This window comes from Marinobacter shunpengi (genome assembly GCF_045449715.1).
GTDB lineage: Bacteria > Pseudomonadota > Gammaproteobacteria > Pseudomonadales > Oleiphilaceae > Marinobacter.
The window spans coordinates 115,343-173,013 of the sequence record NZ_JBJJLA010000027.1 but is presented as its reverse complement, the minus strand read 5'-3'; the positions used below and the strand labels follow the sequence as shown (position 1 = coordinate 173,013).

Genomic DNA, 57,671 nt, shown 5'->3' with positions numbered 1-57,671 from the left:
CGAATCACTCGCTTTCAGCGCCGAAGAGAAGTCTGAATTACTCGCCGCCGTGAGAAAGGCCATCAAACTCGCGGAACGGAACGAGCAATACCAGCTCAACGAACGATCCCTCAGGGCCGTCTCCGAAAGCGCTGAAACACTGACAGAACTGAAGGATCCGGAAGCCGTGCTGAACAGCATTGTCGTTCGCGGACGCAAACTGCTGGGCAGTGATATCGCATGGCTGGCCGGACACACCCTGGACAACCAGGGAAAAATCCTGGCGATCGATGGTGCCTACACTGAGCTCATCAAAGACCTGAGCGGTCCGGGCCATGCCGGCATCGCCGGTCATGTGCGAAACTCCCGATCCGCTTTTACCACCCAGGACTATATGACAGAAGGACAATTCACCCATGATCCACTGATGGACAGGGCAATGGCGGAAGAGGGTATCCAGTCTGTACTCTCGGTACCCATCATGGCGGATTCCGAGGTCATTGGCGTACTGATCGTCGCCGATCGGTACCAGCGTTTCCATCAGCCCTGGGAGATCTCCGTCCTCGGCACCCTGGCAGCCCATGCCTCCGTTGCTATCCGCAATGCGCAAACCTTCGAGCAGAAGCAACGCGCCCTGAGGTACGCCGAACAGGCAAACCGGGAACTCGAAGACAAGGTGGCAGTACTTGAGCATGCCACCGACGCCCATGAAAAGCTGACCTCCCAGATTGCCAGGGGCGGCAGTCAGCAGGAAATGCTCAGCCTGATCGCCAACCTGCTGGACGGCGAACTCGGTTTCCTCGACCCCATGGGGTCGGTGACCAGCGCCGTCCCGGAGGAGACCCTGACATTCTTCGAAAGCGCCACCCTCGACAACCGATTCAGCAGGCAGGTGGCCGAAGCCATCGACAGCAGTCGGCTCACCGGCCGCTCGGTGAGCCTGGACAGTGATCGATACGCACTCACTCTGATGGCGGTATCCAGTGGCAATGATCACCTGGGATCACTGCTGATCCGCACGCAAAAGCCGCTGTCCGGTCACCAGACGCGGATTTTCGAACGCTCGTCCACGGCAATTGCAGTACTGAACCTGCTGGAGGAAAAAAAGACCGCCACCAACCTGCTCGACATCAAGACCACACTCACCGACCTCCTGGACCCGAAAGATCCGACCCGGCAACCCACCAGAACGCAGGCCCTGCAGATAGGTATTGATACACAGGCGCCCCTGGTGCTGGCCGTCGTTGCCCTTGAGCCGTCAAAGCTCCACTTTTTCCTCAAGAAGATCAGCAAACGGCTGAAGTCTCTGTCGGGCGTGGCGACGGAAATCAACGACCGGCTCATTCTGCTGATTAATCAGGATGATACCCGGGCAATCCGGCATTTCCTTCATGAACATATGAACAACGAGGCCAGTTGGACCGGACTGACCGCCCTCTCCCACCCCATCAACCATTCGGAGGACCTGCCCCGCGAGTACCGGCTGGCAGTACAGTCGCTGCAGGTGGCGGAGCACCTCGGGCGCCGCAATGCCACATTCTTCTATCACGAATATGCCATCTACACGCCGTTGTTCGGTAACAGCACGTCGGTGGATGTGGCGGCCTTTATCCGGGCAACGATTGGCGAGCTTGTCGAGTCGGACCAGGCCAGGAGAACCGAGCTGGTCAGAACGCTGCTCACATTCATGAATGAGCAGCAGAATGCCAGGGCCACCGCCCGCAAACTGAAACTCCACGTCAATACCATTCATAACCGGCTTGAAGCCATAAACGGCATACTGGGGCCCTGGCAGCAGGATGGCCGCTCCCTGGAGATCCAACTGGCGCTGCGGTTGCTCAACCTGAAGAAAGCCGCAGGCCGGTAAGGCCAGAGGGTCCTCCCCGGGAGCTACCGCCAGCGGCCGGTTCTCTAACGCACCAGCACGTCCGGCAGATAGAGTGCAATGGCAGGGACCAGCCCGATCAGCAGCATTCCAAGGAAAATCACCAGCACATACGGCACCACCGAGCGGTAGATATCCCCCATGGTGACACCGGGGGGCACCACACCTTTCAGATAGAACAGGTTGAACCCGAACGGAGGCGTCATGTAGCCCACCTCCATCATGATGATAAACAGGATGCCGAACCAGATAGGGTCAAAACCGAACTGGTTTACCACCGGCATGAAGATCGGCAAGGTGATCAGCATGATGCCGATGGGATCCAGGAACATGCCCATTACGAAGACGATCCCCAGCATGACGATCATCGCGCCGAAGGCGCCACCGGGAAGATTCTGCATCAGCTCAGCGATCAGCTGCTGGGCGCCCATGGCGTTGTAGGCGGTGGTGAAGACATGGGCACCGATGAAGATCCACATGATCATTGCGGAGATCACCAGCGTCTTTACCGCCGCCTGGTGGGCCATTGTCAGTGAAAAGGTGCGATGCACCACCGCACAGATGAGGGCACCCAGGACACCCACCGCCGCTGCTTCCGTTGGTGTCGCAATACCCGACAGGATGGAACCAAGCACCATCACCACGATCATGATGGGTAGTATCACGGCTTTCACCGAGGCCAGCTTTTCAGGCCATGAAGCGCGCTCATCCTTTGCCAGGGCCGGCCCCATGTGGGGCTGGAGGAAACACCGCACGCCAATGTAGAGCCCCACCAGAGCCGCCAGCAGGATCCCGGGCAGAATGCCCGCGGCAAACAGGCTGCCCACCGACACGCCGGTATTCAGCGAGTAGATAATCATGACCACGCTGGGTGGTATCAGAATACCAAGGCCACCGCCCGCATTGATGGCCCCCAGCGCCATCTGCTTGTCATAGCCGCGCTCCAGCATCGCCGGCAACGCCACCGCACCCATGGCAACCACGGCGGCACCACTGATACCCACCATGGCGGCAAACACCGTACAGATTGCTACGGTGCCGATGGCCAGACCACCGCGAAGCCCGCCCATCCACAGGTACATCATGCGGTACAGAGACCTGGCGAGCCCTGTGCGTTCCAGGATCAACGCCATGAAAATGAACAACGGCACCGAAATCAGCGTAAAGCTGTTCATGGTGGTCCAGACACGGCTGCTCACCATAAAGAAGCCGTCTGGCCCCCAGGTGAAATAAAGAAAGATGGCGGACACGCCACCCAGCACAAACGCCAGAGGCACACCCAGGGCAACAAACAGCAGCAGGGTGCCGAAGAACAGACCCGTGATAATTTCAAGCGTCATGGGTCACGCCCTCCCCTTCAATCCGACGGGCAAGATCCGGCCTGCCCATCAGCACGAAGACATCCCCGACAATACTTACCACACCCTGCAACAAAAGCAGCATGGCACCGACCGGGATCGCGATTTTCAGAGGCCATATCGGGGGATTCCAGGCCGAGAAGGAGGTTTCCCCCATGGCCCAGGATTCCTCCGCCATCACCCAGCCTTCCTTCAGGATGACTGCCATGAAGGCAAAGAACAGAAAACAGGTGGCAATATTGACGGCAGCCTTGCCGTGCGCGCCCAGCCGATCATAGAGAATATCGACGTTGATATGCCCCTTACGCACCAGCAGAAACCCACCGGACAGAATGATGTAGGCACCAAACATCATCTGGGTCATTTCCGAGGCCCAGATCGTGGGTGATGAGAAGACATAGCGCGCAACGATTTCAAACAGTAGCAGCACCACCATAACGATGACCAGATAACTCAGAATCCAGACACCCAATAACGAGTTGAGTCTCGTAACAGCCCGAGACAGGGACACAATAAAATTCATAGCTTGCTCCGCGGCCCGAAGGCATCAGCCGGGTTGGACAGTCAGGCAATAAGGCGGGGAACCGGGAAAGGACCGGGGCCCCTCCCCGGTCCATCAGGTCAGCGGGACCTATTCACCCCGGCCCAGTGATTCGAGGTACTGCTCCAGACGACGAACCGCCTCCGCAGCGTTGGGGCTCTTTTCAGCTTCCACGGCGCGAAGCTCGCGGCCTACTTCCCACATACGCTGCTGGATTTCGTCCGGCAGGGTGATGACCTCAACGCCCTGTTCCCGCTCCAGATGATTCAGCATCTCAACTTCCTGGTACTGGTATTCGTTGGTCCGCGACCAGAAGTGCTCCTGGAAGGTGGTCTTCACAATCCGGCGGATATCCTCGGGCAGTTCCTCCATCGCCTTGTTGTTGATGATGAAGACCTCGACGCCACCAATCCCCAGGGACGGGCGTACATGGTACTTTGCCACCTCATACAGACTCAGGGCATTGGCCTCCTGGGACGCGCCCCAGTGGGCACCGTCAACCAGGCCGGTGGACAGGGCGTGGTAGATTTCAGGCCCGGGCATGAACACGGCCGATGCACCCACCTCCGAAATGAATTTCTGTAACAGGCCGGCACCACGGATCTTGAGGCTGCTGAACTCCTCCAGCGACTCGACGGGCTCCTTCAGCACCATCTCGGTAGGGTAGAGCTTGTCGGTGTAGTAATGAACGCCCTGCTCTGCCGCTTCTTCCTGAACCAGTTCTTCAAAGCCCAGGTGCTTCCAGAAATAGAGCGCCTCCCAGATATCCTCAAAGGCACCCGGAGAGGCGAAGGCCAGACCGGCGGTGGGAATGTAGTTCATCAGATAAGCCGGGGAGGTGTAGCCCATCTCAACAACGCCACGCTGGACCGCCGGGAAAATCTCCGTCGGCCCGAACAGGGAATCCGCCGCATGCAGCTCGATCTGAAGCCGGCCGTCGGTGCGCTCCAGGAGCTTGTCCCGAACCGCGACCACGCTGTCTTCCCAGGAACCACTGCCAACAGGCAGGTGCGCCTGCAGTCGCCACTTGATAACGTCCTGCTCACCCGCCTGTTCGGCATGTGCGGCCGGCACCAGGGCGGAAATGCCCAGAAACAGGCCTGCACTCAGGCCCAGCACTGATTTTATTGTGTTTTTCAACATAACGTTTTCTCCAGATTTCTTGTTGTCGATTGATTACGCGTCCGACGGACGAAAAACCACGTCAATGGGCAGTGCGGACAACGCCCCCATGACGGTTTGCCTCTCCTCCTCGCTCACTTGCCCGGTGAATGAAACGGTGTAGCTCCCGTTGCCTGCCGGCCGGGGAGCAACCCGGATGCAGTCTGTCCTGCCCAACAGCGCTTCCACCTCCATCTGCAACTTCATCCCGACCGCGTGGTGCCGCAATTCCGGTTTGAACAACTTGCCAACGGCGGTGACCGGAATTTCATCCACCACGAACACATGCCGTGGCCGTGCCGGTGGTTCGTGGATTTTCTGCTGCAGGAAGGTTTCAAAGGCCGTCACATCGAACCCGGGCCCGGACTTCACCGAGACATAGAGCACGGGGACTTCGCCGGAATAACCGTCGGGCATGCCAACTGCGGCACTGAGGCTGACGTCGGGGTGGGAATTGGCCACTTCCTCGATCGCGGCGGGATCAATGTTGTGCCCACTACGGATGATCAGGTCCTTTTCACGACCGGTGAGGTACAGGTATTGCCGGTCGTCCAGATAGCCCACATCACCGGTAATCAGAAACCCGTCGTCGGTGAAGTTTGCCCTGGTGTGTTCAGGATCGAGATAGCCGTCAACCACCTGGGGCCCATTGATGGCAACCACACCGGGTTCGCCCGGATCGCAATCGACCCAGCCGGTGTTATCATCCGCCTTTTTCAGAATCCGCAGGGTGGAGAACGGCGCACGGAGGCCAACACTGCCCCGCACATGGTCACCGTGCAGTGGCGTACCGGCGATGGATGCCACGGTTTCCGTCATGCCGTACTGCTCCAGCAGGGGCAGCCCGGTCCGACGCACAAAGCGGTCGGCAATGGACCGGGTCAGCGACGCCCCACCGGTCAGCACGAAGCGCACGCTGGAGATATCAAATCCGTCGGTGGCCACCTCGCTCATGGAGGCAATGGCCGTAGGCACACCCGCCAGGTAGGTGGCACGGAACCGTTGCGTCAGGGCCCAGATATTGTGGATCACCTCCCGGTCCCTGAAGCCAGACGGGGTCAGCATCACCAGGTGACCGCCGGCTGCCAGTACAGACAGGCCGATGGTGGAGGTGCCACCCACATGGAACAGGGGAAAGCCGTTCAGCGCGCAGTCCCTCTCACTCAGGTCGAACAACTGAGCAAGCGTCCAGGCCGCGTGAATCTGGTTAAGGTGTGTCTGGGGCACAAGCTTGGGAAGACCTGTGGTGCCACCAGTGTGGAACAGGGCCGTGATGTCGTCCTGACGGGCCGGTCGGTCCGCTTTCAGATAATCGGCCGGCTGGGCATCACACCCTTCTCGGAACGACACGAACACCGAAGGATCCACATCGTCCGGCACCCTACCCAGTACAATCACCTTGCGCACGGTTTCCACCGAAGACGCAATCAGTCTGGCCTTTTCCCAAAGCTCCGGATCCAGCTCGGGCGAGGGGCACACCAGGAATTCCGCCGTCTCCGCCTCAACCAGGGTCATCAGCACGTCCCGGGACAGCAGATAGTTGAGGCAACTGACCACACCAACAGACTGGGCACCCCATAGGGCGACCGGCATTTCCGGGTGGGTGCGGGAGAGGATGGCGATCACGGTTTCGTGGCCGGCTCCCAGGCTTACCAGCAGGTTACCGGCCCGATTGATAGCCCCCAGCAATTCGCCATGGGTCAGTGTCTGCGCACTGTCGGCGGGGTCTGCCGAGTTCAGCACCGTCAGGGCCGGTCGCTCCCCATGCAGCGCCGCTGTTGCTTCGAACAGTTGGTGGACACTGGAGGCCGTCACCAGATCCCCATAGGGCTCCTGCTCAAGGGTATCGATATCCCCTGCTGTCCTGATCGTCTTTACGGATCGTGTTGTTCTGTAATGAGTCATTGTCAGTTTCATGTTCCGTGAGCACGTCACGACAGGCCTCGTCAATGGCCTATACCGCAATCACGCTGCTTGCATTGTTATCAGGTGAACCAGCGACAGCACCGACTGTTCTCATCCAGCGGCACGGTGCGAGTCGAAAGCGGGGAAATTCTGGCCATTCAGAACATGAGTCACAATGTAACTTAATTATATTTTTTTGATTATTTTATGTACCCTAATCACATACCCGAATCCCAAAGAAACGCCCTCTGCCGGTACGCAGGCTTGCCGAAAGGGCCCTGAGAAGCCAGTAATAGAGCGACTTCCGAAAATGGCATACTGACCACGCAGCCACGCAGGGAGGAACGGCCGGACACTATTGCTATCCGGCGGAACGCAGGGCAGACAATTCTTTGTGATATAGACACAGATTTAAGAGTAAGAATATGTAGCAATCCCACATTGTCCGCCCCCTTGGAATTGCTTATGGTCCCGGGGGCTTCGGCACACAAGGCGCCGGCCCCAAAAAAACAATGACAACAAGGAACCAACAATGAAAAACTTCAAACTGGAGTTGTCAGGTATCGCGGTTGGTTGTATAGCCGTCACGCTGATAGCCGGCTGCGGAGATGGAGACAGTTCTTCCTCGACCGGGACCCCAAAGACCTGCGCAGAGCTGGCAGGGCTGGAGATTCCAGCGGAGGAGATGACTTTATCGACCTCCGGTGGCACGATTACAGACACAGAAGTGGTGGCGGCCAGCGGCAGCGGCGCCGCCACCATTCCTGAGCATTGCCTCGTCTCCGGGAGCATCGCCCCCATCGACCCGGACGCGCCCGACATTCTTTTCCAGGTGGCATTGCCAGCAGACTGGAACTCTAAGGTGCTCATGTTTGGTGGTGGCGGATTCAATGGCACCATCCCCGCCATTACCGGCAATGTCCCCCAGGGGGCCCCCGACGCGCTGACACCTCTTGGCCGGGGGTATGCCACCTTTGCCAGCGACTCCGGCCACCAGGCCAACGACTACGGCTCACAGGACGGACGCTGGGGACTCAATGAAGAGGCTGTGCGTAATTTTGCGGGCGACGCTCTCAAGAAGACCCGCGATGCCGCTCTCTTTATTGTTGGCAAGCGGTACGCCAGCGAACCCGAAAAACGCTACTTCGCCGGTGGTTCGACCGGCGGACGTGAGGCACTGACCAATATCCAGCGGTGGCCCGAAGACTGGGACGGTGCGATCGCCTGGTACCCGGCCTGGAACAACATGTCCGCATGGCTGGCCGGACAATATCTCAGCCTGGAACTGGCCAAGCCCGGCGCCTATCCTGATTCCGCCGAACGCCAGCTGCTGCTGGATGCTGCGCTGGAGTCCTGTGATGCTCTGGACGGGCTTGAGGATGACATCATCAGCGACCAGCGCCAGTGCAACGCCACCTTCGACCCGGCGACCGCGACCCTGAACGGCGTCGTCATCCGTTGCCCCGGAGGAGCGGATGACGGAAACCATTGCCTGTCCGATGCGCAGATTGATGCACTGAATGCCATGAACGATGGGGTAACCTTCCAGTTCGAACTGGCCAATGGTGAAACCGGGTACCCCGGCAGTAATGTCTGGGGCGCTGACCTGGGCATCACCTCCATCGACACGCCGATACAGCCCATTGTCGTGTTCCTCGCCCTGGGCACCAGCCAACCCGATACACCAATGCCACGTTCTGCTCCCTATCTGAGTGTGCTGGTGGACCAGTGGGTCAGGTATTCGGTGGCACAGGATGCCTCCTTCAATTCCTTCGACTTCGATCCGATCAATCCGCGACAGGAGTTTGCCGAGCGCATTAGTGAACTGAGCGTGCCCTTCAACGCCGGTACCGATATCTCCGAGTTTGCAAACGGTGGCGGCAAGCTGCTGCTGGCCCATGGCCTCGCGGATATCCTGGTCAGTTCCCGGGCCACCGAGATCTATTACGACCGGTTGGTTGACCAGATGGGCCAGGAAAAAGTGGACGGTTTTGTTCGCTACTATGAGGTTCCGGGGTTCGGGCACGGCGCCAGTTCTTTCTTCAACGCCACCTGGGACTCCCTCACCGCCCTGGAAGAGTGGGCGGAGCAGGACATCGCCCCGGAAGACCAGGTCACCACCGACACCGTTGGCAAGCCGGGCCGTACGCGGCCCTTGTGCGACTATCCGGCCTGGCCTCAGTATACCAGCGGCGGTGACCCGGATTCAGCCTCCTCGTTTGAGTGTGTGGAGTAGCCTTCCCGGCCGGCGCCGTGGGGAACCTACCTCCCGTGCGTCGGTCAGTCCCTTGAGCAGTGGCGAAGCTCCCAAAAAAACAAATCGGGAAATTCCGGACTCCCCCATGCAAAACTGCAATTTCCGGCTACAGTAAAAATCCGGTAAACGTGAAGTTGCCGGTTGAACTGATTGAGTTATTCAACTATACCTTTGATTCGTGGGATGAAATGCAAGCATCTGAATTCACCCAATTTCAGGAGGCATTTTCATAGCAAAAATATATCGCTCTTCAGATTGAATAGAACAAGCGCTCGCTATACAGTTTGAAACTCGAACCAACAATTACAAGAAATCCGCTGCCCTGTCGGCAGCGACAATCAGGAGAAAATCATGATCCGAAACAAGAAGACCGGAGTATTCACCGGCACCATGATTGGCCTTTCCATGGCCATTTCTTCCATCACCTACGCTCAGGACGGACCCATCCGTATCGCGTACATTGAGCCGCTTTCCGGGCCCTTCGCCAACGTCGGCGATGCCGGTCTCAAGCACTTCCGCTTCATTGCCGAAAAAATGAACGAACAGGGCGGCATCATGGGGCGCGATATCGAAATCGTCCCCATGGACAACAAGCAGAGCCCGTCAGAGTCGGTGCAACTGCTCCAACGTGCAGTAGATGAAGGCATCAACTTCGTCACCCAGGGCAACGGCTCCAACGTGGCCGGCGCTCTGGTCGAAGCAGTTGACCGGAACAACCGCCGTAACGAGGAAAACAAGGCACTGTACCTCAACTACGCCGCAGTGGACCCCGCCCTCACCAACGAGCGCTGCAGCTTCTATCACTTCCGCTGGGACGCCAACAGCGCCATCAAGCTGGAAGCCCTGGCCAATTACATGAAGACCCAGGACGACGCCATCGAAAAGATCTTCCTGATCAACCAGGACTATTCTCATGGCCAGTTCATCTCCAAGCGCATGAAGGAACTGGTTGGTGAGAAAAACCTGGATGCCGAGATCGTCGGTGATGTGCTGCACCCCATCGCCCAGGTGCGGGACTTCTCGCCCTACATCTCACGGATCCAGCAGTCCGGCGCAGACACCGTGGTTTCGGGTAACTGGGGTAACGATCTGTCGCTGCTGGTCCGCGCCATCGACAGTGCCGGTCTGGATGTAAACGTCTATACGTACTACGGCGGTGGCCTCGGTACACCAGCGGCGGTTGGCCCGCGGGGCGAAGACGTACTCTTTCAGGTCACCGAGTGGCACGCCGACGTAAACGTGGACGAAGGCCTGGAGGACTATGAGAAATGGTTCCAGGAATTCAAGAAGCGCTACCCTGAAATCGACTGGTACTACCACCGCATCTATAACCAGATGCACATGCTCAAGAAGGCCATTGAGGAAGTCGGTAGTTCCGATGACATCGATGCCATTGCCAAGGCACTGGAAGGCATGGACTATCAGTCCCCGACCGGCACCATCACCATGCGTGCCCAGGACCACCAGATCCTGCAGCCCATGTACATCTCCGTCATGGACACTGAGGCCAAGTACGATGCCGACAACTCCGGTGTAGGCTTCCGCACCGTGGCCAACATTCCTGTGGAACAGGCCACGGACGAAACTTCCTGCAACATGAGACGTCCGTAAGCACCAGCCATACTCCGGTGGCGCAATGCCACCGGAGGTTTTCAGAACAATAAACCAGGATTCGTCTCACCATGCTCGAAACCATCGCTTATTCGATTTTCAATGGCGTGCTCTACGGTACGCTGCTGTTCATGATGTCCAGCGGCCTGACCCTGATCTTCGGGATGATGGGTGTCTTGAACTTCGCTCACGCCAGCTTTTACATGCTGGGGGCCTATTTCGCCTACACCCTCGGTCTGGGTACAGGCTTCTGGGTGGCCCTGTTCCTGGCTCCGATCGCTGTCGGCGCCATGGGAGCCCTGGTCGAACGGTACGGCCTGCGCCGTGTACACCAGTATGGCCACGTGCCGGAACTGCTTTTCACATTCGGCCTTGCCTATGTTATTGAGGAACTTGTCGCCCTCTTCTGGGGGACAGTGCCAGTGCCCTACAAGGCACCAGAAGCACTGAACACCACCGCTTTCGCCATGTTTGGACTGGATTATTCCTGGTTCAAGGTCTTTATCCTGCTCGTCGCTGTTGCGATGTTTGTTGGCCTCTGGATCCTGCTGAAAAAGACCCGGGCCGGCCTGATTATCCAGGGTGCCCTGTCCCGCCCCGATATGGTTGGCGCTCTGGGACACAATGTACCGATGGTATTCACCCTCGTGTTCGCCTTCGGTTGCGCCCTTGCCGGCCTCGGCGGTGTCGTTGGCGGGATTCACTTCGTGACCGACCCCGGCATGGCCTTCATGATGGGCCCGATCGTGTTCGTGGTCGTCGTTCTTGGTGGCCTCGGATCCGTTCCTGGCGCACTGGTCGCGTCACTGATCATTGGTATCCTGCAGACCTTCTTCCTGTCAGTGAACTTCTCCCTGGCGGACACCATTGGTGCATTGGGCATCGAGGATTCCGGCTTCTTCGGAGTACTCTGGCATATGGAAACCACCCGTATTGCCCCCGTCCTTCCATTCCTGCTGCTGGTGCTGACCCTGATCTTCAGACCCCGTGGCCTGTTCGGGAAGCGTGAAGCATGACAACCACAACAACAACGCAACAGGAAACCAAATCTATGGCTACCAATACCGCAGCAGGAAGCTCCAACCTGCTGAAGTTATGGCCCTGGGTGGTCGTACCCCTTGTGGCGATCGTGCTGCCGTTCATCTTTGACTCCGGCCATGCCATCAACCTGCTCAGCCACATGGGTATCGCCATCATCTTTGCCCTGTCCTACAACATGCTGCTGGGCAACACCGGCCTGCTGTCCTTCGGACATGCAGTCTATTACGGCCTTGGCGCCTACGTCGCCATGCACCTGCTGCGCAGCATCAACGATGCCGGAGGTGAAGGCCTCCCCATTGAGTTGCTGCCCCTGGTGGGCGCCGGTGCCGGTCTGCTCTTTGGCATCGTTTTCGGCTCCTTCTCGGTTCGCCGGGCGGGCGTGGTGTTTGCCATGATCACCCTGGGGCTCGGGGCCCTGGTGCATTCAAGCTCCCTGATGTTCACCGACTTCTTCGGTGGCGAGGCAGGGCTTTTCGGTGACCGCACCTATGCGCCGTCACTGCTGGGGGTGGATTACGGCTCCAGCCGGAACGTCTACTTCCTGGTCGTGGCCTGGGCATTGATAGCTGCCATACTCATCTTCCTTCTCCGGAAAACGCCCCTGGGCTGGATGGCCAATGCGGTTCGGGACAACCCGGAACGGGCCCAGTTCGTGGGCTACAATCCGACCATCGTCCGCTTCATCCAGTTTGCCCTGTCAGCCTGTTTCGCAGGTCTCGCAGGCGGGCTCTTCGTGATCACCGACGAGATCGTCAACGACGAAGTGGTCGGTCAGATCCAGTCCGGCGCGGTACTGCTGGGCACCTACATCGGCGGTATCGGCTATTTCGTGGGCCCGATCGTCGGCGCAACTCTGGTGACCTTCCTGGAGAGCTCCCTGTCTTCTTATACCGAGGCGTGGGTTCTCTATTTCGGCCTGCTGTTCATCGCCATTGTCATGTTCGCCCCCATGGGACTGGTGGGCATCCTGCACATGCAATACCTCAACTGGAAAGCCGGTGGCTGGAAAGGCAACACTGGCGTCCGGCTGTACATTCTGTTGGCTGGCCTGGTGGGCATCTTCGGTCTGATCTGCGTGATCGAACTGTCCTACCATTACTTCCGCAGCTGGGACCCAAGCGCTCCCTTTGGCCTGATGGGCTTTACCGTTAACGCCACCAATGTACTGCCCTGGCTGGTGTGTTTTGGTATCGCCATCATCGGTTTCGGGCTGATGCTGTTCCACGGCAACCCGATGCTCAAACGCAAACTTGGCGCCAAGTCTGACGGAGGTAAAGCATGACTACCCGCAACGCACTGGAACTCAAGGGCGTCAAGAAGAACTTCGGTCGCGCCGAGATCATCCGCGGCGTCGACCTTGACGTTCACGAACACGAACGCCACATCATCATCGGCCCCAACGGGGCCGGGAAGTCGACCCTGTACAACCTGATCAGCGGCCGCATGAAGGTGTCGGACGGCTCCATCAAGCTGTTCGGCAACGATATCCACAACATGCCGGCCCACAAGGTCAACCGCATGGGCCTGAGCCGCAGTTTCCAGGTGACCAACCTGTTCCAGAACATGACGGTCATGCAGAACCTGCGTTGCTCACTACTCTGGTCCGAGGGTCACAAATACGCGTTCTGGAAAAGCGTACTCGGCCAGGATACCGTCACCCACCGGGCAAATGAGCTGGCGGAGCAACTGAACCTGACCAAGCAGGCCAACACCCCGGCGTCACTGCTTACCTACGCCGAGCAGCGTGCGCTGGAGATTGGCTGTACCGTCGCCTCCGGCGCCAAGGTCATCCTGCTGGACGAGCCCACCGCGGGCATGAGCCGTACCGAAGCCAACGACGTGATCCAGCTGATCCAGCGCATGACTGGGGAAAACACCCTGGTGGTGGTGGAACACGACCTGAACGTGGTCTTCGAACTGGCGGACCGGATTTCCGTACTGGTGTACGGCGAGATCATCGCCACCGGCACCCCGGAAGACATCCGCAATAACGCGGCGGTTCAGGAAGCCTATCTCGGTACGGAGGTCCACTGATGCTCAAGATCCAGGATTTGAACGCCTATTATGGCAAAAGCCACGTACTTCGTGGTGTCAACATGTCGGTCGAACGCGGCGAAGTGGTCAGCCTGCTGGGCCGCAACGGGGTGGGTCGCTCCACCCTCTGCAAGGCCGTCATGGGGCTGGTGTCACCGGTGGGCCACGTAGAGTTCGATGGCAACACCCTCAGCGGCAGGCAGCCCCACGAGATCGCCCACGCCGGTATTGGCTATGTGCCGGAGGATCGTGCTATTTTCCCCGGCCTGTCCGTGCACCAGAACCTGGAGCTGGGCATGAAGAAGAAAGGCCAGACCGGGGAGAAATGGACCCTGGACAAGGTCTATGAGTGGTTCCCCCGCCTCAAGGAACGGGAACATACCCCGGCGGAAGTGCTGTCCGGCGGTGAGCAGCAGATGCTCAGCATGTTCCGGGCACTGATGGGCGACCCACAATGCATCCTGGTGGACGAACCCACCGAAGGTCTTGCCCCCAAGGTGGTGGCCGATGTGGCCGCGATACTCAAGCAGATGGCCGAGGACGGCCTTGCTGTGTTGCTGGTGGAGCAGAAGCTCTCCATCGCACTGGATATCGCGGATCGCATCTACATCATGGGTGAAGGGGAAATTGTCTTTGAAGGCACCCCCGAAGACCTGAAAAACAACCCCGAAATCCGCAAAGAGTGGCTGGAGGTTTAGCAAGCTGAACGTCCCGCCGACCCGGAGCCAGGCGGCTCCGGGTCCCTTACCCCCGGAAAACTGCAACCATGGCAACCCTGCTCAACGATCGCGACCTGCAATTCCAACTCTATGAAGTGCTGAACACCGACGCCCTGCTGGAACGGCCCCGCTATGCGGACCATGACCGTGGCACCTTCGACGCCACCCTCAACACTGCACGGGACATCGCCGCCCAGTACTTCGCCCCTCACAACCAGAAGGGCGATGCCAACGAACCCACCTTCGACGGCGAAAAAGTCAGCCTGATCCCGGAGACCCAGACGGCCTGGAACGCCTTTGCCGAGGCCGGCTTCCTGGCATCGCACCATGATTTCGACGATGGCGGCTCCCAGTTACCGGAAGTGGTGCTGCGGGCCAGCATGGCCTACTTCAACGCCGCCAACGTCTCCAGCACCGCCTACTCCTTCCTCACCATCGGCGCCGCCAACCTGCTCAAGAGCTTCGGCAGCGACGAACTGAAGGACAAGTACCTGCCCGCCATGCTGGACGGTCGCTACAGCGGCACCATGGCACTCACCGAACCCGGCCAGGGCTCCGCCCTGGGTGACCTGAAGACCCTGGCCCGCCCCACAGACGACGGCAGCTACCGCCTGTTCGGCAACAAGATGTTCATCTCTGGCGGTGACCACGAACTGACCGACAACATCGTGCACATGGTGCTCGCCCGCATTGAGGGTGCGCCTGCCGGTGTTCGCGGAATCTCCCTGTTCCTGGTGTCCAAATTCCACGTCAACGACGATGGCAGCCGGGGCGACCGCAACGACGTGGCCCTGGCCGGCCTGCTGCACAAGATGGGCTACCGCAACACCACGTCCACCGTGCTCAACTTCGGCGAGAAAGGCGGCGCCGTGGGTTACCTGGTGGGCGAACCCCACAAGGGCCTGGGCTACATGTTCCAGATGATGAACGAAGCCCGTATCGGCGTCGGCCTGGGCGCCGCCGCTATGGGCTACCAGAGCTACCTGGAAGCCCTCGACTACGCCCGCGACCGCCCCCAGGGGCGCCCCGTGAGCAACAAGCACCCGGAATCCCCCCAGGTGAACATCGTCGAACACGCCGACGTACGCCGCATGCTGCTGATGCAGAAGGCCTACGCCGAAGGCAGCCTGGCCCTGTGCCTCTACGCCAGCACCCTGGTGGAGGATGCCAACACCGCCGACAACGACAGCGAACGCAAGGCCGCCGCCGAACTGCTGGACCTGATCACCCCCATGGTCAAGACCTGGCCGTCGAAATACGGCGTGATCGCCTCCGACCTGGGCATCCAGGTGCTCGGCGGCGCCGGCTACACCCGGGAATACCCACTGGAACAACTCTATCGTGACAACCGGCTGAACCCGATCCACGAAGGCACCGAAGGCATCCAGGGCATCGATCTGCTGGGCCGCAAGCTGGGCCCGAAAGGCGGCGATGGCTACGCGGAGTTCCAGCGCCGTATCCACGCGACCCTGGAGGACGCTGCCGACATGGAGACCTGCGGCCATTTCGTCCACCAGCTACGGGAGGCCCTGGTACTGCTGGTCGGTGTCACTGCGGACCTACAGCAGCAACTGGCGAACGATCCCGACCATGGCCTGTCAAATGCCACGATGTACCTGGATATGTTCGGCAGGATACTGGTGGGCTGGATCTGGCTGAAGCAGGCCATGGTGGCCGAACAGGCACTGGCTGACGGCGCCTCGGGCACCGAAGAGGCCTTTTACCGTGGTAAGATCCACACCGCCCGTTATTTCATGGACTGGGAACTGGCACCGCTGGAGGGCTACGCCCGCCTGCTGAGCGCCGGCAACCGGGACAATATCGATATGGAGAACGACTGGTTCTGAATTTCCTCTGCCAAGGCAGGGGCTTTTCGTCTCCAAAGCGGTTACCCGAAAAGCCGAAGCGAGCAGGCGGGAATGACTTTCCGGGACCTTCAAAAACAGGGACGTTTTTGAAGAGCCTCCACGGACGGATTCACGGCGTGTCCCGGAAAGTCATACCCGCCTGCTTGCCTCACCCGCAATACGAGCCTCGAACTCCAAAACCATCAAGAGGAAGAGAATCATGAGAGAAGCCGTCATCGTATCCACCGCCCGCACGCCCATCGGCAAGGCGTTCAAGGGCCTGTTCAACAACACCAAGTCCCCCACCATGGCCTCCTTCGCCATCAAGGCCGCGGTAGAACGCGCCAAGGTCGATCCGGCGGAAATCGAAGACCTGATCATGGGTACCGCCATGCCTGCCGGTACCGCCGGCATGAACGTAGGCCGCCTGTCCGCACTGGCCTCTGGTCTGCCCCAGGACGTCAGCGGCATGACTATGGACCGCCAGTGCGCCTCCGGCCTGATGGCCATCGCCACCGCCGCCAAGCAGATCATGTTCGACGGCCAGGACGTCGCCATTGGTGCCGGCCAGGAAAGCATCTCCCGGGTCCAGCAGAAAAACTTCGAATGGATGGCCGCCGAGCGTGACGAAACCGTGATCAAGCACGCCGAGCACGCCTACATGCCCATGCTCCAGACCGCCGAGAACGTCGCCAAGGTGTACGGCATCAGCCGCGAAGCCCAGGACGAATACTCCCTGCAGTCACAGCAGCGCACCGCCGCCGCCCAGGAAAAAGGCCTGTTCGACGACGAAATCGTACCGGTCACCACCACCAAGGCGGTGATGGACAAGGAAACCAAGGAAGTCAGCTACGAAGAAGCCACCCTCGACAAGGACGAAGGCAACCGCCCGTCCACCCAACTCGAAGGTCTGGCGGGACTCAACCCCGTCATCGAAGGCGGCTGCATCACCGCCGGCAACGCGAGCCAGCTCTCTGACGGTGCCGCCGCCTGCGTACTGATGGACTCCAAGCTCGCCGAACAGCGCGGCCTGCAGCCACTGGGCGCCTACCGTGGCATGGCTGTCGCCGGCCTCAAGCCCGAGGAGATGGGCATCGGTCCCGTCTACGCCGTACCCAAGCTGCTCAAGCAGCACGGCCTGAAGATCGACGACATCGGCCTGTGGGAACTCAACGAAGCCTTCGCCGTACAGGTGCTGTACTGCCGCGACAAGCTGGGCATCCCCAACGATCGCCTGAATGTCAACGGCGGCGCCATCTCCATCGGCCACCCCTACGGCATGAGCGGTGCCCGCATGGTTGGTCACGCCCTGCTGGAAGGCAAGCGTCGTGGCGTGAAATACGTGGTCGTCACCATGTGTGTCGGTGGTGGCATGGGTGCGGCGGGGCTGTTCGAAGTCCTGTAAACCGCCGTCTCAACAAGGTCCGGGCGCAGCTGCTACCGGATCGCACCTTGCCGGTCGCCCCCGGGCGACCGGCATCCGCCAATCCTTACCAAACCATTAATCCATCACCGGGTTTCTGTACCCTGCCGCGTCTGGTTGCGATGATGTAGTCATCGGCCATCCACAGGAGCAGGGACGGAATGAGCAGTCGCCAAGACAGACCCTCACCCTCCGGCGACCGCCAGAGCGGTTCATCGGTTGCCGCCAACCCCATCAACTTCCGCAATATCGCTCCCATTGTCATAGCCGGCATGGGGTTCATCGTATTCCTGGACTGGGCCCAGGCGATCCTGCTGCCACTGGCCGCCGGCATACTGACCAGCTATGCCCTGGACCCGCTGGTCAGCGCGGTGGACCGATTACATGTTCCCCGCCCCATCAGCGCCGCCCTGGTACTCAGTTGTCTGATCGCCATCCTGGCACTGGCCGCCATGCCCCTGCACGGTGAAGCCATGAAGATGCTGGAGCGCATTCCCCCGGCGCTTCAGGAGTTCGAACGTCAGAGCGCCCGCGCCCCCCGGTCCGAGAGTCTGATGGAGAAGGCCCAGGAAGCAGCCAAGGAAATCGAGGAAAGCGCCGCTGAAGAGGATCAGCATGACCAGGTCCGTGCCACCCGGGTACGCATTGTCGAAGAGCCCTTCAGCATCCGTAACTACCTGATGAACCGTGCCTCCGGCGGCATCGTGCTGGTCAGTCAGCTCGTTTCGGTACTGTTCCTGGTTTACTTCGTCCTGGCCACCGGCACCCTCTACAAGCGCAAGATCGTGCGCCTGTCCGGTCCCGGGTTCCACGGCATGCGCAAGGCCGCCCGCATGCTGAAGGAGTTCCACAGCCAGATGCGGCGTTTCATCTTCGTCATGTTCCTGGGTGCCATGTTCGTCGGGGTGCTTACCTGGCTGGCGTTCCTGCTGCTGGGCGTTGAACAGGCGATCCTGTGGGGTGTCATGGCCGGCGTGGCCAGCGCCGTGCCCTACCTCGGCCCCTTCCTGGTGCTAGTGGGCTCCGGCGCCGCCGCCTTTATCCAGTTCGGTTCCCTGGACATGGCGATCCTGGTGGCCGGCGCCTCACTCATTATCACCAGCATCCAGGGCTACCTGCTGACTCCCTGGCTCACGGCCCGGGTATCCAGCCTCAATGCCGTGGTCATCTTTATCGGCCTGCTGTTCTGGGGCTGGCTGTGGGGGCCGGTAGGGCTGATCCTGGCAACACCGTTGCTGATGATGACCAAGACCCTCTGCGATCATGTGGAAAACCTGCAGGGAGTCGGGGAACTGTTGGGAAAATAGCCACACTGACTATTTTAACGACAGTCATTTTGTGATCCAATTCTCACCGGGCCAAAGACTTCGCCGTCGTCAACACAGGATGCCACCCGGCACCTCTCCGGCAGGGCCCAAGGGACTTATCAGGATTGCACGTATGGACGCTCATCCCGACACACTGACCCAACTCGCCCGACCCCATCGTAAAGCCGTGCTGGTGGCCCTGCTGTGGATCACCATTGGCAGCGGGATACTGTTCGGCTTTCTGAACGCCTTCAGGGGCTACCTGCCCCTGTCGTTGCTGGAATGGGGAATGGCTCTATATTCGGCCTTCCTACTGTTTGCGGTTCGCCGTACGCGTCACCTGGAGCGATGGATACTCGCGTATATCCTGCCCTTTTTTACAGCCATGATGGCTGCCGTCGCTACTCCCGAGACCAGTGTGACGGTGTTCGGCTGGGTCCTGCTGATCCCGCTGGTGGGACATCTGTTACTGGGCCGGCGCTTGGGCATGGTCGTTACCCTGTGCTTCCTTGCTGTTGCAACCGCGATTTTTCTCTACAAGTTCCGTGGTGATACAGCGGTGATGGATATACGCTCGGTGGCCAATATGGTGATCCTGACCGCGTGCATTACGGTGTTCTCCCACGTCTACGAGGTCAGCCGGGAGCGCAGCGAGATACAGCTCCTGAAGATGGCCCAGACCGACTTCCTCACCGGCCTGCCCAATCGTTCGCGGATCAAGGTCTTCTTCGAACGTGAACGCAGTCGTGCCGGTCGTGAACAGCAGCCCCTGTCATTGCTGATTGTCGACCTGGACCACTTCAAGCAGGTGAATGACCGTTTCGGTCACGAGGCCGGCGACCGGGCCCTGGTCTTCTTTGCCGACCTGCTCAAGCACCGGCTACGGGCCACGGACCTGGCCGGGCGCCTGGGCGGGGAGGAGTTCGGCATCATTCTGGTGAACACCGCCACCAACACCGCCATCCAGGTGGCGGAAGACCTGCGGCAGGCGCTGGCCGATGCCGACCTTCGACACGACGGTCAGTTGATTCCCCTGACCATGAGCATTGGCGTGGCGGAACTGGGAGTGGATGGCCAAAGCCTGCAGGACCTGCTGGCCGTTGCTGACCAGCGTCTCTATCAGGCCAAGGACCAGGGACGGAATCAGGTCGTGCCACCGCTTGCTGGCCAGCCCCGGGCCCCGTCCGGCCAGACCGTGAGCGGACCGGAACAGATCCTATAACTTCAGGGAGCGCTTGCCCTTGCTGAGACCACGCCACAGCAGGCGATAGGACAATGCCGCCGTGGATCGCGGTGCAAACCAGTGCACCGGCTGGCGCTTCTCTCCCATCCGCTCCACATCACTGGCGTAGGGGATATAGCCGGGCATCAGGCCGGTCAGCTCCTGGGGTGGTGACTGCAACAACTGCCGGTGCAGGTTCTTGCGCCGGTCGGCCATGGTCCAGAAGGGTTGGAACCTGCCGCTGTCCAGCTTCTTGTCGGCGATGAATTCCTGCATCTGATGCCAGCTATTGAGGGACAACCAGGTAGGCACCAGAGGCACCAGCACCCGGTCGGATACCCGGAACACCTGCTCCGCCAGCCGCGACAGCGACGGCGGGCAGTCCAGCACCACCAGCCCGTAATCCTCCCCCAGTGGTTCCAGCCAGTCGGCGAGGGTCCTGTTGTCGCCGTGTTTCTCCAGTTGCAGGTCGATATTGCGGAAGCTGACATCCGCGGGAATCAGGTCCAGGTTCTCAATCCCGGTTGGCACGATGGTCTTGCCGATAGGGGTCTTGCCCTTCACCAGCCTGCCCGCCTTGGGCACCCGGGCGCTGGCGCCGGTGTTGCCGAAATACCAGCTCACCGCGCCCTGCGGATCCAGGTCCCACAACAGGGTCGGTATCCCCTCTTCCGCGGCCAGGGCGGCAACATTGGACGCTGCCGCTGTCTTGCCCACGCCGCCCTTGAGATTATGAAACGCGATGATCTTCAATGGCTGTGCCCCGTCCGTTGAATGGATTAATCCTTTTCCTTATGACCGTCCACCACCCCTGGCTGTCGCCCTCCAGCGGTGATCAGGGAAGTCAGTATAACCGTCCTGCCCCATACTGCTACAGTCCCGGTACAGGCCGACAAGAACCCCGGAATGGGACAGAATGTCGCGGCACCCCTGAGCGGCAATGGCGATATAATTCCCCCATGAAACTGCATACCATTTCCCAGGCGGGCTTCCGCCAGTCCGCCCGCTACCTGCTGCTGATGCGGCTGTCTATTGTCAGCATGGAATGGCTGGCGCTGGTGGCGTTGTCGTTCCTGGCCCCATCCCTGGCCGGGCCGGCCCCGTTACTGGTCACCCTGGCCCATGCCCTTTTTGCCGCCGCAAGCTGGCTGTGGCTGACCTGGCACCCGCCCCGGCTTGCCCTGCCGGTCAGTTTCTCGCTGGGGGCCGACACGATTGCCCTGGGTGTCTGGCTGGCACTGACGGGTGGCTTTGCCAACCCGCTGGTGTCCCTGCTGCTACTTCCCCTGGTGACCGGGTTGGTGCTGGTCCCGCTGCGGCAGAACCTGGTGATAACCCTGCTGGCCATCGGCATCTACACGCTGCTGATCCTGTTTCCCGCCCCGCCACCTGCCGGCCTGTCCCGGAACGACTACATGCACCTGCACCTGATGGGTATGTGGGGCACCTTCGCCCTGACTGCCACCATCATGCTGGTGGTGGTCGGCTCCCTGGCCGGTCGCCTGCGGGAACAGCAACAGGCCCTGTCCCAAAGCCGTGAAGACCGCCTGCGGGATGAACAGATCATTGCCCTGGGCCTGTCCGCCGCCAACGTCGCCCACCGGCTGGGCACCCCGCTGAACACCATGACTCTGGTAGTGGATGACCTGACATCACTGCCCGAGGCCCAACCTTTCCGGGACGACCTGGAACTGCTGGAGCAACAGATCGGAATCTGCCAAAGCCAGCTACAAACCATGACCGAAGCTGCGGTTCAGTGCCGCGAGGCCGCCACCGAGGCCATCACCCTCAGCCAGTGGCTGCACCGGCTGCGGGAGTCCGCCACCCTGCTATGGCCGGATGCCCCCATTCGCTGGCCGAAGACGCCGCCGGACCTGACCGTGCAGGTGGATGCCACCCTGGACCAAGCCGTCCTCAACCTGCTGGCCAATGCCCTGCGGGCCAGCCCCCGGGGCGTGACGGTCGGAGCGGACGACGAAGCGGGCAGGGCCCGGCTAAGGATTGTGGACCAGGGCAGCGGCATCGGCGATACCCTGCCCGGACAGCGGCCGGTTGCGTCCGAGCAGGGCCTTGGGGTGGGCCTGTTCCTCTCCAACGCCACCATCCAGCGGTTGGGCGGCCAACTCAGTGCCGAGGCCCGCACCGATGGCCAGGACCGGGGCACCACCATGACCATCGACCTTCCCGCCCGGTATGCGGAGCCCGCCCATGACTGAGCCCTGCTGGTTGCTGGTCGACGATGACGAAACCTTCGCCCACACCCTGGCCCGCTCCCTGGGGCGCCGGGGCATCGGCACCGAGGTTGCCCTCGACCCCGGGCAGGCCCTGGAACGGCTGGCCCGCAGCCGGGCAAATCGGTGTGTGCTGGACCTGAACCTGGCCGGGGAGAGCGGGCTTCAACTGCTCCCGGAACTGCTGGCGGTAAGGCCTGAGCTGGAAGTGCTGATCCTCACCGGCTACGGCAGCATTGCCACGGCGGTGGAAGCCATGCGCAAGGGGGCGGTGAACTACCTGTGCAAACCGGTCACGGCGGACCAGATCATCGAGGGCTTCCAGCCGGAACGGCAGGAACCGTCGCTACGGCGCCAGCCGCCGTCGGTGGAGGAGCTGGAGTGGGAACACATCCAGCGGGTGCTGGCCGAACATGATGGCAACATCTCCGCCACCGCCCGGGCCCTCAACATGCACCGCCGCACCCTTCAGCGCAAGCTGGGCAAACATTCCCGCTGGCGGGAGTAAAGGAGGACAGAAGTGCTCCCGGTATCGACTACCGGTACCGTCGTTCGTCCAGGGTGGTCAGCATCTCCGGATGGAAGACCATCAGCCCGGTGACCACGGTGCCATTCACGAAGCCCTCCGGCAGGACGATCAGCGGCAGGTAGCGCAGGTAATCGTGCACCAGGTGGTACCAGTCATAGACGCCGGTGAGCCACAGCAGGGCCACCATGGTCAGCCCCGCCGCCCCGACCGAGGCGCCAGCACCGAAGAAACCGCAGAAGAAGATATAGGCAAAGAAGTTACGGAAGTTCACCCACCGTTCCCACCGCATGATGGCGTGGGTGACCAGGGCCGGCACCATCATCGTAATCAGGCCATTGACCGCAAACAGACTGAGGGGCTCCCGGCCGGTGATCACCACGATCACCAGCGCCAGCAGCCCGGAGAAGACCGCCAGGCGCCAGCCCAGCATGAGGGTGACCGCGGTCATGCCGAAGATATGGATGCTCAGCCCCGGCGACAGCCCCGCCCGCAACTGCCACAGGAAGCCCAGCACCACGGCAGCACCGAACAGGCTGTGCTGCAGTCGCTGGTTCGCCCTCAGCGCCGTCCAGTCGGTCTGCCGGATGGCGCGAATCAGGATGCCCGCAAACAGCATTCCGGTGATCACCAGCAGCCATCCGGGGAACAGATTGTCAGTCAGGCCCATAGGCAGTTCATCCGCAGAGACAGGAGCGATGGACGGGTTGCTTCGACAGGGGCCAACAGCTTGCCACGAGTGCATCAACAGGTGAAGTGCCGAAAAATCCAGTCGACGCCAATTGCTTATATTGCACTGCCGTGGTGCAATCACTGCCCTAAAGATTCATATAGCCCCCTACTTCTGGAGATCAATATGGCTGCACGCCTGGACGAAAAGCTTGAACCCATTTTCCGGGATGTCCTGCACCGGAACCCCGGTGAGTCGGAATTCCACCAGGCCGTCCACGAGGTCCTGGAAACGCTGGGCCCGGTCCTGGTGAAGTACCCGGAGTTCGTGGAGAAGAAGGTCATCCAGCGCATCTGCGAGCCGGAGCGTCAGATTATTTTCCGCGTGCCCTGGCAGGACGACCAGGGCGAGATCCACATCAACCGGGCCTTCCGGGTGGAGTTCAACAGCGCCCTGGGGCCGTACAAGGGTGGCATGCGGTTCCACCCCTCCGTCTACCTGGGCATCATCAAGTTCCTGGGCTTTGAGCAGATCTTCAAGAACGCGCTCACCGGCCTGCCCATCGGCGGCGGCAAGGGCGGTAGTGACTTCGACCCCAAGGGCAAGTCCGACGACGAAATCATGCGTTTCTGCCAGAGCCTGATGACCGAGCTGTACCGTCACCTGGGGGAATACACGGATGTGCCCGCCGGCGACATCGGAGTGGGGGGCCGCGAGATCGGCTACCTGTTCGGCCAGTACAAGCGCATCACCAACCGCTATGAATCCGGCGTACTCACCGGCAAGGGCCTGGACTGGGGCGGCAGTCGTGCCCGTACCGAGGCCACCGGTTTCGGCACTGTGTTCTTTACCCAGGAGATGCTCCGGGCCCGAGGCGACTCCCTGGACGGCAAGACCGTGGTGGTGTCCGGTTCCGGCAACGTAGCCATCTACGCCATCGAGAAAGCACACCAGCTGGGCGCGAAAGTCATCGCCTGCTCCGACTCCGGCGGCATCATCGTGGACGAAAAGGGTATCGACCTGGCAACCGTCAAGCGCCTCAAGGAAGTGGAGCGCCGACGCATCAGTGCTTACGCCGATGCTCATAAGCACGCGAAGTATGTGGAAGATGGCAACATCTGGAGCGTTCCCTGTGACGTGGCGCTGCCCTGCGCCACCCAGAACGAACTCAACGGCGCTGATGCCAAGACCCTGGTGGAGAACGGCTGCATCGCTGTGGCGGAGGGTGCCAACATGCCCACCACCCCGGAGGGTATCCAGATCTTCCAGGAGGCAAAGCTATCCTACGGGCCCGGCAAAGCCGCCAATGCCGGTGGTGTCGCCACCAGTGCACTGGAAATGCAGCAGAACGCCCGTCGCGATTCATGGACCTTCGACTACACTGAGAAGCGCCTGGAGGAGATCATGATCAACATCCACAAGAGCTGCTTCGAAACCGCCGACGAGTTCGGTTCGCCGGGCAACTATGTGCTCGGCGCCAACGTCACCGGCTTTATCAAGGTGGCCCGGGCGATGGACGCCATGGGCCTGATCTGACCATGACCAGGGCCACCGACGCCGGGCCCGGCCCGGTGGTATCCACCGGTGTACCGGGCCTCGACCAGGTACTGGACGGGTTGCGGATCGGTGACAATGTGGTCTGGCGGGTCACTGACCTGGACGACTACCGGCGGTTTGTCAGCCCCTTCGTGGCATCAGCCACTGACGCCGGCCGCCAGATCATCTACCTGCGCTTTGGCCAGCATCCTCCCCTGTTGGCCGCCGGTCCGGGCATCCGCATTATCGAAGTGGATGCCCGGGACGGTTTTGAGTCCTTCACCGCCCGCATCTGGGAACTGGTGGAAACCTGGGGCCGCGGTGCCTTTTACGTGTGCGATTGTCTCAGTGACCTGCTCAACGCCTGGGCCACCGACACCATGGTGGGCTATTTCTTCCGGGTGATCTGCCCGTTGCTGTATGAACTGGACACCGTCGCCTGGTTCGCACTTCTGCCACAACGACACTCCCGCCAGACTCTGGACCGCATACGCGCCACCACGCAAGTCATGATCGATGTCTACCGGGCCGAGGACGACATGCAGGTGCAGCCGGTCAAGGTCTGGCAACGGCAGTCCCCCACCATGTTCCTGCCCCACCGCTACCGCGACGGGAACTTCATACCGGTCACCGACAGCTCCAATGCCACCCGGCTGCAGGCGGCCATCGAGCAGCAGGCCCATGGCTCCCAGCAACAGTTGCTGGATGGCTGGGACCGGCTGTTCCTGGAGGCGGAAGAGCACGCCGGGCGGACCAGTGACCAGACCGGTCGCGCCCTGGTTCAACGCATCCTCCGGGTGCTGATCAGCCGGGACGGCCGTATGCTGGACCTGGCACAACGCTACCTGACCCTCGATGATCTCACCGCCATCCACAACCGCACCATCGGCAGTGGCTTTATCGGTGGCAAGGCGGTGGGCATGCTGCTGGCGCGTGCCATGCTGTTACAGGACGACCCGGACAACTGGCACACCGCCCTGGACCCCCACGATTCCATGTTCATGGCCTCGGATGTGTGGTACGCCTTCCTGGTGCACAATGGGCTGTGGCCCGCCGTCATGAAACACCGCACCCGGGAAGGCTTTTTTGAACAGGCGCCAGCACTGCGGGACGCCATTCTGGCTGGCGAGTTTCCGCCGGAGGTGCGGCCGGAACTGATCCGGACCCTGGATCACTTCGGCCAGTATCCGATTCTGGTGCGCTCCAGCAGCCTGCTGGAAGACAGCTTTGGCAATGCCTTTGCGGGTAAGTACGAGAGCGTTTTCCTGATCAATCAGGGTGATCCGGAGCACCGGCTGGAGGCGTTGGAGAACGCCATCCGCCAGGTCTATGCCTCCACCATGAGCGATGATGCCCTCAGCTACCGGCGCAGCCGTGGTCTGGAAGAGCAGGAGGAACCCATGGCCCTGCTGATCCAGCGGGTCAACGGACGCTTTCATGACCACTGGTACCTGCCGGACGCCGCGGCCGTTGGCGTATCCCGCAATACCTTTGTCTGGGATCCGGAGATGGATCCCAAGGCTGGTATGCTTCGGCTGGTGATGGGTCTGGGTACCCGGGCCGTCGACCGGATCGAGGGGGATCACGCCTGGGTCATCGCCCTGGATCACCCCCTCAAACAACCCTTTCGCAGTCTTGAGGAAAACTACCGGTTCAGCCAGCACCTGGTGGACAGCCTGGATGTAAACGGCCCGGGCCTCACCACCACCGACCTGACCACCCTGGCCCGGGAAGCACCGGACCTGCCCCTGGCCCGACTGGGGGAAATTGACCGGGCCGCGTCCGAGCGGGCTCGGGAACTGGGGCTGGATCACCCCGTGTGGCGCCTGACTTTCCGGCCGCTGATCCGCCAGGGCGAGGTGATCCGACTCGCTGGCCGCATGCTGTCCATCCTGGAAGCGGCCTATGCCCACCCGGTTGACGTGGAGTTCACCATCCACCTGGGCGAGGAGGATGACAGCCCCCGAATCAACCTCGTGCAGTGTCGCCCCCTGGCCACCATCGGCGACGCCAGCTCGGTATCCCTGCCACCCCAGCCTGACCCGCACCGGCTGTTGATGGCGACCCGGGGGCACTTCATGGGCGGCAATATCAACCTCGCCATCCACCGGATCATCCAGGTAAACGCCGAGGCCTATAGCGCCCTGGATGTCCACGGCAAATACCAGGTCGCCACCCTGGTGGGACGGCTGGCCCGGCAGACGCCAGAGCGCTTCAACCTCATGCTGGCAGGCCCCGGGCGGTGGGGCACCAGCAGCCCGGAGCTGGGCGTACCGGTGGGATTTGCGGATATCAGCCGGGTGTCGGTGCTGGCGGAAATCGCCGACATGGGCAACGGCATGGTACCGGACCTGTCCTATGGTTCCCACTTCTTCCAGGACCTGGTGGAAACCGGTATCGCCTATGTTGCACTGTTCCCCGGTGAACGGGACTGCCTCTGGAATCCGTGCTGGCTGGATCAACACACCCAGCAACGGGCCATCGACTGCCTGTTGCCGGACAACCTGCCTGCGGCCGCCGTCAGGGAGTGTGTAGAAGTCATGGAATGCGAGGAGGCACCATTACGCATTCTTGCCGACGTCACCCGCCAGCGGCTTCTGGGCGGCCATCCATGACCCGAGGGCCTGCCAGGCCTGATAGCTGGTCAGGTAGATGTTCCCGGTCAGCCGCTCCAGCAAGCGTGTCCCTTCCAGCCGGTCCATCACCGGGCCCTTCACTTCCGACAGGTGGAAACGCACACCGCCGGCCTCAAGGCGTTCGTTGATGGCCTCCAGGCTCTCCAGGGCGGAAGCGTCGATCAGGTTCACCGCCGCGCATACCAGCACGACATCGGTCAGTTCCGGACGGTCGCTAACCAACTCCAGGACCCGCTCTTCCAGAAAGCGGGCATTGGCAAAGTAGAGGCTCTCGTCCACCCGCAGCATGGCCATATGGGCTCGGGTTTCCACCTGATGGCGGCGCACATTACGGAAGTGCTCGGTACCCGGCACCCGGCCGACCACGGCGCTGTGCGGACGACTGGTGCGGTAAAGGAACAGCCCGATGGACAGCCCCACCCCCGCCAGGATGCCGGCCTCCACGCTGTAGCACAGGGTCAGGGCGATCGTCGCCAGCATGGCCACGAAATCCCCCCGGGAGTATCGCCAGGTGCGCACCAGCGCCGGCAGGTCGATCAGCGATAGCACCGACACGATGATGGTGGCGGCCAGGGTGGCCACCGGTAACAGGGCGATGGCCGGCGTCAGGAACACCGTCGCCAATGCCGCGCCAAACGCCGCCAGGGCGCCAGCGGCGGGTGTTTCCGCACCGGCGTCCACATTCACCGCGGAACGGGAAAAGCTCCCGGCCACAGGCATGCCCCCGGATATCCCCGATGCCAGGTTCGACGCCCCCAGGCCCACCAGTTCCTGGTCGGGATCAATACGCTCCCGTCGCCTGGCCGCCTGGGTCTGCGCAATCGACACCGACTCCACAAAGCTCACAATACTGATCAGCACGGCACTGACCGTCAGTTGTCGCCACAGGGACAGGTCGGTGGCCGGCATGACCAGCTCCGGCAGGCCAGAGGACACATCCCCCACCACCGCCACCCCGGCCTTGTCCAGCTCCAGGACCCAGGTCAGTGCTGTCGTAATCACCACGGCGGTTACGGGGGCGGTCCTGGCAAGGTTGTCCGCAAGCCCCGAACCAATCCCCAGCCTGGTCAGCAACGGCCTCAGGTACTCCCGGGCGGCCAGCAGGGCCAGCAACACGCCGCCACCGATGGCCAGCGTCAGCCAGTGAATATCCTCCCGGTGCCGGAATAGCTCCACCGCCACCTCATAGAGGTTCTTCCCGCCAGCCTGTATACCCAGCGCAGGCGCCAACTGACTGGCCACGATCACCAGTCCGGAGGCGGTAATAAATCCGGAAATCACCGGGTGACTGAGGAAATTGGCCAGAAACCCGAGACGGCATACGCCCATGACCAGGAGCATCAGCCCCGTTATGGCTGTCAACAGGATAGCGCCGCCAACCATTTCCGCTGCCCCCGGCTCGAACAGTTGCCCCAGGGCTGCGGCGGTCATCAGGGCGGTTATCGCCACCGGTCCCACCGACAGGGTCCGGCTGGAGCCGAACACCGCATACAACACCAGCGGCAGGATACTGGCGTAAAGTCCCATCTGTGGTGGCAACCCCGCCAGCATGGCATAAGCCAGGGACTGGGGAATCAGCATGACGGTAACGATCATCGCCGCCAACAGGTCCCGGACCAGGAAGGCACGGTTATAGCGGGGCAGCCACGTCAATACCGGCAGGAAACGGGACAGTTTCAAAATGATCGCCCTTGGACCCGGTTAGTGGATAGCGTCAGGAACGGGGGTGGGCATGGTAGCACCCCGAAAACCACAAACAGGTTCTAAGCATATACCATAAAGCAATATGGTGTGAAATAGGGTTTCCTAGGAGCTGATGGGGCCGGATGCGTCAACCAGGCAATCCCGCCCGGATCGCTTGGCCTCGTACAGGCGACGGTCCGCCTCGGTGATCAGCGTATCGCTGTTCAGGGTCTCCCAGGGCAGGTCTGTCACATGAACCAGGCCAGCGCTGACCGACACCGGGATATCTCCCCCCTGAAAGCGGACCGGCTGTTCCCGGACCAGCTCCAGTACCCGCTGCAAGGCACAGGTAGCCTGGTCCGGTGTGACATCCGCCAGCGCGACAATGAATTCCTCGCCACCATAGCGGGCCGCCACGTCCGTGCCACGACACTGATCCTGGAGCAGGCCGGCAAAATGCTGTAGCACCTGGTCTCCGGCCAGATGGCCATGGTTGTCGTTCACCTCCTTGAAATGGTCAATGTCCAGCATCGCCAGGGCCAGGCCCTCCCCGGTGCGCTGATAGTGGGCCAGCATCTCCTCAACCCGTGGCTTCAGATAGCGGCGGTTATGGATTCCCGTCAGCGGATCGAGGATGGACTGATCCAACAGTTCCTGCTCCAGGCGGAACCGTTCCAGGGCCTGGGTCAGCAGGTTGGCCACCAGCACCAGCAGGTCATCCAGATCCGTACGCCAGTGGCGAACGGAGAGAGAATCCATGCCAAAGAATCCCTCCACGGAGCCCCGAATCAACAGGGGCGCGCAGAACATGGCAGCCACCTCCTGCTCCTCCAGCAGGGCCCGTTCCTCCATCGCATGATTCGGTAGCCGGCTGACATCCTCCACGAACACCACCTGGTTCCGGCCTAACACTTCATGGATCTGCTGCTGCCACCAGTGGAAACCGGTAATGTCCACATCCTGCTGGCTGCCCTTCAGGGCGACCACTCCGTCGCGGCACCATTCGTGGGTGTTGGTCATGCGGGTCAGGTCATCGGAAAACTGGTAGATATAGGCCCGGTCAAGCTGGAAGAAGTCACCGATACGGGCCAGGAAGCGGTTGATCTCCTCGTCGATATCACCGATGGCGGAGTCCATGAATTCCGAGGACAGGCTGGCCAGCAACTGGTGGAACCGCAGTTGGTAATCCGCCTCCGCCTCACTGGCCCGAAGGCTGAGTTCCAGGTCTTTGTGGGCCTGGATATTGGTGAACTGGCCGAACCAGAGGGTGCTGCCGTCTGCCAGGCGCTTGGGCAGGGAATGGCCCTCAAACCACTGGTAACTGCCATCCTTGAGGCGAACCCTGGCCTGGTATTGCCAGGGTCGGAGGGTACGGGCGGATTCATCGGTGGACGGGCGCAGACCCTCCACATCGTCCGGGTGTACCAGCGCCGTCAATAGCAACCCGTCCTCACTCAGCTCCTGGGGAGTCACGTCAAACAGGTCACTGACACGGCTGCTGATATAGGGGAAACGCCGCTCGGTACCATCGGCACTCACCCAGTAGCTGAACAGGACACCGGGCACGCCAGAAGCCAGTTCCTCCAGCAGATCTGGAACATGCTTGTCATCCTTTTGGGAAGCAGACTCCAGTGCCATAGCCTATGTCCAGTCGCTAAATGTATCTTTCAAATCTGGACCACCAAACATGTATCAGTTTAGTACATTAATTCGAATTCACACATACCAGACAATTCTGGACTACTTTCGCCACTCGTGAAACCTGCCACCAGACGGACATTCCCTGGCGAATTCGCCACGGGATCGTCAGAATAGGCGTTTTCATATGGATACGGATACAACGTGCAGACTCCCTCATTTCAACTATCCCGGGAATGGCAGGCCTTCTGGCTGGCAGTGGGATTCCTGACACGGATCCCCATGCTGGCCCGCATCGACTACTCGCAACGCCTGATGAACCAGAGCAGCCTCTACTTTCCGCTAGTGGGCCTGCTGCTGGGCGCCCTGTACGCAGCCACCTTCAGTCTGCTGGAGATCTGGTTTTCACCACTGGTGTCGGTCCTGCTGGTGATGGTCCTGCACCTCTGGCTCACGGGGGCATTCCACGAGGATGGCCTCGCGGACAGTATCGACGCCCTGGGGGGGGGGTATACGGTGGAGAAGCGCCTGACTATCATGAAGGACAGCCGCATCGGCACCTACGGCACGGTGGCACTGGTGATGGCCCTGGGATTGAAGGCAGCGTTGCTGCTGGAGAGCTTCCATATCCTGGTGGCATTGGTGATGGCACCGGCCGTGTCACGGCTGACGCCACTACTGTTGATGGGTTACCTGCCCTACGTGACCCAGACCGATCAGAGCAAGAGCAAACCGGTGGCGGATGGTTTCTCCCGCCGTCGCCTGGCGGTAGCCGCCGCGTTCACCACGGTACTCGGCGCGGCGGCCAGTATCTGGCACAGCCACCTGTTGCTGTGGTGCCTGCTGGCCACCCTGGGCGTGGCCCTGCTGTGGGGCCGCTACCTGCGTTCGCAACTGGGCGGCTATACCGGGGATGCGCTGGGCGCCAGCGTGGTGCTGTCGGAACTGGTGCTACTGTTGCTAATGGCCTCCTGATCATCGGTTACCGGGGATAGCAACGACAGGGGCGCATCCTGTGCCAGTCGGGTCACGATCAGGTAACGGGCGTGGGCATAGCTGCCGCCATCAACACCTTCCGTAAGATAGAGGATGGCGTCCTCCAGCCCGTCCCCGTTGTAGTCCCCCCGGGCCAGCACCCGCAGGCGCTGTACCGAACCATCCTGGCCCCGGTATACCGCTTCATAGTTGCTGACCGGTTCAAACCCCGCGGGCGTCTCCACCTCGGCCCAGGTCTCCCGGGCCTGGGCCCGCCGTTGGGTGTCACCGGAGATGGCCAGGGCAAACTCCGCCGGGGCTTCCACTGGCAGGTTCCGGTCCAGCAGCGACGGCTCCAGGAAACTGCGGTCAAAACCGGCAAGGTTGGCGGATGCCCTCACCGCCTGGCAGAGGGTGGTGCGGGCCTGCAGGAAGGGCTGTTCAAACAGGTTGCGGGCCTCGTAGCCCCGGGCTGTCAGTGCCATCAGTTCCAGGCAATTACCGGCTTCCCTGTTGTCTTCATAGGCATGGACCAGCGGGGCGGGATACTCCCATTCCCAGGCAAGCTGGGCCCGGGCCCAGTCGGCGGGAACGCCTTCCTCCGCTTCGGGAACGGGGATGGGGTGTTCCGGGCTCAGGGTGGCCGGGTTCTTGGTGGTGGTGCAGGCCACCAGGGCCAGGCCGAGGAATGGCAGCAGTAATTTCAGGTCAGGCATCGTGATCCTCCATGATCCAGTCGTGATTTGGCTGCCCGTGGGCCGGCAGCTTTCCACTCCATGCCTGGCAATGACTCTTCTCACGTCTGCCGACGGCAACCGTGGCCTGTCCTGCCAATGAACATGATTGTAGCCGGAGACCATCCGGGGATCGGGGAGAGGACGTCTGCGTCCTGTGGGTGACAGAGTCACGTCTTCCCTGAAACCGGCTATCCGGAGTCCTTCCCGCGGTTGCGGAGCCCACTGCGGGAGCGTCATTGCACCCGGGCGACTGAACATGAATTTTACGTCATTAAAGGACCGGATGGCCAGCCCCTGACCATCTTTTACCTGACCGAAACCAATGCCCCGGGCCCCGCAACCTGCCACCCTGGCGGTACGGGGCCCGCAGCCGTCAGGGCTTGACCACCTTCGCGGCCTCTTCCACCGGGGTATGGCGAACATCCTCACCTTCCACCATGTAGATGACATTCTCCGCCAGGTTGCAGGCATGGTCCCCTACCCTCTCCAGGGCGCGCAGTACCCACATCACGGCCATGCACCGGGAGATGTTGCGGGAATCCTCCATCATGAAGGTCAGCAGGGTGCGGGTGGCGGCCTGATACTCCTCATCCACCCGCTTGTCCTCCCGCATGATCTTCAGGGCCAGGGTCGAATCCAGCCGTGAGAAAGCATCCAGGGCGTCGTGAAGCATGCTGGTGACATGGGTGCTGATATGACGGACTTCCACATACCCCCGGGGCGCCTGGCCTTCCTGGGACAGCGTGAGGGCGAACTTGGCGATCTTCTTGGCCTCGTCGCCAACCCGCTCCAGGTCTGACACCATCTTGATGACCGCAATCACCAGCCGCAGGTCCCGGGCGGCGGGCTGGCGTCGGGCGATAAGACGGGTGGCTTCCTCGTCCAGCTCCATCTCCATCTTGTCCACCAGCTTGTCGCGGGCACGGATCTCATCCGCGGCGTGGCCATCGCCATCAATCAGGGCATTGACCGCATCGATGGCCTGTTGCTCAACCAGGCCGCCCATCTTGAGGAAGTCGTTCTTCAGGTTGGACAGGTCCTCGTTGAACTGATGGGAAATATGATCCCCATACATGTCTTCTTTCTTCGTTGGCATTCTCAGCTCCTCGCAATCGCGACCTGTGTTAACCGAAACGACCGGTGATATACGACTCGGTGAGTTCGTGTTCGGGTGCGGTAAATACCTTGTTGGTTTCGTTGACCTCAACCAGATGGCCCAGGTGGAAATAGGCGGTGCGATGGGACACCCGGGCCGCCTGCTGCATCGAGTGGGTCACGATAACGATGGTATAGCTTTCGGACATTTCCGCGATCAGCTCTTCCACCTTCGCCGTGGCGATGGGGTCCAGGGCCGAGCAGGGCTCGTCCATCAGGATTACCTCGGGGCTGACGGCAATGGCCCGGGCAATACAGAGTCGCTGCTGCTGACCACCGGACATACCGGTGGCGGTGGCATCCAGCCGGTCCTTCACCTCGTTCCACAGACCCGCCTTGCGGAGGCTGTTCTCGACAATGTCGTCCAGGTCCGACTTGCGGTTGGCCAGGCCGTGGATACGGGGGCCGTAGGCCACGTTCTCATAGATGGACTTGGGGAACGGATTCGGCTTCTGGAACACCATGCCCACCCGGGCCCGCAGCTCCACCACGTCCCGCCTGGGATCGTAGATGTTGTCGTCGTCCAGCATCAACTCGCCCTTCACCCGGCAGATATCGATACTGTCGTTCATCCGGTTGAGGCAGCGCAGGAAGGTGGATTTGCCGCAACCGGACGGACCGATAAAGGCGATGACCTCATTGCGGGCGATGTCCAGGCTGATGTTCTTGATCGCCGGCGTGTCACCGTAGAGCACTTCCACATTACGAAGCTTGAACTTGGGGTCGTCCGCGAATGGCGTGCCAACCGTCTTGCCCTCTTCGATCAGGGTTTCCGCCGGCTTTTCTTCCGGAATCGGGATAGGAGTTTCCTCCGACATGCCTGCCTCTTTATCTACTGTCGTATTCAGGGTGTTCATCGCCATTCTCCTTACCACCGGCGTTCAAGACGCTTACGCATCCAGATCGCCAGCGCGTTCATACTGATCAGGAAGGCCAGCAGCACCATAATGGCCGCCGATGCCCGCTCGATAAAGGCCAGTTCCGGGCTGCCCGCCCACAGGAATACCTGCACCGGCAACACCGTGGCGGAATCCAGGAAGCCCTCGGGCACATCCACGATAAACGCCACCATGCCGATCAGCAGCAGCGGCGCGGTCTCGCCCAGGGCCTGGGCCATGCCGATAATGGAACCGGTCAGCATGCCGGGCAGCGCCAGGGGCAGCACATGATGCAGCACCACCTGCATCTTGGAGGCACCCATGCCTTCGGCCGCCTCACGAATGGACGGCGGCACACTCTTGATCGCCGCCCGGCTGGAAATGATGATGGTGGGCAGGGTCATCAGGGTCAGCACCAGGCCCCCCACCACCGGCACCGACCGGGGCATGCCGAACAGGTTGATGAACACCGCCAGACCCAGCAGACCGAAGATAATCGACGGCACCGCCGCCAGGTTATTGATGTTGACCTCAATGAAGTCGGTCAGCTTGTTCTGGGGCGCGAACTCCTCCAGGTAGATGGCCGCCGCCACCCCGATGGGAAACGACAGCACCAGGGTTACAATCATGGTCAGCAGTGAGCCCACAATCGCACCAAGGATGCCCGCCCGGGACGGATCCCGGGAATCCCCCCGGCTGAAGAGCACGTCGTTGAACGAGTTCTGCACCACGCCCTGCTCCACCAGCTGATCCACCCACTCACGCTGCTGTTCATTGAGCTTGATGGAATAGTTCTCATCGCCGGCGTGCTTGACGTAGACGTCCACATTGGTATGGGACAGGAACGTCATGGTCTGGGTGGTGCCCAGCAGGTCCGGGTTTTCCCTGAGGGCATCCCGCAACTGGTTCGACGCATAGGGATTGATCAGGTCCCGCACCTGGCTTCGGTCGGATTCCGTGGCGTCGGGAATCTCCCTCATGAGCGCCTGGATCAGCGGTTCGACAAAATCCGCATTCTTCATCTGGCGCTCGTCGCTGGCGTCATCGAGATACATCATCTCGCCATCGATATCCACTTCCATGGTGATGGTGGTCTTGACGAAGGCTGTGTGCCCCTTGCCAATGATATCGGTGAAAAGCACCACCAGCGCCGTCAACGCGATGGCAATGGCCGCGATGCCATAGGCCCGGAAACGGCGCTCCTTACGGTAGCGGCGCTTCAGCGACTGGCGGACGATGGCCGCCTGTGACTGTTGATCATTCATACTGTTCCCGATATTTACGTACGATGTGGAGGGCGAACACGTTGAGGATCAGGGTGGCCAGGAAGAGCATGGCACCCAGGGCGAAGGCCGCCAGGGTCTTGGCGCTGTCGAATTCCTGGTCTCCCGTCAGCAGGGTCACGATCTGCACGGTGACGGTGGTTACCGTCTCCAGCGGATTGGCCGTCAGGTTGGCCGCCAGGCCCGCCGCCATGACCACGATCATGGTCTCGCCAATGGCACGGGACACCGCCAGCAGTATGCCCCCCATGATGCCCGGCAGGGCCGCGGGGAAGATCACCTTCTTCATGGTTTCGGACTGAGTGGCACCCAGGGCCAGTGAGCCGTCGCGGAGCGTCTGGGGCACCGCGTTGATCACGTCGTCGGACAGCGACGACACAAAGGGAATGATCATGATGCCCATGACACCGCCGGCCGCCAGGGCGCTCTGGGATGAAGCATCGATCCCCAGCGAGGCGGCGAAATTGCTGATAAACGGGGCTACCGTCAGCGCCGCGAAGAAGCCGTAAACCACCGTGGGGATACCCGCCAGCATCTCCAGCAGCGGCTTGACGATGCCCCTCACCCGCTTGTTGGCGTATTCCGAAAGGTAAATGGCCGACAACAACCCCACCGGCACGGCCACCACCATGGCAATCGCTGAAATCAGCAGGGTGCCGGTAAACAGCGGGATCATGCCGAAGGAACCCTCTGCCGCCACCTGATCCGCACGCAGGGCGGTCTGTGGACTCCAGCTGGTACCGAAGAAGAACTCAAAGAACGAAATCTTACCGAAGAAGCGAACCGTCTCGAAGAACACCGAGAAGATAATGCCTACGGTGGTCAGGATGGCCAGAGCAGCGCAGGAGAAGAAGATCCACTTGAGAGTGGTTTCCACCTGCGAGCGGGCATTAAGCCGTGGCCGGATACGTACCCAGCCCAGGAACCCGGCCAGCACGGCCACCGCCACAACCAGCGACGTCATGTACCAGCGGCTCTGTTCCCGCAGGATGGTCAGGCGTTCGGCGGCCTCCGCCACCGGCGGCTCAACAAAGTCAGCCGGCAGCGCTCCGCTGGCCACGTTGCTGATCTTGCTCAGCAGCAGGCTGGCGGCGCCATCGGAATCCGGGATCATGTCCGGCGGCAGGGAGCCCACCACCAGTAACTGGATGACCTTTCCCTGGAACGCCGCCCATAGCGCCAGTACGATCAACGCCGGAATACCGCACCACAGCGCCGCCCGGGCGCCATAGTAGAACGGCAGGGATTTCAGGTGGCGAATACCACCCAGGGGCATGGCCAGCGATCGCGAACGGGCGTACCCGAGACCGTACGCCACCAGCGCCATGACCAGCGTGAGTAGGAAAAGATTGGCCGCTTGCATGCAATTGTCCGTCTTCAGAAACTTCAGGGCCAGTGGCCACGGGAGCCATTCCCGTCACCGGACTGACCGCCTCACATACGCCAAAGGGTGCGGGCCCTGTTGGACCCGCACCCTCGGTGTCATCCGGCTTGAACCGGACCTTACATCAGCTCGTCCTTGCTCAGGTTCGGCATCTCTGCTGCCTTGTCCTGCAGATCCATCAGTGCATCACGGGGAGGCACGATCAGGCCAACGCTCTTCAGGTAGCCGTTCGGGCCCATGGCGCCGGCGCTGGTGAATTCCTCGGCGTACTCGGTAATACCCGGAACCACGCCGATGTGAGCCTTCTTCACGTAGAAGAACAGGGAGCGGGCAACAGGGTACTCGTCAGCGGCAATGTTCTCCACTGTCGGCACCATGCCGTTCAGGCGGGCGGCCTGGAGGCGGTCCGAGTTCTCTTCCAGGAAGCTGTAGCCGAACACACCGTACATCTTGGTATCGTCGATCAGCTTCTGGACGATCAGGTTGTCGTTCTCGCCGGCTTCGATGAAGGCGCCGTCTTCACGGATGCTGTGGCACACGCCTTCCATGTCGTCTTCGCTCATGTCGGCAACCGCCGGCAGGTCTTCACAGCCGCCCTGCATGGCCAGCTCGACGAAGGCGTCACGGGTGCCGGACGTCGGGGGCGGACCCATTACACGGATCGGCTTGTTGGGCAGGCTGGAATCGACATCGCTCCAGTTCTTGTAGGGGTTGTCGATCAGCCTGGACTCGTCATCCGGATCCGGAACCTGCTTGCCCAGGGCCAGGAACAGTTGCTCCAGGTTGATGTCCAGGTTCTCGGCTTCGCTGGAGCTGGCGATAACGATACCGTCGGAACCGATACGGAACTCGGTAATGTTCTCAACGCCGTTGCTCTGGCACAGGTCGTATTCGGACGGCTTCATGCGGCGGGAAGCGTTGGTGATATCCGGGTGCTGGGTACCGATGCCCTGGCAGAACAGCTTCAGGCCGCCGCCGGAACCGGTGGATTCCAGCTTCGGCGTCGGGAAGTCAGAGTTGGCACCGAAACGCTCGGCTACCACGGTAGCGAACGGGTAAACGGTGGAAGAACCCACGATGCTGATTGTGTCGCGGGCCATGGCCGGCGTGGATACGGCGGCAACAGAGCCTGCCAGTACTGCAGTTGCGAGTGCTGCTCTCAGTTTCATACGTTGCATCTCCATCGGTTTATTGCTGTCGGGTTATCCGATGGTGGGCAGATTACGGACAGTCTATGACAACTTTGTGACACCCGCAGGATTAATTTCCACTTATGGAGCCTCCGATATCACTGGCAACACAGGACCAGAGTCACCAGCGACAAGTCGTAGATCAGCGAATTTACCAGACAGGACACTGCTTATCTGTCGATTTCACTTGCATACGGCGATGTGATGAATACCATGCTCAGCAAATAAACAGGGAATCCGGTATCAACTGCCCTCCCAATCATGAATACAGGGCTTACCCGACGGCCCCCTATCCAAGAAAAACAAGGTAGCGCTCAATGACTGACTTCGACGACGACAGGCCCACCCCCCGTGGGGAACTGGTGATCCAGGTAGTACCCCTGCCCGCCGACACCAACGCCAATGGCGACGTGTACGCCGGCTGGCTGGTACAGCAGATGGACACCGCCGCAGGCACCCTGGCCGGACGCATCTCCCAGGGCCGCAACGCCACCGTCGCCATGGACCGCATGGAATTCCTCTCGCCCCTGCGCATCGGCGCCCAGGTTGGGTGCTACTGCGAACTGGTGGACATCGGCCGCAGCTCCATGAAGATCAACGTGGAAGTGTGGACCCGGGACCGCAATAACAAGGGCGCACGCAAGGTGACCGAAGGTCTGTTCGTGTATGTGGCCATTGATGAGCATGGCCGCATTCGCGAAGTCCCGGAACAGGCCCACTGACGCATCCCGTGGCGGGGTGCGCTGCCGTTCCTTCTACCGAAGGAAACCACCCCATCACATAATGTGTCGCGTTAGCACGTTGCTGTCATAAAAGCATCATCGGATTGCCTTATCGTCCGGGAGTAAGCCTATTCCCAGACAACAAGGAGTCCGACGATGACGATGAAACCGCTGACACTGCTGGCCTGCCTTCCCCTGATGCTGCCCCTGGCCAGCCACGCCGAGTTCACTCTCGACAGCCGCTACCAGGACCAGGACGGCGACCTGGTGGCCGACATCCCCGCCGATGCCGACCAGCAAGTGGATCCCTCCACCCTCATCTTTGCCTACACGCCGGTTGAAGACCCGGCCGTCTACCGGGAAGTCTGGTCCGAATTCATGGACCACCTGGCCGACACCACCGGCAAGAAGGTCCAGTTTTTCCCGGTGCAGTCCAACGCCGCCCAGATCGAAGCCATGCGCGCCGGGCGCCTGCATATTGCCGGCTTCAATACCGGCTCCAACCCTCTGGCAGTGGCCTGCGCAGGCTTTCGTCCATTTACCATGATGGCCGCCGCAGACGGTTCCTTCGGCTATGAGATGGAAATCATCACCTACCCGGACTCGGGCATTGACGAGGTGGAAGATATCCGTGGCGGGGAAATGGCCTTTACCTCCCAGACCTCCAACTCCGGCTTCAAGGCGCCGTCGGCGATCCTGAAGGCAGACTATGGCATGGTGGCCGGAGAAGACTTTGAGCCGGTGTTCTCCGGCAAGCACGACAACTCCATACTGGGGGTCGCCAACCAGGACTACCCGGCTGCCGCCATTGCCAACTCGGTGCTTAACCGCATGCTGAGCCGGGATGTGGTGAGCGAGGACCAGATTGTCTCCCTTTACCAGTCCCAGACCTTCCCCACCACAGGCTATGGCATCGCCCACAATCTGACTCCGGAGTTGCAGGAAGCCATCCAGGACGCCTTCTTCTCCTTTGAATGGGAAGGCACCGCACTGGAAGAGGAGTTCTCCAAGTCCGGCGAGGCCCAGTTCATTCCCATCACCTTCAAGGAGCATTGGGAAGTGATCCGCAAGATCGACGATGCCAACGGCGTTGAATACCACTGTCAATAAGCGGTGAATCGACCACGTGCTTACACTCAGCAACCTCTCAAAAACCTACCCCACCGGAGACACAGCCCTCCGCCAGGTCAGCTTAGAAGTACCCGCTGGCCAGGTGGTGGGGCTGATCGGCCCCTCCGGTGCGGGCAAGTCCACCCTGATCCGGTGCATTAACCGCCTGGTGGAACCGTCCGCCGGGGAAATCCTGCTGTCGGAGACCAACCTGGCGACCCTGCAAGGCGGTGCACTGCGCCGTGCCCGACGCCGGATCGGCATGATCTTCCAAGAGTATGCCCTGGTGGAGCGCCTGACGGTGATGGAGAACGTACTGTCGGGGCGGCTCGGTTACGTGCCCGCCTGGCGTTCGTTCCTGCGCCGCTATTCACCGGACGATGTGGCCCAGGCATTTTCCCTGCTGGAACAGGTCGGGCTGTCGGACCATTTCAACAAGCGGGCCGATGCCCTGTCCGGTGGCCAGCGCCAGCGCGTCGGCATTGCCCGGGCCCTGGAACAGGACCCGGAACTGCTGCTGGTGGACGAACCCACCGCGTCCCTGGACCCCAAAACCTCGCGCCAGATCATGCGCCTGATCGGCAGCGCCTGCCGGGAAAGGAACCTGCCGGCCATCATCAATATCCACGATGTGATGCTGGCCCGGCAATTCACCGACCGGATCATCGGCCTGAGGGCCGGCGAGGTGGTCTTTGACGGCAGACCCGAGGCACTGACCGACGAGGTTCTGACCCGCATCTACGGCAATGAGGACTGGACTCAGATGCGCGGTGAGGATACCGCCCACGAAGAGCCCCTGGCTCCCACCGTGGACCTGGCCGAGGGGGTATAGATGACGGCGCAAAGCTACCCCACCCGCTGGAAGCGGCCACCGGTACTGCTGACCAATCCGTTGTGGCGACGGCTGATCTACACCGGCGCGCTGATCTACCTGGTGCTGGCGATGCAAAGCGTGGAGATCGACTGGCACCGGGTGTGGCTGGGACTGGACCGGGGCTGGAAATTCGTGGAAGGCTTCCTGGTACCGGATTTCGTCACCCGGTGGCGGGACATCCGCGAAGGCCTGGTGGAGAGCCTGACCATGACGGTGACCTCAACGGTGGCCGGTATCCTGATTTCCGTGCCCATCGGCATCGGCGCCGCCCGCAACCTGGCGCCAGCGCCGGTGTACCTGGCCTGCCGGAGCATCATCACCCTGTCCCGCTCGTTCCAGGAAGTGATCATCGCCATCCTGCTGGTGGCCATGTTCGGCTTCGGGCCCTTTGCGGGCTTCCTGACACTGGCATTCGCCACCATCGGTTTCCTGTCAAAACTGCTGGCGGAGGATATCGAGGAATGCGACCACAGCCAGCTCGAAGCCATCCGCGCCACCGGCGCAAGCTGGTGGCAGGTGGTCAACTACGCCGTACAGCCCCAGGTCATGCCCCGGCTGGTGGGGCTCTCTCTGTACCGCCTGGACATCAACTTCCGGGAATCGGCGGTGATCGGCATAGTCGGGGCCGGTGGCATCGGCGCCACCCTGAACACCGCCATTGACCGTTACGAGTATGATTCCGCCGGGGCCATCCTGATTATCATCATCGCCATCGTGCTGGTGGTGGAATATTCGTCTTCCTGGATTCGCAGGTGGGTACAATGACCGAAACCCCTTCCGTGCCTGTCTGGCAGTACCGGACACCGAAGCAGACGCTGCTGCGATGGCTGGGCTGGTTCTCGCTGGTGGCTCTGACCGTGTTCTGCTGGCAGTTGATGAACGAGAACACGATCTGGGCCTTTGTCAGTGACGCGCCGGACCAGGCAGCCGATATCGGCGGGCGCATGTTTCCGCCAGCCTGGGGTTACATCGACGAGTTGTGGGCCCCCCTGTGGGATACCATCAATATCGCCACCCTAGGCACCCTGATCGGGGTAGCCATTGCGGTACCGGTGGCCTTTCTGGCTGCCAGCAACACCACCCCCAGTAAACGGTTTGTGCGCCCGCTGGCACTCCTGCTGATCGTGGCGTCCCGATCCATCAATTCGCTTATCTGGGCGCTGCTGCTGGTGGCCATTATCGGCCCGGGGCTGTTGTCCGGCATTATCGCTATCGGCCTGCGGTCCATCGGCTTCGTGGCCAAGTTGCTCTACGAGGCGATCGAGGAGATCGACACCAGCCAGGTGGAAGCGGTACGGGCCACCGGCGCCAGTGGTGTCCAGGTGATCGACTATGCCATCGTGCCGCAGATCCTGCCGGCGTTCTGGGGCATCAGCGTGTTCCGCTGGGACATCAACATCCGCGAGTCCACCATCCTGGGGCTGGTGGGAGCCGGCGGCCTGGGCATCCAGCTCAACGCATCGCTGGCCACCCTGGCCTGGAACCAGGTGGCGATGATCTTTGTGGTGATCCTCGCCACCGTGGTGGTCTCGGAGTGGGTATCCGCCCGGGTGCGACAGGCGGTAATCTGAGGGCATGACCGATAGCCATCCAACCACCTTTGACGGCGTCACCCCGACACCCGCCTGGGCCTTTGACCAGTACCAGCGGCTGCGGGATCAGCTCCCGGCGACGGCCGCCAACCAAAGTGCTCCCCGGTGGATAGCGTCGCTGGAACCACTGGCCGGCGAGTTCGACGCCTTTGTCTTTGATGCGTTCGGCGTGCTGAACACCGGGCAGGCCGTCATTCCCGGCGCGGCGGCCCGACTGGCGGCGCTGCAGGCCCTCGGGAAACCGGTCCTGGTGCTCTCCAACGCCGCTACCGCCAGCCAGCAGGCCCTGACCGCAAAATACCGGGCCATGGGGTTCGGGCTGACCGAAGACAGGATCATTTCCAGCCGCTGGTTGCTGGAAGACGCCCTCGCCCGGGAACCGAGGCAAGGCGTGTGGGGCGTGATCGCACCGGCGCATTCCGACAGCCAGTCACTGGGCCCGCTGACACAGCAGCCGGTACGCCCCGGCGTAAGCGACCAGGCGCTGGACGCCTGCGACGGGTTTATCTTCCTGAGCAGCGAGCATTGGGATGAGTCCCTGCACGCTCAACTGTCGAACAGCCTGAAACGTCGACGGCGACCGCTGGAGGTGGCGAACCCGGACCTGGTGGCGCCCCGTGGTGATTGCCTGACCCTGGAACCCGGCTTTTTCGCCCACAAACTGCGAGAGGAAACGGGCATCACCCCGCGTTTCTTCGGCAAACCTTACGGCCCGGCCTTTGACGCCGCCCTCGAGCGCCTCGCCGGCATTCCCGCCCGTCGAATACTGATGGTCGGCGACACCCTGCACACGGATATCCTTGGCGCCAGGACAAAGGGAATGGCAAGCCTGCTGGTCACCGGCCACGGCTCACTGGCGGGTCTGGACCTGGAGACCTGCATCCGGACGTCCGGCATTACGCCGGACTTTGTCACCTCGTCGATCTGAACAGCCGACCCGCCTTTCGGAATCGTAACCCCCTGATACATGACACCACAGGCAGAATAGGGACACCGTTTGCCATAGGAGTCACCCATGGATCGACGTTCCCTGTTGCTTCACCTGGCCGCCACCGCGGGCCTGACTGGCCTGCCCCTGTCTGCGCTAATGACGCCCCGCCCGGCGGTGGCCAGCAAGGTTCCGGTACCCGAGCAGTTCGACTTCGCCTGGCTCAAGGGCCACGCCCGTCACCTGGCCGACCAGCCCCATGCCCCCACCCGGGAGCAGGTGCCCCAGGCGCTGAAGGACATCTCCTGGGATGACTACCAGTCAATACGGTTCAAGGCCGACCAGGCACTCTGGCATAACGAAGACACCCCCTTCGAGATCGGCTTCTTCCATCTGGGGCTGTATTTCCAGGAGCCCGTGCACCTGTTCGAGCTGGTGAACGGCCAGCCCCGGGAAATCCCCTACAGCCCCGACAACTTCACCTACAAAGGCGAACAGTCCCTGCAAGGGCTACCGGACGATCTCGGCTATGCCGGCTTCCGGGTTCGCTTCCATACCGATGATGAACGGGACCTGGCCGCCTTCCTGGGGGCCAGCTACTTCCGGGCGGTGGGCGAGTCCATGCAGTACGGCCTGTCCGCCCGGGGGCTGGCGGTGGACACGGCGCTGGACAGCGGCGAGGAGTTTCCCCGCTTCACCGCATTCTGGTTCCAGCCGCCACCGGCCGGTTCCACACGGCTGACCCTATACGCCCTGCTGGAGTCCGACAGCGTGACCGGCGCCTATGCCTTCGACCTGTATCCGGGCCGGGACATGGTGATGGACATTGATGCGGCCCTCTACCCTCGCCGTACCATCGAACGCGTCGGCATTGCCCCGCTCACCAGCATGTACCAGATGGGCGAGAACGACCGCCGCATGGCCAACGACTGGCGACCGGAAATCCATGATTCCGACGGCCTGTCCCTGTGGACCGGTGCCGGGGAATGGATCTGGCGCCCACTGCGCAACCCCCGGCATTTGCAGGTCAACAGTTTTCTCGACGACAACCCGCGAGGTTTTGGTCTGCTACAGCGGGACCGGGATTTTGACCACTACCAGGACGACAGCGTGTTCTATGGCAAACGACCGAGCCTGTGGGTGGAACCCGGTAGCAACTGGGGCGAAGGCTCGGTGATGCTGGTGGAGATTCCCACCGCGGACGAAACCATGGACAACATCGTTGCCTTCTGGCACCCCAAAGAACCACTGGAACCGGGCCGGGAGCACCTGTTCAGCTATCGGCTGACCTGGGGCGAGAAGCCGCCGGCGTCACCGGACAACCTGGCCACGGTGGAGGCGACCCGCACGGGCATCGGCGGTGTGGTGGGCCAGGAGCGCACCTACTTCTCGCGGCGGTTTGCCATCGACTTTGCCGGGGGACTGCTGGGCATGATGGGCGAGGATGCCGAGGTGGAGCCGGTGATCGAGGTCAGCCGGGGCAAAGTGGAAATCACTTCGGCCCGGCCACTGGGCTCGATCAATGGCTACCGGGCCATGTTCGACCTGGTGCCGGACGACTCACCGGAGCCCATCGACCTGCGGGTGTACCTGCGCCTGGGGGACCAGCCGCTGACGGAGACCTGGGTCTACCAGTATTCTCCCCCGCCAGTGGAAGAACGGAAATTCTGATCCGCCTGCCGCTGACGCCGGATCAGCAGGCTTCCAGCGGTGCGTAGGCCAGCACCAGCCACTTGGCGCCGTCGTCGAAGTTCACCTGAACGCGAGTGTGGTGGCCACTGCCCTCGCTGTTCATCACAATCCCCTCGCCAAACTTGGGGTGGCGCACCCGCTGGCCAAGGCTGAAGCCGGTACCGGCCTCCGGTTGCTGGCTGAACAGCCCTTCGTTGGGCCGGGATACCATGGCGGGGCGGCTGACCGTGTTGCGCAGGCGCACCTCCTGGAGGCAGTCGGCCGGAATCTCCCGTACAAAGCGGGACAGGGCGTGGAACTTCTCCTGACCGTACAGGCGCCGGGATTCGGCGTAGGTGAGGATCAGCCGCTTCATGGCCCGGGTGATGCCCACGTAAGCCAGCCGGCGTTCCTCTTCCATGCGACCCGGTTCCTCCAGGGACATGCTGTGGGGGAACAGCCCTTCCTCCACCCCGGCCAGGAACACCAGCGGGAACTCCAGGCCCTTGGCGGAGTGCAGCGTCATCAGCTGGACGCTGTCCTCGTGGGTATCCGCCTGGGCCTCGCCGGCGTCCAGGGCCGCCTGGGCGATGAATTCCGACAACGCGTCCTCATCGTCCTCCACCTCATAGTCCGACAGGGCGTTGACCAGTTCCTCCAGGTTCTCCACCCGGGCCTGGCCCTTCTCGCCCTTTTCGTTGGCGTGGTAATCCTTGAGGCCGCTGAGCTCCAGGGTTTCCTTCATCAGGCCCTGCAGGGACGACTGGTCCACCTTGTCGGTCAGGGTCTGGATGATGTCGATAAACTGCTGCAGGCCGGTGCGGGCCTTGCCCTTGACCACGCCCGCGTCCAGCATGCGCTCGGACGCCTCCCACAGGGAGATACCCTGCTCGGTGGCGTAGGCCCGCAGGTCCCCCAGGCTCTTGGCGCCGATGCCCCGGGTGGGCACGTTCACCACCCGCTCGAAGGCGGCGTCGTCACGACGGTAGTGCACCAATCGCAGGTAGGCGATGGCGTTGCGGATTTCCTGGCGGTCGTAGAACCGCAGGCCGCCGTAGACCCGGTAGGGAATGCCCTGGCGCATCAGGGATTCCTCCAACACCCGGGACTGGGCGTTGGAGCGGTACAGGATGGCTGCCTCGCTGCGCAGGTTGCCTTCGTCCACCCAGGCGCTAATGGTGTCAGCGATGTAATTGGCCTCGTCCATTTCGTTGAAGGCGGCATACAGGCTGATGGGTTCGCCCTCGGGGCCGTCGGTCCACAGCTCCTTGCCGAGGCGCCCCTGGTTGTTGGCGATCACCGCGTTGGCGGCCTTGAGGATCAGTTGGGTGGAACGGTAGTTCTGCTCCAGGCGCACCAGGCGTGAGTTGGGGAAATCCCGCTGGTACTGCTGGATGTTCTCGATCTTGGCCCCGCGCCAGCCGTAGATGGACTGGTCATCATCCCCCACCACGGTGAGGGGTACCCGGTTGCTGGCCAGGATCTGCAGCCAGGCGTACTGGATGGTGTTGGTGTCCTGGAACTCGTCCACCAGGATGTGCTGGAAGCGACGCTGGTAGTGGGCCAGCAGTTCCGGCCGGTGCAGCCAGAGTTCGTGGGACCGCAGCAGCAGCTCACCAAAGTCCACCAGGCCACCCTGATTGCAGAGCTTCTCGTACTGGCGGTAGATCTGCAGCATGGTGCTGGTGAAGTGGTCGCCCGGGTTCTCCTGGATGTGGTCCGCCCGCAGGCCCTCGTCCTTGTGGCTGTTGATGAACCACTGGGCCTGGCGGGGTGGCCAGCGGCCCTCGTCGATCTGAAGCTCCCGCATCACCCGCTTGACCAGTCGCAGTTGATCGTCGCTGTCCAGTACCTGGAAATTCTCGGGCAGGCCGGCGTCCTGGTAGTGGGCCCGCAGCAGGCGGTGGGCGATGCCGTGGAAGGTACCGAACCACATTCCCCGGGCCGGCACGTCCATCATCTGTTCGATGCGGTAACGCATCTCCTTCGCCGCCTTGTTGGTGAAGGTCACGGCCAGGATACCAGTGGGCGGCACCCCATCCACCTGCATCAGCCAGGCCATACGATGGACCAGCACCCGGGTCTTGCCACTGCCGGCACCCGCCAGCACCAGCAGGTGGTCGTTCTGGGCGGTGACCGCTTCGCGCTGGGCGTCGTTCAGGGGATCGATGATGGGGGAGACATCCATGGATTCTGCCGTTCATTGCCTGGTGGAAAATGAGGCAGCAGTATATCACCCATGGGTGGGGGATTGGGTTATAGGGAGAGAGGTTGAAAGAGTGCCTCGGATACGAGGCACTCTTTCAGGGGCGTCAGAACCCCCGCGGTACCGCCTGCGGCTCGACAAACTCGAACAGACCTTCGGTGCCGCCCTCGCGGCCGATGCCGGAGGCTTTCATGCCGCCAAAGGGCGCTTCCGGGGCCGGGCCGGTGCCGGTGTTCCAGCCCACGTGGCCGAAGCGCAGGCCGCCGGCCACACGCTGGGCACGGTCCTCGTCGGCAGTGAACACGTAGGAGGCCAGGCCGAACTCGGTGTCGTTGCCCATTTCGATGGCTTCGTCCTCGGTGCTGAAGGCCACCATGGGCACCAGCGGGCCGAAGGTTTCCTCGCGGAAGCAGGCCATGTCGCGCTTGACGCCGGAGACCACGGTGGGCGGGAAGAACAGTTTGTCCTTCGGCAGGTCACCCGGCTGGGTGCCCGCCACCAGGCTGGCGCCTTTTTTCAGGGCGTCTTCCAGGTGGTCGCGGACCTTGTCGAAGCCGGCCCGGTTAATCAGCGGGCCGATGTCCACGTCGCCGTTGATACCATCGCCCACGGTCATTTTGTTGACCCGATCCGCCAGCTTGCCGGCAAAGGCGTCCATCACTTTCTCATGGACGAAGATGCGGTTGGCGCAGACACAGGTCTGGCCGCCGCCGCGGAATTTGTTGGCGATCAGGTTGTCCGCCGCCTTGTCCAGGTCGGCATCGTCAAACACGATGAACGGTGCGTTGCCACCCAGCTCCAGGGCCAGCTTCTTCACCTGGTCGGCGGTGTCGATGATCAGCTTGCGGCCCACTTCAGTGGAGCCGGTGAAGCTGAGCATGGGCACATCCGGGTTATCGCACAGTTCCTTGCCGATCACGCTGGCCTTGCCCATCACCAGGTTGATCATGCCTTCGGGCAGCTCCACGTTCTCATCAATGACGGTGAACATGGCGATCATGGTGAGTGGGGTTTCGCTGGCGGGCTTGATCACCGACGGGCAGCCGGCGGCCATCGCGGCGGACAATTTCTTGGCGATCATGCCGATGGGGAAGTTCCAGGGGGTGATCAGCCCCACCACGCCCACCGGGCGGTAGTGGATGGTCCAGGTGCAGTCCCGGGGCTTTTCTTCCAGGGTATGGGCATTCAGGTCGCCGATGGTCTTTGAAAAATAATCGAAGAAACCGGCGGCGTAGTCCACCTCGCCCTGGGCCTCGTTCAGGGGCTTTCCGTGCTCCAGACAGAGGATACGACCGATCTCCTCGCGGTTGTCCTTGAGGGCATCGCGAATGCCTTCCAGCCACTGTCGGCGGGTCTCGATGGCGTAGGGCTCGGTCAGCTTCAGGGCCGATTTGCCAGCCTCGATGGCCGCCCTGACATCCTCCACCGGCATTGAGGGCACACTGGCGAGTACTTGCCCCGTCGCCGGGTTGTAAACATCAAAGGTATTGTCGCCGGTGGCTTTCCACTGGCCGCCAATATAGCCTTTCAGGTTCTTCAGCAGGGGTGACTCGATCATGGTGACTCCTCTGTTTGAGAGACAGTTGCTGTCGCTTGTTCGCTTTTGTTCGACGCTGTCCGGGGTGTTGACGAAAACGTCCGGGAGTGAGACTACTGGTGAAACCGCTGACCACCCTGACGATCCGTGAAGGGTTCAGACGTTCTGAGGACATATTGGCTGCCTTTGTGACGTCTGTAAAGGCAATCGGCCAGCGCCCTGCAAGAAGCCGACCGGCATCTATACTGGTCGAAAACGTTGATTCATCAGGAGGCCGGAACATGAAAGCGTATTTTCACCCGTCACAGGACCTGCACGCTCCCAAGACGTACTTCACCCGCGGTCAGATGCGTCAGCCCCAGGAGGTGGCGGACCGTACCGGTCAGATGCTGGAGGGCCTGAAGGAACTGGGGGTGGAAGTGCTCCAGCCCGCAGACCAGGGGGCCGGGCCCATCTCCGACATCCATGATCTGGGTTACCTGCGCTTCCTGGAATCCGCCCACCGTCGCTGGATGGAGCAGGAGGACTGGGGCGAGGAGGTGATCTCCAATATCTTCGTGCGCGCGCCCAACCACCTGCAGGGCATTCTCGCAGAGGCCGCCCGCTACCAGGCCGACGGCAGTTCACCCATTGGCCCGAAAACCTGGGAGGCGGCCTACTGGTCGGCCCAGTCCGCACTGGGCGCGGCGGACGCCATCAAGGCTGGTGACCGGGTGTCCTATGCGGTGTGTCGCCCGCCGGGGCACCATGCCCGCCGCGACGCCGCTGGCGGTTTCTGTTACCTGAACAACGCCGCCATCGCCGCCCAGCACCTGCAGGACCGGTTCGCCCGGGTGGCCATCCTGGATACCGACATGCACCACGGCCAGGGTGTGCAGGAGATCTTCTACGATCGCAGCGACATCCTCTATATCTCCATCCACGGCGACCCCACCAACTTCTACCCGGTGGTCACCGGTTTCCAGAATGAGCGGGGCGAAGGTGATGGCGAGGGGTACAACATCAACTACCCCATGCCCCACGGTTCCAGTGAGGAGCATTTTTTCGAGACCCTGGACCGGGCACTCACCGACATCAAACTCTACGATCCAGACGTGCTGGTGCTGTGTCTGGGCTTCGACATCTACAAGAACGACCCCCAGGCCAAGGTATCGGTAACCTCCGAGGGCTTTGGCCGCCTTGGGAAACACATCAGCCAGCTGTACCTGCCCACCCTGGTGGTGCAGGAAGGCGGCTATGACCTGGAGTCCCTGAGTGAGAACGTGCAGCAGTTCTTCAGGGGAATCGGCGGGGTCTGAGGCCCTGCTTACCGGCTTAAAGCGTCAGCCAGTAGTAAACGCGCCCGATCTGCTCATGGAGCAGACGGGTGTTTTGCTGCAGGTACCAGGTACGGGGTACCAGTTCGATGCCGTCATGATCCCCGGTATGGATGAAGCCCATGGGAGCGGGGATCACCTCGAAGCCGAGCCGCTCGAACTCGGGGATGGCCCGGGTCAGATGAGCGGCGTGGGTCACCAGCAGGATGGTGTCCAGGTTGCCGGCGTTGAGGATGCGGGCGCTGAATTCGGCGTTCTCCCGGGTGGTGCCGCTCTCGTGCTCCATCCAGCGGGCCTGGATGTTGAAGGCCTCATCCAGCATGCGGTTCATCAACTGTGCCTCGGACTCCAGGTCGCGCTCTTCATTCCTGCCACCGGTCAGCAGTAGCGGCAACCCGGTGCGACGGTGCCAGCGAGCCGCCTCCGCCAGCCTGGCCAGGGGCGCCTCGGCCACCACGTCCCGCCCGGACCACTGGGGCGCATCGGTCTCACGGCCACCGCCCAGGACCACGATGACATCCGCCCGGGACGCCTCCTCCACCGTCGGCACCGGATGATCCTCCAGACCGATACTGAGCACCGACTGGACGGGCGGGATCGACAGCAGGTAGAGGGCGACCAGGCCCAGGATCATCAGTGCCCACCCAAGTCGGGGGAAACGCCTCACCAGCAGCATGCCCGCCGCCATCAGCAGGATATTCAGGAACGGGGGCAAAACCGCGTACTTGAGAACGTAGAGCATCGGCAGGAGTCCTTTCGTGCATGGGAGACCCAGCCCGGGGCGACCGGGGTGGAAACGGTTATTCCAACGACAGTTCAGCCAACAAGGGCAAGCGCCCCGTCAGCCCGGTACGTACACCTTGATGTTGTCGTGCCCCTCGGCCTTCAGGTGGCCGGCGTGCATGCGGCTCATGGTGCCCTTGTCGCAATAGAGCAGGTAGCAGCGGCCCCTGTCCAGGTCATCAACCTGCTGGTTGAGTTCGTAGAACGGGATGTTGATCACCTCGTTATTGGTCAGTGTCAGGGGCGAACGCTGTTCTTCGTCCGGGTGACGCACGTCGATGATGACATCATCCACCGCCGGGGTGCTGACCAGTTCCACTTCCTCGGGGGTCACCTCCGAGATCATCATACGGGAAACCGGGGTTTCGGTGCGGTTGTCCACCGCCTGCTGCAGGGCAGCCGGATCCATCAGCGCCTCGTCCGCCTCGACCCGGTGCAGTTTGGCCCGGGTGGCGGGTTTCTGGGAAATCACCCCGCAGTACTCGGGCATGTTGCGGGCGTAGGCTTCGGTGTCGATATCATGGGCGATACGAATGATCTGCTGCTTGTCCATGGCGATCAGGGGGCGCAGCACGATCATGTCGCTGGCCCGGTCCACCACATTCAGGTTGGTCAGGGTCTGGCTCGACACCTGGGCCACCGCATCCCCCATCACCAGGCCCTCGACCCGCAGCTCTTCCGCCACCCGGTCCGCCGCCTTCAGCATCTGGCGCTTGAGCACCACGCCCCAGTGCCGGTGATTGACCGAGCGCATGATCTCGGCTACTACTCCTTCGAAGGGCACGGACACAAACTTCACCGAATGGGACGAGCCATAACGCTGCCAGAGGTGACTGACCACCTGTTTCACGCCAACTTCGTGGGCATGCCCGCCCAGGTTGAAGAACAGGAAATGGCTGCGCAGGCCGCGCCGCATCATCAGGTAAGCCGCCACCGAGGAGTCGTAACCGCCGGAAATCAGCGTCATGACGGTTTCGACAGTGCCAATGGGGTAGCCGCCCATGCCTTCATGCTTGCGATGGGAAATGTGGAACCGGTCGTTGCGAACGTCGATGCGCACCTCCACATCCGGCTCCTTGAGCCGCACGCCGGCGGCCTCGGTGTGGGCCAGAAGATACCCGCCCACATGGCGTTCAAGCTCGCTGGAGGTGAAGTCGTGCTGACCGGTACGCCGGGCCCGGACCGCGAAGGTCTGACCGGCAAGACGCTGCCGGTAGGCCGCCAGGGCCTTGTCGGCGACATCATCCAGGTCCTGCAGGGGATACACGGAAATCTCCTGGATGGTGGAAATGCCGGGAATGCGGCTCAACTCGTCCAGCACCGGGCTCAGCAGGCCCCGGTCCTCCGGAACGTCCACATCGATCCGGTCCCAGGCGCCTTCCACCCGGATGTCGTCGTCCAGCCGCACCAGCAGCTTGCGGATATTCTGGCGTAGCTGACGCATCTGCTGGCGGCGGACGGGCTTGCTCTTGATGGCCACTTCGGCGGCCGGGCGGATCAGTAACATCATGGGATTAAAGGATCGGTCGAAGGTGACTGGCGTATTCGTCGTAAAACACCTAGTTTACCCGGTTCCCGTAATGGCTCAAAATCCGGCCTTGCCAAAATCAGAAAGGATGCCTGGAATGCAGAAACAACCCACGGCCAATGCCCTCGTGTCGCCGGAGGGCAGCCTCGAAATCCTATCCAACCACGAGGTCAACCGCCTCAAGGATCGGAGCGAGGGCGGCCTCTATCAGTTGTTCCGGCAGTGTGCCCTGGCCGTGCTCAACACCGGCGCGGAAACCGATGACTGCAAGGACCTGATGGAGGCCTATGCCGACTTCGACATCCGGCTGGTGCCCCAGCCCCGGGGCCTCAAGCTGGAAGTGTTGAATGCGCCGGCCAGCGCCTTCGTAGATGGCGAGATGCTGCGGGCCATCCGCGAGCACCTGTTTGCGGTGCTCAGGGACCTGGTCTACTCGAATACCATTCCCTCCTCGGTGGCCGGTTTCCGGCGGGACAACCCGGAAGACATCACCAACCTGATCTTCCACGTGCTGCGTAATGCCCGGGCCCTGCAGGCGGGTCGCCAGCCCGACCTGGTGGTGTGCTGGGGCGGCCACTCCATCAGCCGCGAGGAATACACCTACAGCAAGGAAGTGGGCCACCAGTTGGGCCTGCGCGGTCTGAGCATCTGCACCGGTTGTGGTCCGGGCGCCATGAAGGGGCCCATGAAAGGCGCCACCATCGGTCACGCCAAGCAGCGGGTGAAGAATGGCCGCTACATCGGCATCACGGAACCTGGCATTATCGGTGCTGAGGCCCCCAACCCCATCGTCAACGAACTGGTGATCCTGCCGGATATCGAGAAGCGCCTGGAGGCCTTCGTGCGGGCCGGCCACGGCATCATCGTGTTCCCCGGCGGTGTGGGCACGGCGGAGGAAATCCTCTACCTGCTGGGCATCCTGCTGCATCCGGACAACGCCGATATCCCCTTCCCGGTGGTGTTCACCGGCCTGAAGGAGAACGCGGAATACTTCGAGATGATCGACCGCTTCATTCGCAACGCCCTGGGCAACAAGGCGGCGGAAAAGTACGAGATCATTATTGACGATCCGGTCCGGGTGGCCCAGGCCATGAAAAAGGGCGTCACCGAGGTGGAGACCTTCCGCCGGGCCATGCAGGACGCCTACCACTTCAACTGGATGCTGAAGATAGACCCGGTGTTCCAGCTACCCTTCGACCCCACCCACATCAGTATGCGGGCCCTGGACCTGCATACCAAACAGCCGGCACACCTGATCGCGGCCAACCTGCGCAAGGCATTCAGCGGCATCGTGGCGGGTAACGTGAAAGCGGACGGCATCCGCCAGGTGCAGGCGAAAGGTCCTTTCGAGATTGCCGGCGACCCGGTGCTGCTGGATCCCCTGGAAGAGATGCTGGCCGCTTTCGTGGCCCAGGACCGCATGAAACTGCCCGGCGGCTCCGCCTATATCCCCAGTTACCGGATTGTCAGCGGGGGGTACTGACCGCAGGGAGACAGAAAACCGGCCAGGCAAGGGCCGGTTTTTCATCGGGGACGGGCTGACCTATTCGCCCCCGTCCGCCGGCAGGCTGGCATAGTAGGCTGCCAGGTTGGCAATGTCCTCATCGCTGAGCCCGGAGGCCTGGCCATGCATCACCGCCGCCTGGCCACCGCTACGCTCCTTGCTGCGATAGGCTTTCAGGGAGGAAATGAGGTAGGCCTCATTCTGGCCCGCCAGGTTGGGATACCCTGGAATCTGGGCAACACCGTTCCTGCCATGACAGGCTGCGCAAACCGCGGCCTTGGCCTTGCCAGCCTCGGGATTGCCGGCGGCGAAAACCGGACCAGCCCACATCACACTCATCATGAACGCACCTGCCACTACCACTTTGCCAACATTCATAGGTCTCTCCATCTGTTTTTTGATGTTATAACACAGGTTCGGGAGGTGGCGATTGAGACATATCAACGCAGTCTTCCCGCCTGTAACCTGCGACCTTAGTACGCTTTATTTCTGGTAAAGTTATCACCAAAGTAGGCTTTTCGAGCGTTGCAAGACAAACCAGAAGGACTGCGCCAGACAGCATGAGCATCCAGACCCGGGAAATCCCCTGCCGAAGTGGCATCCTCGGCATCCTCACCCTGAATTCGCCGGACAAACTGAATGCCCTGTCCTCCGCCATGCTGACCGGACTGCAGGCGCAACTGGATGCCTGGGCCGAGAACGACGACATCTGCCTGGTGCTGATCACCGCCAACGGTGATCGCGCCTTCTCGGCGGGGATCGATCTTCGGGAGGTATACCAGGCCACCCGGGCACCGGCACCTGCCGCAGCCGTTACAGATATATTCGCCCGGGAGTACCGGGTGGATTACACCCTGCACACCTTTCCCAAGCCGGTGATCACCCTGGCCCACGGCATTACCATGGGCGGCGGCATGGGCCTGCTGCAGGCCAGCCGCTACCGCCTGATCACACCGGAAACGGTCATGGCCATGCCCGAGGCCACCATCGGTCTGTTTCCCGACGCGGGGGCCAGCTGGTTCCTCAACCGTTTGCCGGGCAGTATCGGCCTGTTCATGGGCCTGACCGGGGCCCGGCTCAATGCCAGCGACGCCATGCGGGTGGGGCTGGCCGACCTGGCACTTGATCGCGAACGACAGGATGAGCTTGTCGAACGCATCAGCGAACAATACTGGACCGGCGAGATCGCTGCTGACGACAACCGCCTGTTCCGGCTGCTGAACCAGATCCGCGAGGCACGCCCGTCGGATCTGCCGGACAGTGAGCTGGCCCGCTATGAGCAGGATATCGCCCGCCTGTGCCGCCGGGATGAACTGCCAAGGGTGGTCGCAAGGCTGCTGGAAAGCCCGCCCGGCAATGACTGGTGGAACGCCTGCAAAGACAGCCTTCGCCAGGCCTGCCCGATCTCGCTGGGCCTGCTGGAGAGCCAGCTTGCCCATGGCCTGCAGATGTCCCTGAAGGATATCTTCCGGATGGAACTGGCCATGGCCGCCAACTGCGGTCGCCACCCCGACCTGCAGGAAGGCATCCGTGCCCTGGTCATCGACCGGGACCGGCACCCGACCTGGTCCTGCCATTCATTGGCCGAGGTATCGGAAGCGACCATTGAGGGTTATTTCGAGGCACCCTGGCCGGAACAGGAATCGCCACTGGCGGACCTCTGACCGGGTGTCGTGACGGTGTCGGTCTGTGGGCACCACTCCCCGACCGTTTACCAACACCCTGATCACGCTACACTGGTTATCTGGAACTGTCGTGGATGGCGCGTGCTGTCCAGGGCAAACAACGACTTCCCGAAAAGACAGAGGACGTTCCCGCGACCATGACAGCGTACCTGGCCTTCCCTCGCCCACGCGACTGCCTGATCATGTTGTTTTTACTGGTGTCGACGCTTACCACCGCACCGGCGACCGCCGCCGTCACCGACCTGTTGCCACCCGGCGTCCGCGACCTGGCCGGGAGTCAGGATAAGCAGTCTGATGGGGAAACCACCGGGAACAACGGCGAAACCGGTGAATCACAAGTCGCCCAGGAAGAAGGGGCCACTGGCGAGGCCTCCGTTAATGAAGGGGAAGCCGAAGAACCACCACCGAAGCCTTCCGCCACCCCTGTGCAGCCAAGCCTGGAAGACTACGAGGAAGAGCCCGTTGAAAGCCAGCTCCAGGCCGCCGAGACCGCCGATATCCGCCAGCAGATCCAGGTGTTGCGCGACTCCCTCGACAAACGCCAGGCAGCGCTGGAGGCCACGAACCATCGGCTGGCTCATGCCGAGTCCCAACTGGAACGCCTCAACAAGGAATACCAGAGTTTCGAGTTGCGCCTGGAGAAAGCCGGCCTCAACCTGACCGGGGAGTACGCCCGCCTGCTGCGCCAACGCCTGGACCGCCTGGAAAGCCAGACCGTTGCCGCAGGGCTGACCCGGGGCATCAGCGAACAGCTTTCCTCGGCGCGGGAGGAACAGCTTCGCCTCGAGGAATACGGCGCCATCACGTCCCCCGAAGCCACCAGTCGGAACCGGATGAAGCAGAAACGCAGTGACCTGATCGCTCAGCTCCACTCGGCGGTCACCCAACATATTGAAACGCTCAATGAGTACTACAACACCGTCATCGAGCTGCAAGACCGGTTCTACGCCTATCAGGAACTGCTACAGCAACGGCTGTTCTGGCTGCCCAGCGCCGACCCGGTCAGCCCCGACATGTTCGACCGCCTTTATCAGAGCGTTACCTGGTTCCTTTCCGGGTTCCGGGGGCCCGACCTCATGGAGGCCCTGGAGCGGTCGGTGTCCGAACGGGGCTTGCGCATCCTCGCGCTGACACTGGGCGTGGCCCTGCTGCTGGCCCGGCGCAGGAGCATCGTCCGGGCCCTGATCAACTCCGGACAGTACGTGGGCAATGTGGGTCGGGACAGAGTACGCTACACGATGGCCGCAGCCCTTTTCAGCGTGTTGCTGGCGTTGCCGGGGGTCCTCCTCCTGTCCATTCTGGCACTGTTGCTGAAGGAGGGTAACGCCTTTTTTGCAGCCCTTGCCTCGGGCCTGACCGGCGCGGCATTCGTGACCCTGCTGCTGCGGACCCTTCACTCCGTG

General features: G+C 61.7%; 46 protein-coding genes (2 of these 46 running past the window's edge). 27 read left to right on the top strand and 19 right to left on the bottom strand.

Annotation, left to right across the window (positions count from 1 at the left end):
- A protein-coding gene (locus tag ACJO3T_RS19320) for a helix-turn-helix domain-containing protein (RefSeq protein WP_406965483.1) crosses the window boundary here: on the top strand, positions 1–1,846 show its 3' portion. The gene continues 104 nt to the left of window position 1, outside the view; the window shows 1,846 of its 1,950 coding nt (coding positions 105–1,950); its start codon lies off the left edge, out of view; it ends in the stop codon at positions 1,844–1,846.
- Positions 1,847–1,890: 44 nt separating this feature from the next.
- Here the strand turns inward: ACJO3T_RS19320 and ACJO3T_RS19315 are convergent, their stop codons facing one another.
- The 4 genes from ACJO3T_RS19315 to ACJO3T_RS19300 all read right to left on the bottom strand — a co-directional run bounded on the left by ACJO3T_RS19315 (position 1,891) and on the right by ACJO3T_RS19300 (position 6,829).
- On the bottom strand, positions 1,891–3,204 hold the full coding sequence (locus ACJO3T_RS19315) for a TRAP transporter large permease (protein ID WP_406965482.1): 1,314 nt from the start codon (positions 3,202–3,204) through the stop codon (positions 1,891–1,893).
- Positions 3,194–3,745: a TRAP transporter small permease subunit gene (locus ACJO3T_RS19310; RefSeq protein ID WP_406965480.1), complete on the bottom strand. Its 552-nt coding sequence runs from the start codon at positions 3,743–3,745 to the stop codon at positions 3,194–3,196. Before ACJO3T_RS19310 ends, ACJO3T_RS19315 begins: the two co-directional genes overlap by 11 nt.
- Before the next feature lie 108 nt (positions 3,746–3,853).
- A complete protein-coding gene (dctP, locus tag ACJO3T_RS19305) occupies positions 3,854–4,906 on the bottom strand; it encodes a TRAP transporter substrate-binding protein DctP (RefSeq protein WP_406979531.1) in 1,053 nt (350 codons plus the stop codon).
- A gap of 33 nt (positions 4,907–4,939) precedes the next feature.
- The gene (locus ACJO3T_RS19300) at positions 4,940–6,829 is read right to left on the bottom strand and encodes an AMP-binding protein (protein ID WP_406979529.1); all 1,890 of its coding nucleotides are present in this window, start codon (positions 6,827–6,829) and stop codon (positions 4,940–4,942) included.
- Positions 6,830–7,514: 685 nt separating this feature from the next.
- Between ACJO3T_RS19300 and ACJO3T_RS19295 the strand changes: the two genes are divergently transcribed.
- The 10 genes from ACJO3T_RS19295 to ACJO3T_RS19250 all read left to right on the top strand — a co-directional run bounded on the left by ACJO3T_RS19295 (position 7,515) and on the right by ACJO3T_RS19250 (position 20,290).
- On the top strand, positions 7,515–9,065 hold the full coding sequence (locus ACJO3T_RS19295) for a tannase/feruloyl esterase family alpha/beta hydrolase (RefSeq protein WP_406979527.1): 1,551 nt from the start codon (positions 7,515–7,517) through the stop codon (positions 9,063–9,065).
- Between the two features lie 372 nt (positions 9,066–9,437).
- Positions 9,438–10,697: a branched-chain amino acid ABC transporter substrate-binding protein gene (locus ACJO3T_RS19290; RefSeq protein ID WP_406979526.1), complete on the top strand. Its 1,260-nt coding sequence runs from the start codon at positions 9,438–9,440 to the stop codon at positions 10,695–10,697.
- A 71-nt stretch (positions 10,698–10,768) separates the two neighbouring features.
- Complete coding sequence (locus ACJO3T_RS19285) at positions 10,769–11,713, top strand: branched-chain amino acid ABC transporter permease (RefSeq protein WP_406965472.1); 945 nt, start codon at positions 10,769–10,771, stop codon at positions 11,711–11,713.
- Positions 11,714–11,748: 35 nt separating this feature from the next.
- Complete coding sequence (locus ACJO3T_RS19280; protein ID WP_406965471.1) at positions 11,749–13,020, top strand: branched-chain amino acid ABC transporter permease; 1,272 nt, start codon at positions 11,749–11,751, stop codon at positions 13,018–13,020.
- The gene (locus ACJO3T_RS19275; RefSeq protein ID WP_406965470.1) at positions 13,017–13,772 is read left to right on the top strand and encodes an ABC transporter ATP-binding protein; all 756 of its coding nucleotides are present in this window, start codon (positions 13,017–13,019) and stop codon (positions 13,770–13,772) included. Before ACJO3T_RS19280 ends, ACJO3T_RS19275 begins: the two co-directional genes overlap by 4 nt.
- Positions 13,772–14,470, top strand: a complete 699-nt coding sequence (locus tag ACJO3T_RS19270; RefSeq protein WP_406965469.1) for an ABC transporter ATP-binding protein — start codon at positions 13,772–13,774, stop codon at positions 14,468–14,470. The genes ACJO3T_RS19275 and ACJO3T_RS19270 overlap by 1 nt, the downstream gene beginning before the upstream one ends.
- A gap of 68 nt (positions 14,471–14,538) precedes the next feature.
- Entirely contained in the window at positions 14,539–16,338 is a 1,800-nt protein-coding gene (locus ACJO3T_RS19265; protein WP_406979525.1) for an acyl-CoA dehydrogenase, read from the top strand.
- Between the two features lie 220 nt (positions 16,339–16,558).
- On the top strand, positions 16,559–17,743 hold the full coding sequence (locus ACJO3T_RS19260; protein WP_406965467.1) for an acetyl-CoA C-acyltransferase: 1,185 nt from the start codon (positions 16,559–16,561) through the stop codon (positions 17,741–17,743).
- Between the two features lie 179 nt (positions 17,744–17,922).
- On the top strand, positions 17,923–19,068 hold the full coding sequence (locus ACJO3T_RS19255) for an AI-2E family transporter (protein ID WP_406965465.1): 1,146 nt from the start codon (positions 17,923–17,925) through the stop codon (positions 19,066–19,068).
- A 133-nt stretch (positions 19,069–19,201) separates the two neighbouring features.
- Positions 19,202–20,290, top strand: coding sequence for a GGDEF domain-containing protein (locus ACJO3T_RS19250; protein ID WP_406979523.1), 1,089 nt, complete (start codon positions 19,202–19,204; stop codon positions 20,288–20,290).
- On the opposite strand, the gene ACJO3T_RS19245 is transcribed toward ACJO3T_RS19250, so the two are convergent.
- Positions 20,285–21,043, bottom strand: coding sequence for a ParA family protein (locus tag ACJO3T_RS19245; RefSeq protein WP_406979522.1), 759 nt, complete (start codon positions 21,041–21,043; stop codon positions 20,285–20,287). The two genes, ACJO3T_RS19250 and ACJO3T_RS19245, sit on opposite strands and share 6 nt — an antisense overlap.
- 206 nt (positions 21,044–21,249) lie before the next feature.
- Here ACJO3T_RS19245 and ACJO3T_RS19240 point away from each other — a divergent pair, with 206 nt between their 5' ends.
- Both ACJO3T_RS19240 and ACJO3T_RS19235 read left to right on the top strand, forming a co-directional pair.
- Complete coding sequence (locus ACJO3T_RS19240) at positions 21,250–22,506, top strand: sensor histidine kinase (protein WP_406965460.1); 1,257 nt, start codon at positions 21,250–21,252, stop codon at positions 22,504–22,506.
- Complete coding sequence (locus ACJO3T_RS19235; RefSeq protein WP_406965459.1) at positions 22,499–23,029, top strand: response regulator transcription factor; 531 nt, start codon at positions 22,499–22,501, stop codon at positions 23,027–23,029. The genes ACJO3T_RS19240 and ACJO3T_RS19235 overlap by 8 nt, the downstream gene beginning before the upstream one ends.
- Positions 23,030–23,057: 28 nt before the next feature.
- Here the strand turns inward: ACJO3T_RS19235 and ACJO3T_RS19230 are convergent, their stop codons facing one another.
- Complete coding sequence (locus ACJO3T_RS19230; protein ID WP_406979520.1) at positions 23,058–23,717, bottom strand: energy-coupling factor ABC transporter permease; 660 nt, start codon at positions 23,715–23,717, stop codon at positions 23,058–23,060.
- A 186-nt stretch (positions 23,718–23,903) separates the two neighbouring features.
- On the opposite strand from ACJO3T_RS19230, the gene gdhA reads away from it, so the two are divergent.
- Together gdhA and ACJO3T_RS19220 are read left to right on the top strand one after the other, a co-directional pair.
- On the top strand, positions 23,904–25,253 hold the full coding sequence (gdhA, locus tag ACJO3T_RS19225; protein WP_406979519.1) for an NADP-specific glutamate dehydrogenase: 1,350 nt from the start codon (positions 23,904–23,906) through the stop codon (positions 25,251–25,253).
- 2 nt (positions 25,254–25,255) lie between these two features.
- The gene (locus ACJO3T_RS19220) at positions 25,256–27,868 is read left to right on the top strand and encodes a PEP/pyruvate-binding domain-containing protein (RefSeq protein WP_406979518.1); all 2,613 of its coding nucleotides are present in this window, start codon (positions 25,256–25,258) and stop codon (positions 27,866–27,868) included.
- Here the strand turns inward: ACJO3T_RS19220 and ACJO3T_RS19215 are convergent.
- Positions 27,815–29,569, bottom strand: coding sequence for a SulP family inorganic anion transporter (locus tag ACJO3T_RS19215; RefSeq protein ID WP_406979517.1), 1,755 nt, complete (start codon positions 29,567–29,569; stop codon positions 27,815–27,817). The genes ACJO3T_RS19220 and ACJO3T_RS19215 overlap by 54 nt on opposite strands.
- 126 nt (positions 29,570–29,695) lie before the next feature.
- The gene (locus tag ACJO3T_RS19210; protein WP_406965451.1) at positions 29,696–31,210 is read right to left on the bottom strand and encodes a sensor domain-containing diguanylate cyclase; all 1,515 of its coding nucleotides are present in this window, start codon (positions 31,208–31,210) and stop codon (positions 29,696–29,698) included.
- Between the two features lie 204 nt (positions 31,211–31,414).
- On the opposite strand from ACJO3T_RS19210, the gene cobS reads away from it, so the two are divergent.
- Complete coding sequence (gene cobS, locus ACJO3T_RS19205) at positions 31,415–32,185, top strand: adenosylcobinamide-GDP ribazoletransferase (RefSeq protein WP_406965450.1); 771 nt, start codon at positions 31,415–31,417, stop codon at positions 32,183–32,185.
- On the opposite strand, the gene ACJO3T_RS19200 is transcribed toward cobS, so the two are convergent.
- From ACJO3T_RS19200 to ACJO3T_RS19175, 6 genes are all read right to left on the bottom strand, one after another.
- Entirely contained in the window at positions 32,113–32,901 is a 789-nt protein-coding gene (locus tag ACJO3T_RS19200) for a hypothetical protein (protein WP_406965448.1), read from the bottom strand. The genes cobS and ACJO3T_RS19200 overlap by 73 nt on opposite strands.
- A 394-nt stretch (positions 32,902–33,295) precedes the next feature.
- Positions 33,296–34,018, bottom strand: coding sequence for a phosphate signaling complex protein PhoU (gene phoU / locus ACJO3T_RS19195; protein WP_406965447.1), 723 nt, complete (start codon positions 34,016–34,018; stop codon positions 33,296–33,298).
- A gap of 28 nt (positions 34,019–34,046) precedes the next feature.
- On the bottom strand, positions 34,047–34,934 hold the full coding sequence (pstB, locus tag ACJO3T_RS19190; protein WP_406965445.1) for a phosphate ABC transporter ATP-binding protein PstB: 888 nt from the start codon (positions 34,932–34,934) through the stop codon (positions 34,047–34,049).
- 11 nt (positions 34,935–34,945) lie between these two features.
- Positions 34,946–36,220 (bottom strand): phosphate ABC transporter permease PstA, encoded by a 1,275-nt coding sequence (gene pstA / locus ACJO3T_RS19185; protein WP_406965444.1) that lies wholly within the window; start codon positions 36,218–36,220, stop codon positions 34,946–34,948.
- Complete coding sequence (pstC, locus tag ACJO3T_RS19180; protein WP_406965442.1) at positions 36,213–37,601, bottom strand: phosphate ABC transporter permease subunit PstC; 1,389 nt, start codon at positions 37,599–37,601, stop codon at positions 36,213–36,215. The genes pstA and pstC overlap by 8 nt, the downstream gene beginning before the upstream one ends.
- 140 nt (positions 37,602–37,741) lie before the next feature.
- Positions 37,742–38,791, bottom strand: coding sequence for a substrate-binding domain-containing protein (locus ACJO3T_RS19175; RefSeq protein ID WP_406979516.1), 1,050 nt, complete (start codon positions 38,789–38,791; stop codon positions 37,742–37,744).
- Positions 38,792–39,129: 338 nt separating this feature from the next.
- On the opposite strand from ACJO3T_RS19175, the gene ACJO3T_RS19170 reads away from it, so the two are divergent.
- From ACJO3T_RS19170 to ACJO3T_RS19140, 7 genes are all read left to right on the top strand, one after another.
- On the top strand, positions 39,130–39,534 hold the full coding sequence (locus tag ACJO3T_RS19170; protein ID WP_406965438.1) for an acyl-CoA thioesterase: 405 nt from the start codon (positions 39,130–39,132) through the stop codon (positions 39,532–39,534).
- Between the two features lie 156 nt (positions 39,535–39,690).
- A complete protein-coding gene (phnD, locus tag ACJO3T_RS19165) occupies positions 39,691–40,644 on the top strand; it encodes a phosphate/phosphite/phosphonate ABC transporter substrate-binding protein (RefSeq protein WP_406965437.1) in 954 nt (317 codons plus the stop codon).
- Positions 40,645–40,660: 16 nt separating this feature from the next.
- Positions 40,661–41,476, top strand: a complete 816-nt coding sequence (gene phnC, locus ACJO3T_RS19160) for a phosphonate ABC transporter ATP-binding protein (RefSeq protein WP_406979515.1) — start codon at positions 40,661–40,663, stop codon at positions 41,474–41,476.
- Positions 41,477–42,283 carry a phosphonate ABC transporter, permease protein PhnE gene (gene phnE, locus ACJO3T_RS19155; protein WP_406965434.1) on the top strand — a complete coding sequence of 269 codons (807 nt, stop codon included), beginning with the start codon at positions 41,477–41,479 and terminating at the stop codon, positions 42,281–42,283. It abuts the gene before it with no gap.
- Positions 42,280–43,089 (top strand): phosphonate ABC transporter, permease protein PhnE, encoded by an 810-nt coding sequence (phnE, locus tag ACJO3T_RS19150; protein WP_406965433.1) that lies wholly within the window; start codon positions 42,280–42,282, stop codon positions 43,087–43,089. The genes phnE (ACJO3T_RS19155) and phnE (ACJO3T_RS19150) overlap by 4 nt, the downstream gene beginning before the upstream one ends.
- A gap of 4 nt (positions 43,090–43,093) precedes the next feature.
- Complete coding sequence (locus ACJO3T_RS19145) at positions 43,094–44,038, top strand: HAD-IIA family hydrolase (protein ID WP_406979514.1); 945 nt, start codon at positions 43,094–43,096, stop codon at positions 44,036–44,038.
- A gap of 87 nt (positions 44,039–44,125) precedes the next feature.
- Positions 44,126–45,709, top strand: a complete 1,584-nt coding sequence (locus tag ACJO3T_RS19140) for an OpgD/OpgG family glucan biosynthesis protein (protein WP_406979512.1) — start codon at positions 44,126–44,128, stop codon at positions 45,707–45,709.
- Positions 45,710–45,731: 22 nt separating this feature from the next.
- Here ACJO3T_RS19140 and uvrD read toward each other — a convergent pair whose 3' ends face one another.
- Together uvrD and ACJO3T_RS19130 are read right to left on the bottom strand one after the other, a co-directional pair.
- Positions 45,732–47,897 carry a DNA helicase II gene (gene uvrD / locus ACJO3T_RS19135; protein ID WP_406979510.1) on the bottom strand — a complete coding sequence of 722 codons (2,166 nt, stop codon included), beginning with the start codon at positions 47,895–47,897 and terminating at the stop codon, positions 45,732–45,734.
- Positions 47,898–48,021: 124 nt separating this feature from the next.
- On the bottom strand, positions 48,022–49,473 hold the full coding sequence (locus ACJO3T_RS19130) for an NAD-dependent succinate-semialdehyde dehydrogenase (protein WP_406965428.1): 1,452 nt from the start codon (positions 49,471–49,473) through the stop codon (positions 48,022–48,024).
- Positions 49,474–49,733: 260 nt separating this feature from the next.
- Here ACJO3T_RS19130 and ACJO3T_RS19125 point away from each other — a divergent pair, with 260 nt between their 5' ends.
- Entirely contained in the window at positions 49,734–50,750 is a 1,017-nt protein-coding gene (locus ACJO3T_RS19125; RefSeq protein ID WP_406965427.1) for a histone deacetylase family protein, read from the top strand.
- A gap of 16 nt (positions 50,751–50,766) precedes the next feature.
- Here ACJO3T_RS19125 and ACJO3T_RS19120 read toward each other — a convergent pair whose 3' ends face one another.
- Both ACJO3T_RS19120 and thiI read right to left on the bottom strand, forming a co-directional pair.
- Positions 50,767–51,510: a YdcF family protein gene (locus tag ACJO3T_RS19120; protein WP_406965425.1), complete on the bottom strand. Its 744-nt coding sequence runs from the start codon at positions 51,508–51,510 to the stop codon at positions 50,767–50,769.
- A gap of 99 nt (positions 51,511–51,609) precedes the next feature.
- On the bottom strand, positions 51,610–53,061 hold the full coding sequence (thiI, locus tag ACJO3T_RS19115; RefSeq protein ID WP_406965423.1) for a tRNA uracil 4-sulfurtransferase ThiI: 1,452 nt from the start codon (positions 53,059–53,061) through the stop codon (positions 51,610–51,612).
- A 115-nt stretch (positions 53,062–53,176) separates the two neighbouring features.
- Here thiI and ppnN point away from each other — a divergent pair, with 115 nt between their 5' ends.
- Positions 53,177–54,562 (top strand): nucleotide 5'-monophosphate nucleosidase PpnN, encoded by a 1,386-nt coding sequence (ppnN, locus tag ACJO3T_RS19110; protein WP_406965422.1) that lies wholly within the window; start codon positions 53,177–53,179, stop codon positions 54,560–54,562.
- A 60-nt stretch (positions 54,563–54,622) separates the two neighbouring features.
- Here the strand turns inward: ppnN and ACJO3T_RS19105 are convergent, their stop codons facing one another.
- Positions 54,623–54,961 (bottom strand): c-type cytochrome, encoded by a 339-nt coding sequence (locus ACJO3T_RS19105; protein WP_406979509.1) that lies wholly within the window; start codon positions 54,959–54,961, stop codon positions 54,623–54,625.
- A 182-nt stretch (positions 54,962–55,143) separates the two neighbouring features.
- Between ACJO3T_RS19105 and ACJO3T_RS19100 the strand changes: the two genes are divergently transcribed.
- Complete coding sequence (locus tag ACJO3T_RS19100; RefSeq protein WP_406965419.1) at positions 55,144–56,247, top strand: enoyl-CoA hydratase/isomerase family protein; 1,104 nt, start codon at positions 55,144–55,146, stop codon at positions 56,245–56,247.
- Between the two features lie 158 nt (positions 56,248–56,405).
- Positions 56,406–57,671 carry the beginning of a mechanosensitive ion channel domain-containing protein gene (locus ACJO3T_RS19095; RefSeq protein ID WP_406979507.1) on the top strand. It continues 1,563 nt past the right edge of the window, so 1,266 of the gene's 2,829 nt are visible here — the first part of the coding sequence; it begins with the start codon at positions 56,406–56,408; the stop codon falls past the right edge of the window.

Excerpts from the sequence above, each read along its gene's own strand:
- phnD (WP_406965437.1), top strand. The coding sequence starts at position 39,691 with ATGACGATGAAACCGCTGACACTGCTGGCCTGCCTTCCCCTGATGCTG.
- ACJO3T_RS19130 (WP_406965428.1), bottom strand. The coding sequence starts at position 49,473 with ATGATCGAGTCACCCCTGCTGAAGAACCTGAAAGGCTATATTGGCGGC.
- ACJO3T_RS19275 (WP_406965470.1), top strand. The coding sequence starts at position 13,017 with ATGACTACCCGCAACGCACTGGAACTCAAGGGCGTCAAGAAGAACTTC.
- ACJO3T_RS19250 (WP_406979523.1), top strand. The coding sequence starts at position 19,202 with ATGGACGCTCATCCCGACACACTGACCCAACTCGCCCGACCCCATCGT.
- ppnN (WP_406965422.1), top strand. The coding sequence starts at position 53,177 with ATGCAGAAACAACCCACGGCCAATGCCCTCGTGTCGCCGGAGGGCAGC.
- ACJO3T_RS19125 (WP_406965427.1), top strand. The coding sequence starts at position 49,734 with ATGAAAGCGTATTTTCACCCGTCACAGGACCTGCACGCTCCCAAGACG.
- uvrD (WP_406979510.1), bottom strand. The coding sequence starts at position 47,897 with ATGGATGTCTCCCCCATCATCGATCCCCTGAACGACGCCCAGCGCGAA.
- ACJO3T_RS19235 (WP_406965459.1), top strand. The coding sequence starts at position 22,499 with ATGACTGAGCCCTGCTGGTTGCTGGTCGACGATGACGAAACCTTCGCC.
- ACJO3T_RS19310 (WP_406965480.1), bottom strand. The coding sequence starts at position 3,745 with ATGAATTTTATTGTGTCCCTGTCTCGGGCTGTTACGAGACTCAACTCG.
- ACJO3T_RS19120 (WP_406965425.1), bottom strand. The coding sequence starts at position 51,510 with ATGCTCTACGTTCTCAAGTACGCGGTTTTGCCCCCGTTCCTGAATATC.
- ACJO3T_RS19295 (WP_406979527.1), top strand. The coding sequence starts at position 7,515 with ATGACTTTATCGACCTCCGGTGGCACGATTACAGACACAGAAGTGGTG.
- dctP (WP_406979531.1), bottom strand. The coding sequence starts at position 4,906 with ATGTTGAAAAACACAATAAAATCAGTGCTGGGCCTGAGTGCAGGCCTG.
- ACJO3T_RS19210 (WP_406965451.1), bottom strand. The coding sequence starts at position 31,210 with ATGGCACTGGAGTCTGCTTCCCAAAAGGATGACAAGCATGTTCCAGAT.
- ACJO3T_RS19105 (WP_406979509.1), bottom strand. The coding sequence starts at position 54,961 with ATGAATGTTGGCAAAGTGGTAGTGGCAGGTGCGTTCATGATGAGTGTG.
- ACJO3T_RS19290 (WP_406979526.1), top strand. The coding sequence starts at position 9,438 with ATGATCCGAAACAAGAAGACCGGAGTATTCACCGGCACCATGATTGGC.
- ACJO3T_RS19285 (WP_406965472.1), top strand. The coding sequence starts at position 10,769 with ATGCTCGAAACCATCGCTTATTCGATTTTCAATGGCGTGCTCTACGGT.
- ACJO3T_RS19230 (WP_406979520.1), bottom strand. The coding sequence starts at position 23,717 with ATGGGCCTGACTGACAATCTGTTCCCCGGATGGCTGCTGGTGATCACC.
- ACJO3T_RS19280 (WP_406965471.1), top strand. The coding sequence starts at position 11,749 with ATGGCTACCAATACCGCAGCAGGAAGCTCCAACCTGCTGAAGTTATGG.
- pstC (WP_406965442.1), bottom strand. The coding sequence starts at position 37,601 with ATGCAAGCGGCCAATCTTTTCCTACTCACGCTGGTCATGGCGCTGGTG.
- ACJO3T_RS19145 (WP_406979514.1), top strand. The coding sequence starts at position 43,094 with ATGACCGATAGCCATCCAACCACCTTTGACGGCGTCACCCCGACACCC.
- ACJO3T_RS19255 (WP_406965465.1), top strand. The coding sequence starts at position 17,923 with ATGAGCAGTCGCCAAGACAGACCCTCACCCTCCGGCGACCGCCAGAGC.
- phoU (WP_406965447.1), bottom strand. The coding sequence starts at position 34,018 with ATGCCAACGAAGAAAGAAGACATGTATGGGGATCATATTTCCCATCAG.
- ACJO3T_RS19270 (WP_406965469.1), top strand. The coding sequence starts at position 13,772 with ATGCTCAAGATCCAGGATTTGAACGCCTATTATGGCAAAAGCCACGTA.
- phnE (WP_406965434.1), top strand. The coding sequence starts at position 41,477 with ATGACGGCGCAAAGCTACCCCACCCGCTGGAAGCGGCCACCGGTACTG.
- ACJO3T_RS19140 (WP_406979512.1), top strand. The coding sequence starts at position 44,126 with ATGGATCGACGTTCCCTGTTGCTTCACCTGGCCGCCACCGCGGGCCTG.
- ACJO3T_RS19265 (WP_406979525.1), top strand. The coding sequence starts at position 14,539 with ATGGCAACCCTGCTCAACGATCGCGACCTGCAATTCCAACTCTATGAA.
- ACJO3T_RS19175 (WP_406979516.1), bottom strand. The coding sequence starts at position 38,791 with ATGAAACTGAGAGCAGCACTCGCAACTGCAGTACTGGCAGGCTCTGTT.
- pstB (WP_406965445.1), bottom strand. The coding sequence starts at position 34,934 with ATGAACACCCTGAATACGACAGTAGATAAAGAGGCAGGCATGTCGGAG.
- thiI (WP_406965423.1), bottom strand. The coding sequence starts at position 53,061 with ATGATGTTACTGATCCGCCCGGCCGCCGAAGTGGCCATCAAGAGCAAG.
- ACJO3T_RS19300 (WP_406979529.1), bottom strand. The coding sequence starts at position 6,829 with ATGACTCATTACAGAACAACACGATCCGTAAAGACGATCAGGACAGCA.
- ACJO3T_RS19315 (WP_406965482.1), bottom strand. The coding sequence starts at position 3,204 with ATGACGCTTGAAATTATCACGGGTCTGTTCTTCGGCACCCTGCTGCTG.
- ACJO3T_RS19200 (WP_406965448.1), bottom strand. The coding sequence starts at position 32,901 with ATGCCTGACCTGAAATTACTGCTGCCATTCCTCGGCCTGGCCCTGGTG.
- ACJO3T_RS19220 (WP_406979518.1), top strand. The coding sequence starts at position 25,256 with ATGACCAGGGCCACCGACGCCGGGCCCGGCCCGGTGGTATCCACCGGT.
- pstA (WP_406965444.1), bottom strand. The coding sequence starts at position 36,220 with ATGAATGATCAACAGTCACAGGCGGCCATCGTCCGCCAGTCGCTGAAG.
- ACJO3T_RS19240 (WP_406965460.1), top strand. The coding sequence starts at position 21,250 with ATGAAACTGCATACCATTTCCCAGGCGGGCTTCCGCCAGTCCGCCCGC.
- ACJO3T_RS19260 (WP_406965467.1), top strand. The coding sequence starts at position 16,559 with ATGAGAGAAGCCGTCATCGTATCCACCGCCCGCACGCCCATCGGCAAG.
- ACJO3T_RS19100 (WP_406965419.1), top strand. The coding sequence starts at position 55,144 with ATGAGCATCCAGACCCGGGAAATCCCCTGCCGAAGTGGCATCCTCGGC.
- gdhA (WP_406979519.1), top strand. The coding sequence starts at position 23,904 with ATGGCTGCACGCCTGGACGAAAAGCTTGAACCCATTTTCCGGGATGTC.
- phnE (WP_406965433.1), top strand. The coding sequence starts at position 42,280 with ATGACCGAAACCCCTTCCGTGCCTGTCTGGCAGTACCGGACACCGAAG.
- ACJO3T_RS19170 (WP_406965438.1), top strand. The coding sequence starts at position 39,130 with ATGACTGACTTCGACGACGACAGGCCCACCCCCCGTGGGGAACTGGTG.